The sequence below is a fragment of the Algoriphagus boseongensis genome, from assembly GCF_004362805.1.
Lineage (GTDB): Bacteria > Bacteroidota > Bacteroidia > Cytophagales > Cyclobacteriaceae > Algoriphagus > Algoriphagus boseongensis.
Genome location: NZ_SNYF01000010.1, coordinates 57,429 through 115,099, shown reverse-complemented (window position 1 = coordinate 115,099; position 57,671 = coordinate 57,429). Strand labels below are relative to the sequence as shown.

Genomic DNA, 57,671 nt, shown 5'->3' with positions numbered 1-57,671 from the left:
ATAGAAATTCCAGCTGACAAAAATCAGAATTCCAAAAAATAACACCCTAAGTAAATTCCCCCTCATAAGCATAATTCAGTAACCGAAATGCTTTTTAAATAGCTAAAAACGCACTTTAAATTTACGTAATATTCCTTAGTATCGGTTATAAATGCGTTCTTTTTTAATCTCATCTATTTGATAATCAATACTTGTTTTTAGGAATTATATAATTGCATTACAATCATTATTCCAATGCCTAATTAATTCTTGTTTATACATTTTTATGTATTGTTTAACAAGAGCTTTATTCGCTTACATTTTTTTGAATTAGAAATGCATTTAAACTTCCTTCAAAAAGATTATTTCACAAAACGCCTAATTAGGACTTCAAATCTAATTTTTTTTCATTCAAAAACAAATAAACTATTGAATGCTAGTTGGTTGAAAAAAAAGAAAACCGGACCAATGCTGACCCGGTTTCCTGTTGATATAAGCTAAGGATTACCCATTCATGCTGATCAAAAACTCAGCATTGTCACGGGTGCCTTTCATTCGCTGAAGCAAGAATTCCATAGATTCCTGAGCAGTCATGTCGCTCATTAGTTTTCTCAGGATCCATACGCGCTGCATTTCTTCCTTGTCCATCAATAGATCTTCTCTACGTGTTCCGGAGCTAAGCACATCGATAGATGGGTAGATTCTTCGGTTGGCCAGCTTTCTGTCCAAAGCCAATTCCATGTTACCGGTACCCTTGAATTCTTCAAAGATTACCTCGTCCATTTTTGAACCTGTTTCTACCAAGGCGGTGGCGATAATGGTCAATGAACCTCCGTTTTCTACATTTCTGGCTGCGCCAAAGAAACGCTTAGGCTTGTGCAAGGCATTGGCATCCACACCACCGGAAAGGATTTTTCCTGAGCTAGGTACCACCGTATTATGTGCTCTGGCAAGACGGGTGATGGAATCCAAGAGGATGACCACATCATGTCCTACTTCCACCATTCGCTTGGCTTTTTCCAAAACAATGTTTGCAACCTTTACATGTCGCTCAGCCTGCTCGTCAAAAGTGGAGGAAATAACCTCTGCTCTTACCGAACGAGCCATGTCTGTGACTTCTTCCGGACGCTCGTCGATCAACAAGATCATCAAATGAACTTCTGGATGGTTTTGAGTGATGGCATTGGCGATCTGCTGCAAAAGAACTGTTTTACCAGTTTTTGGCTGAGCTACGATCATACCTCGCTGTCCTTTACCGATAGGAGCAAATAAGTCCAAAATACGGGTAGAGTAGCCATCAGGCTTGGTGCTCAGGTTTAATCTTTCCTCAGGGAAAAGTGGAGTCAAGTATTCGAAAGGAACCCGGTCACGAATTTCATCCGTGGTCTTGCCGTTACAAGTGGCAATCTTTAACAAGGCAAAATACTTTTCACCTTCTTTTGGAGGTCGGATAGACCCCTTGATATGGTCTCCGGTTTTTAAACCGAAAAGTTTGATTTGGCTAGGAGAAACATAAATATCATCCGGAGAAGCCAGGTAATTGTAATCCAAGGATCTGAGGAAGCCGTAGCCTTCCTGCATGATTTCCAATACACCTTCGTTTTCGATTACTCCGTCAAATTCTCTAGGAGATACAAAAGGTTTCTTTCTGGCTGATCCCTGAAGAGTCTCTGCTGAAGGCATTAGCACTTCATCTTGAGATTTGAAGTTTCTTCTTTTTGGGAGATCAACTTCCTGTTCAGGCTTTTGGCCTTCTGAAGTTGATTCAGGAGCGGAAGCTTTTTCTTCGGAATTTTCGCTGGAAACGTTTGCTTCCACATTTACTTCCTCGAATACTCTTCTTCTAGGTCTGAAATTCTTTGGCTCTTCAGTTGAAGCTTCGGCTTCTTCTTTTTTAGCAGGAGCAGCTTCTTTTGGCTCTAGGCGCTCAGGTCTGGCAGGTCTTTCAGGCCTTTCGTTACGTTCAGCCTTTTCAGGACGCTCTACCTTTTCAGGGCGAGGTCTTTCAGGTCTTTCAGTTTTTGCCTCCGGTTCTGATGCTTCCTTAGGCAATTCTGTTACGTTTTGTCTTTTGAATTTAGGCTTGTACTCGGGTTCTGGAGTAGCTGCCGCTGCTTCGGACGAAGGAACTTCTGGTTTTTTTTCGGCTTCAACTGCCTGAGTTTCTACGATTGAGGGCTTTTTCTTGGGAAGGGCCTGCTCTGGGGTGATCGCTTGCTGGTCTAGAATTGCGTAGACGAGTTCGTCTTTTTTGAGTGATTTGAAGTTTTTGACTCCTAGCTCTTCAGCAATTTCCTTCAGTTCAGATAAAAGCCTGATTCTGAGTTCTTCTATGTTGTACATAAAGAGGGTATGAAATAAATAAAATCTTGATAGATGCGGTATTTGAGATCGTGGATGATTTTCTGAGCAAAAAAGGTCTGCAGGAAAAGCTCAAGTCAAAGTGGGCTGACTTGTTCATACACGGTGATGGCACAATAATAATCCATGCCAATCGATTTAACAAATTTTTTGATTTCTCTTGGCAATATTTTTTCCTCAGAAAATCAACTGTCTAAGGATGGGAAGGGATTTTAGAGGGCTTGGATTGTCCAAATGCTCGCTGTAATAATCCACCAAGAAATCGAGAAATCTTTTTCTAAGGCTTCCTCTTACTTGGGCTGCTGAATGATAACCTTCCTCTAAAAGCTGAGAAATGTAGCTTTCCAGTTCCTTGGTTTCCTCGGGGGAGAAAGGCTGATTTTTGGATTCTATTAGAAACATGGAAGCTTCTTCAGGTCCGAATCCCAGGTATTTGGCTTTTTCCAAAAGGAAGACAATAGGGAAGTGGGTAAGGTTGAGATTTTCCTGATCCAAAATTTGAATGCTTTCTTCCAGAAAATCAAAAAGAAACTCGTTTTGGTAGTTTTCGAAAATACTCCTGCTGATGACCTCTGTCATAAACAGAGCCACGGAAGTTCTGGAAAAGTCGAAGGGGATATGCTTTTGGGGAAAGGTGAGTTTGGCTTCGGAAATTCTCTGCAGTCCAGAATTTTCCTTGTCATATACCACCAAATCTAAAAGAGTTAAAGGCTGATAAAAGGCCATTTTACTCCCTTTTCCCTGCGTGCGAACTCCGTTGACCAGGTATGATTTTAGACCGAGTTCGCGTGTGAAAATTTTGACAATAATGCTGGTCTCCTTGTATTTGAGGCTGCTCAGTACGATCCCTGCCGTCTTTTTGATCATGACCGGATCTATTTTTTATCTTCCAGAAAGCATTTTCTGCATCTGGCCTCGTAGGCTTCCTTTTCTCCCAATACCACCTTGTCCATACTGGATGAAAGTCTAAGAGAAAAAGCTGCTAAGCTCCCACACTTCATGCAAATCGCATGGACTTTGGTTACGTATTCTGCCATAGCCATCAGTTGAGGCATGGGTTCAAAGGGCTTTCCTTCAAAGTCCATATCCAGACCAGCAAGAATTACCCGTTTGCCTTGGTTGGCTAATTTTTGGACTACATTGATCAGGTCCAAATCAAAAAACTGAGCTTCATCAATTCCTACCACATCGCAGTCTCCTGCTAATAATAGAATGTCACCTGCAAACTGGACTGGAGTGGATCGGATACTATTTTCGTTATGAGAGACCACATCATGTTCGTGGTATCTTTTGTCAATTGAGGGTTTAAAAATTTCCACTTTGAGTCTGGCGATTCTTGCCCGGTTTAGCCGACGGATAAGTTCCTCAGTTTTCCCGGAAAACATCGATCCGCAGATCACTTCGATCTGGCCTTTTTTGTCGCTGGACTTATTGGTATTTGGTGATGGTTCGACAAACATGGACTATTCCGTGTATTGAAGATGTGGAAATTTATTGATTTCGGCCACCCTAATCAGGATTTCTCCTTCAAGAATTTGGGTTTGGCAAGTTAGTCTTTCATTGGGCTTTAGCCTATTTTGACTCCTGTAAAAAAGCTCTCTCTCCGTCAATTCATTTAATTGAGCCTCCTGTTTTACCAGAATCATTTTGCATGTGGTACAGCGACCTTTTTTCCCACAAGCATGCATCCAATCGATGCCATTTTCATGAATTAATTCAATAACTTTACGATCAGTGCTTTCCGAATCAATGATGAAATTTCCCAGGTTTTGTATGATTATTCGGGGCATTTTTACGTTTGATTTTGAAAACCAGACCCACTTATGACAGTTCAAATTAACAGCAATTATTTAGAAAATTATTCCAAAGAGTACGCTCAGCTTGTCTGCGAACGTTTTTTTTCATCTCGGCAGTTTATTACCGGTCAGGATATCATTCAGTTGACCAATAGCAATCAGGTCAATTTTTTTATCATCAAAAGACTGTTTGAAAAGTGGCAGGAGGAATTGACCAAGCTAAAAAGCAATCCTTTCTTCGATTACAGGGACATTGCGGTTCATGAGGCTTTGACCCAGTTTATGAATGTGCTTTCCCGAAGGATCAAGGCGGAAAGAGCGCATTTTGAGCCATTAGTTCAGGAAGCTGTAAAATTGGCGATCAAGCTAGCTTGTCAGCCGGTTGAATTTTATCAGGACGAAATCAGAAAAGCTCCAGCTGGAAAAATCAATGAATACCTCAAGGAGAATAAGAAATATTACAAGTGGCATGATAAAGCAGTCACTTTTCTCATCGATAAAGCTGGCTTTGGACAAGACAGAGAGGCGTATTTGAAAGCAATTTCAGCTAACTATCAGGTCATCAAGGATAGTTTAGAATCAGTGAATCTTTTGCTTGCTACCTTGGGTGATGTAAAGGCTTTCGACCTTGACCAATACATAACTGGTGGATCAGGAACTCAAGCCAGCCCTGTGGTAGAGGAAAATAAAGTAACTGAGGCATCTTTTTTCGAAAGTGTGGAGGAGGAAACTGTTGAAGTCTCAGCGCCAGAGCCTCAGGTAGTTCCTGAAGTGAGAGCAGAAAGACCAGCGCCTGCTCCACCAGCTATGGGTAATGGAAGATTGGATGCAGGAAAGTTGAAGGCTCACTTCTCTGCGGAGTCTTATAAAGGAATGAAAGGGATTTTGGGAGAGCTTTCTGAGAGTTTGGCCTTGAATCAGCGATTTATGTTTACCAAAGAGTTGTTTGATGGAAATGCTGATTTGTTAAAGCATGCTTTGAAAACGATAGATGAATCCGGATCTTTTGATTCGGCTGTGGACTTGATCAATACCCGCTATGTTGCTGAATTGGATTGGGATACCAACTCTGAAGCGGTGAGAGAATTTCTCCAATTGGTCTACCGAAAATTTGCCGATTAAGTTTAATGTGATAGAAATTAAGAAGGAGGGTCGAAAGCCCTCCTTTTTTTAACTCAATCTGCCAAGCTGGGTGGCTCTAGAGGAATCCATTTTTATGAAAACGAAGAGCAAAATAGTAAATGACCAAAGAGAAGATCCACCATAGCTAAAGAAGGGGAGGGGAATCCCAACTACGGGAAACAATCCTATGGTCATGGCAATATTGATCATGAAATGGAAAAGCAATATCGAGACCACGCAATACCCATAGATTCTCGAGAATCTGTTTTTTTGTCTTTCTGCCATCACGACCAGTCTATAAAGTAGACCAGTAAATAAGCCGATCACAATTAGGCTTCCTATCCAACCGAATTCTTCTCCCAGAGTGCAAAAGATAAAATCGGTATGCTGCTCGGGTACAAAGTCAAATTTGGTCTGAGTTCCTTCCAAGTATCCTTTTCCAAGTAAGCCTCCCGAACCGATGGCAATTTTAGATTGGGTCACATTCCATCCCACACCCAATGGATCAATATTGGGATTAAAGAGAACCATGATTCGGTTTTGCTGATGAGGAGGGAGTTTGGCAACTACATAATCCAAGGAATAGATATAAGCAATCAATCCTAATCCAATAAGGGAGAAAACTACTGTCCTTTGCCAAGTTCTTCTTCCCAAGGAAACTAAAATGGCAACGACTACTACAATTGCCCCTACCAAATAAAGATTGTTTTCGATACCTAGTCCTAAAAGAGTGACGGCTACCAATCCAAAGCCTAACACGAAATACCATTGAGGTAATCCCTCACGATAAAACATCAAAAGCATGGAAAAATAAACCATTGCAGTACCAGTATCTGGCTGAAGTAGAATCAATCCCACTGGAATCAGCAAAATGGTAAAAGCTATGATTTGGTAGTTCTTTTTGGATAGGTCAAAGGTTGGCCTTTCCATCACCTTTGCCAGAGCTAGCGCGGTCGTCAGCTTGGCAAACTCCCCTGGCTGGATTCGAAATGAGCCAAAGCCAACGGAAAGGACTTGACCATTGACTTCCTTACCTAAGAAAGGAGTGACAATCAAAATCCCGATGAAAAGGATGTAAATCGGTAGGGCTAGATTTTCAAAAAAGCGGTAATCCGCCACCATGATCAAAGTGATCAAGGCAATCGAAATACCTATTCTGACTAGCTGCTGGCCGGAATTGATGGATAGGTCCCAAATTTCCTTGGGATATTGGCTATCGAATACCGCCGCATAGATATTGATCCAGCCTATAAAGACTAAGGCAAAGTAGATCAAGACTGCAATCCAGTCGACTCGATTAATTTGAATATCCGCCTCTCTCATCAATAAATAAAGTTTCCGGCGATTACGTATTCTTCCAAAGCAGGTCTAGTGATTTCCCCTCTGAGATATTTTTCAATCATTAGAGAAGCCGTACTTGCTGCTGCTCGGCCACCCCATCCTGCATTTTCCACATAGACTGCGATTGCAATTTTAGGATCTTCTTTTGGGGCAAAAGCAATAAAAACGGAATGGTCTTCCCCATGTGGGTTTTGGGCTGTTCCCGTTTTTCCTGCTATGGTGATGTCTTTTAATACTGCTCGAGCTGCTGTTCCATAAATCGCCTCTGCCATGGCATCCTGAATCAAATCGAAATGAATCGGATCGATTCCAACTTCTCGTTTGATTTGATATTTGCCAGGGATCAAGGTCGGATCTCCGTCGACTTCCTTGATCAGGTGAGGAATGTAATAGTATCCTTTATTGGCAAAAATGGCAGCAAGATTCGCCATTTGAAGTGGAGTAACGAGCATTTCACCTTGACCAATGGAAAGAGAATAGATGGTGGAATACTTCCAATGTCCTTCTCCATAGACCCGATCATATAACTTACTGGAAGGAATGGAACCTCCTTTTTCATTAGTCATATCCACTCCTAATGGCCCACCAAGACCAAATTTCAAAACTCTTTCTCTCCAGGCATTCAATCCAATTTCAGTATCCTTGAAGGTATTCGTGGAGACCTCCTGATTGATAATCATTCTGTATGCCTGATGGAAATATGGATTGCATGAATTTCGGATCGCCCCAAAAAGGTTTACAGGGCTTGGGTGATTGTGGCAAGCGACCAGAGATTTGTTACAGGCAAAGGTTGTGTTTGGTGTTAATATCCCTTCCTGAAGTCCGATTAAGCTTTGGACAATTTTAAAGATCGAACCCGGAGGGTAGGTGGCCATGATAGGTCGATTGAACAAAGGCTTCTGAATGTCCTTATTCAAAAGGGTATAGTTCTTACTAAATTCGGCTCCTGTAAGCTCATTGGGGTCATAAAAAGGAGCAGAGATCATGGCAAGGATTTCACCTGTTTTAGGTTCGATGGCCACGACAGATCCTTTTTTTCCAGCCATTAGCATTTCTCCATAAAGCTGAAGATCCATGTCAATGGTGGAAGTGATGTTTTTTCCAGCTACTGAGGCAGTATCGTATTCTCCATCTTTAAATGGCCCTTTATCCACTCCACGGACATTGACCATCTTGTACTTCACACCCTTTTTACCTCGGAGTTCATTTTCATAATAGCGCTCCAAACCGCTCAATCCTACATAATCTCCTTGGCTATAGTATTTTGTAGTATCACGTTCCAATTGAGGACCGCTGATTTCTCCTATATATCCCAAAGCATGTGCAGCGGTGGATTTGGGATAAGATCGCACGGCACGGGTCATAATAAATAGACCGGGATAATCGATCAGGAAATCCTGAATTCTGGCAAACTCCTTATTGGAGATTTGCTTGATTAAAGGAGAGGGTTTGACAGAGGAATATTTCCTAGCTGCGGTGAGGGTTTCCACAAGCTGTTCTTTCGGGATTCTGAAAAGCTCACAAAATCTTGTAGTATCCTGAATTTTCAATTCTTTGGGTACGACCATCAAATCAAAAATCGGATTGTTGTAGACTAGGAGTTGACCCTTACGATCATAAATCAATCCTCTGTATGGGTGGTCGACGATTCGTTGGATAGCGTTCCGTTCAGCTCTTTGAGTAAAGCTGTCATCGACGACTTGGATCATAAATAGCCTGACAAGCAGCACCACACTCACCAAGGAAATGAAGATGAGGATGATTACCGGTCTTTGTTCATTCATCAGATTCCCCTCCTACGCTTGAAAAACAGTAGTTGTACAAGTATAGCCAAAAGACAGGTCAATGTCGAGGAAAAAAAGCTTTTATTCAGCACAGAAAAAAAGCTTCCGAATCCCCAATGGTCTATACTGAAAAATACGATCGAGAATGCAAATACCAAGGGAAATGCATAGCTCAAAAACCAGCCAGTTCCCATTTCGCTTAGGGTAGGATATTGCATATCGTCGTAGCCTCCAGTAGGACTGACAGCTTTCAGCCAGATCGGTCTAGCAAAAGCCATGAAAGTAGCCGCAGCAGTATGCATACCGATAGTTTCATAAAAAACATCAATTACCAATCCCATTCCAAAAGCTATCAAGAGCAAAGGAATGGTCCGAAGATTTAAGGGTAAAATCAAAAGCCCCAAAAGGTATAGGAAGGCAAAAGCTTGTCCGAAAAGGGCCAGATTTTTCAGAAAGAAAATCTGAACCAAAACCAGCAGGATTAGCCGAAGGGTAAATAGGATCAGATTTCTAAAATTCATTGGTTACTTCCGACTGTTGTTGAAGAGAATCCACTTCCAGATACTGGGTGTTTTCTACCAAATAGACATATTTTATCTTACTGAAATCAGTTTTCAATTTCAGGCGAATTTTCAAATAGTTTGGATCTTCAGTGTCTGGATTTACCTCTGAGATGATTCCGATAATAATGCCTTCCGGAAAGACGGAATTAAATCCTGAGGTGACCACGGTATCTCCTGGCTGAGTTTTGATATGCCTAGGCACATATAAAAGGTTTGCCTCGGAAGCATCTCTTCCATCCCACTGCACTGAAGCAATGTCATTGGTGGATTTGATTTTTGAAGAAACCAATAAGCCGGTATTCAAAAGAGAGAATGCTACGGAGTAGTTTTTGGAAACTGACTTTACTCTTCCTACCACTCCTTCAGAATTGAAAACCCCCATTCCTGGTTTTACTCCATCATTAGCACCCTTATTTAAGGTGATGTAATTTTGAGAATAGCGTAAAGAATTGGCAATGACTCTTGCTCCTCTGAATTGATAAGAAACTTCCAACAAGGAATCCAATTCCAAATAGGCACTATCTGCAGGCTGGGTATAAGCAAACAGGGTGCTGAGGATTTTTGCATTTTCCTCTGTCAGTTCTTCATTAGCTTCGGCCAATGAAAAAAACTGAACCAAATCGGCTTGTTTTTTCAGGACAGATGCAATGACTGCATTGGAACTGTTGAAGAAAGCTGCACCCTGTGGGGAATTGTTAGTGACAATCAACCAGCCTGCCACTACTTCCAAAAAAACAAATAAAATAAATGCCCTTATTCTATAAAGGAACTGTAGGATGCGTAGCATTCAATACTTAGGTCATCAAAACGGTTCGGAAGTTTTGGATATTTTTCAAGGCAGTACCTGTACCTCTTACCACGGCGCGAAGTGGATCTTCAGCAATGTGAATAGGAAGCTTGGTTTTTTGATGCAAGCGCTTGTCAAGTCCTTTAAGCAATGCACCACCACCTGTCAAATGGATTCCATTATCATAAATATCGGCAGAAAGTTCCGGTGGAGCAATTTCCAAAGCTTTAAGTACAGCTTCTTCAATCTTGGAAACAGACTTATCCAGTGCAAAAGCAATCTCAGAATAAGAGACCTTGATGACTTTTGGAATGCCTGTCATCAGATCGCGTCCTCGAATTTCATAATCCTCCGGAGCTTCGTCCAATTCAGTTAAAGCAGAACCGATGGCGATTTTTACTTTTTCTGCAGATCGCTCACCGATCAATAAGTTGTGCTGGCGTCTCATGTAATCCAGGATGTCCTTAGTAAAGGTGTCTCCGGCTACACGGATGGATTGATCAGCTACAATGCCTGAAAGAGCGATCAAAGCAATTTCTGTAGTACCCCCTCCAATATCTACGATCATAGAGCCCATTGGCTTTTCGATGTCGATGCCAATACCGATAGCTGCAGCAATTGGTTCGTAAATCATGTATACTTCTTTAGCCCCGGCATGTTCGGCAGAATCTCGTACCGCTCTTTTCTCCACTTCAGTGATCCCGGAAGGAATACAGATTACCATGCGATGAGACTGAGGAAACATTCCTTTTTTCTGCCCAGGGATCATTTTGATCAAACCACGGATCATCTGCTCTGCAGCATAGAAATCTGCGATTACCCCATCCTTCAAAGGACGGATGGTCTTAATGTTCTCGTGGGTTTTCTCGTGCATATTCATCGCCTCTCTTCCCACAGCCAAAACCCTATTATTGGTTTTGTCGATGGCAATTATCGAGGGTTCATCCACAACGATTTTATCCTTATGGATAATCAGGGTGTTAGCAGTACCCAAATCGATGGCTATATCGCTAGAGAAAAAATCAAATAATCCCATTTTTACTTTTTGATTGGCTTTTTACTTGGAGTTTGGTGTTTAAGATAGTACCTGAGTACCACTTTTAAACGCGGGTCGGCAAAATTATTATCTTAAATTGATAAAACTCAGGGAAAGAGTATTTTTTTGTTCATTAAGGTCAAATGATTTGAAATTCTTGACCTTTCACAAAAAACGCTTCATTTCAAGAAAATTTCATTGGCTCAATACTTTATTAATATAGGGCACTTTGCTTTTCGGTATTCTTTATATTATTTTTGCACCGTATTCGAAAGTTTCTGGAGGGGACAACAAGTCCCCTCTTTCATTATTCTGACCTATGACCGGATTAAAACAGGCAATTGAGGAATTGGTGGAGAAGCATCTTCCTGATGAGTCACACTTTTTGGTTGAAGTCAAAATGGAGGATAAGGCGGGCAAAACCCGTCTCTTGATTTTGATAGATGCCGATCAAGGCGTGACCATAGACTCATGCGCTTTAGTTAGCCGGGCTGTGTCGGAGGAATTGGAAGGAAATGAAATGATCGATCAGGCCTATTTGTTGGAGGTGTCTTCACCTGGTTTGGATTATCCATTGAGCAGCAAAAGACAATACCAAAAAAATATAGGTCGTGATCTGAAGGTGTTTCTGAATACAGGTGCTGAACTCTCCGGGAAATTGCTGGAGATTCAAGATGCAGCAGTGAAGCTTTTGGTCAAGAAAAAAGAAAAAGGAAAAAAAGCGACCGAAGAAGAACTGCTGATCCCAATCGAAGAAATTAAGAAATCAATCGTACAAGTATCTTTTAAATAACTCCAATGGATGCCAAAATCTTAATAGAATCCTTCGCAGAATTTGCAAGATCTAAAAATGTGGATCGACCTACAATGATCCGTATTCTTGAAGATGTGTTCCGCGCTATGATCCGTAAGAAGTTTGAGACTGATGAAAACTTCGACGTGACGATCAATGCCGACAAGGGTGATTTGGAAATTTTCCGCATCCGGGAGATCGTTGACGACAACTCTGAGGATATCTGGGACTTTGATAAAATCAGTCTTACCGAAGCCCGTAAAATCGAACCTGATTTTGAAATCGGCGAAGAGGTTTACGAGCAAATTGAATTGGAAGAATTCGGAAGAAGAGCCGTACAGATGGCTCGTCAGACTTTGATCCAAAAAATCAAAGACCTTGAAAAGGATATCCTTTATAACAAATACGAAGAGCAGGTTGGAGAAATCATCTCTGCTGAAGTTTACCAAATTCTCGGAAGAGAAATTCTATTAATTGACGGAGAAGGAAATGAGCTTATCCTTCCAAAAGGTGAGCAGATTCCTAAGGACCGCTTTAGAAAAGGAGATACTGTAAAAGCTATCGTTCATCGAGTAGATATGATGAACGGAAATCCAAAGGTTATCCTTTCCAGAACTTCTCCTGTTTTCTTGGAGAGACTATTCGAAAATGAGGTTCCTGAAGTTTATGATGGATTGATTACCATCATCAAAATTGTAAGAGAGCCAGGAGAAAGAGCTAAAGTGGCAGTAGAGTCTTATGATGATCGAATTGATCCAGTAGGTGCTTGCGTTGGGATGAAAGGATCTAGAATTCATGCGATCGTAAGAGAGCTTCAAAACGAGAATATCGATGTTATTAATTACACCGATAATTTGGATCTCTATGTTTCCAGAGCGTTGAGCCCGGCTAAGGTTTCTTCAATTTCCATCAATCCTGATACCAAGAGAATTTCTGTCTTCTTAAAGCCAGATCAAGTTTCCTTGGCTATCGGTAAGGGTGGTCATAACATCAAATTGGCTAGCCGATTGGTAGGTTATGAAATTGATGTATTCCGTGAATTGAATGAATACGAGGAGGAAGATGTGGATTTGGCAGAATTTTCAGACGAAATTGATGAGTGGATCATCGATGAGTTGAAAAAGACAGGACTTGACACTGCGAAAAGTGTTTTGGCCTTGACCAAAGAAGATTTGACCCGTAGAACTGAATTGGAGGAAGAGACAATCGATGAGATTTTCCGAATCCTCAAAACAGAATTTGAACAATAAAAAGGGGTTTCCCCTTAGATTACCCTAATTTTACTTAAGATTTCGAAAGAGGTTTTTGCTTATGTCAGAAGAAAAAATGATGCGATTAGGCCAAATAGCCAGAAAACTCAACGTGGGTACAAATACCATCGTTGAATCTCTGGCTAAAAAAGGCTTTGAAGTGGAGAATAATCCGAATTCCAAAATTAACATGGAGCAGGTGGCCATGCTGGAAAAGGAATTCAAATCTTCTGCGCTTGAAAAAGAAGAGGCTTCCCACCTTTCTATTGGGAAGCGGCATGAGCCGATTTCGATCGAACCTGAAGTAGATCGGGTAGAAAAAGCTCCTGAGCCGGCTCCGGTTCCAGAACAAAAAGCTGAACCTGCGCCTACCCCTGCGCCAGCTCCAACCCCTGCACCTGCCCCAACTCCAGAGCCAGAGAAAGTTGTTTCTGAGGCTCCTAAATTGGAAGGGATTAAGATTTTGGGCAAAATAGATCTGGAAAAGAAGGCTCCAACGCCTCCTCCAGCTCCAGCTCCAACCCCTAAACCTGCTCAGCCTGTTCAACAAAGACCGCAAGAGCAAAGAGGTCCTAAGCCTCAGCCACAGGCTCAGAAGCCTGCACATGCCGAGCCTAGAAAAGAGCATCCAAAACCAGCTGAAGCGCCGAAGGTTGCTAAAGTTGAGCCTAAGGTTGAACCGAAGGAAGACCAATTAATTTCTGCAAAAGCAGATTCTTTGAAAGGGTTGACAGTATTGGGTAAAATTGAATTACCAGTTGACCGATCTAAGAAAAAAGGTGGCCCTGTAGCTTCTTCAGACGAAAGAAATCGAGATAAGAAAAGACCTCGAAAGAGAATTGATAAACCTGGAACTCCAGGTGGACAGGGTGGAAATAGGCCACAAGATGCCAGAGGCCCTAGACCTGCTCAAGGACAAAAAGGTGGAAAAGGTGGAGGAAATCAGCCTCAACAAAGAAACCAAAAGGCAGAACCTACCCAAAAAGAAATTCAAGATCAGATTAAGCAGACTTTAGCCAGACTTCAGGGAAATAAGCCAGGAGGAAAGACAAAGTCTAGAAGAGATAAGCGAGCTGACCGTGATCGGGAAGTAGAAACCGAGGGTGAAGAAAGCAAAATCTTGAAGGTAACGGAATTTATTTCCGCTAACGACCTTGCAGCCTTGATGGACGTAACGGTCAATCAGATCATTTCTACCTGTATGTCTTTGGGAATGTTCGTTTCCATCAACCAAAGACTTGATGCTGAAGCGATTACCATTATTGCGGATGAATTCGGATATGACGTTGAATTCACCAAATCCATCGAAGATGAAATCGTGGAAGAAGTGCAGGATAGCGAGGAAGATTTGGTAGAGCGTGCTCCGATCGTAACGATCATGGGACATGTTGACCACGGTAAGACCTCCTTGCTTGACTATATCAGAATGTCCAAAGTAACTGCGGAAGAAGCAGGGGGAATTACCCAGCACATTGGTGCGTATGATGTAATGACCAAAACAGGACATAAAATTGCATTCTTGGATACTCCGGGTCACGAAGCCTTTACCGCGATGCGTGCCCGTGGTGCGAAAATCACTGACGTTGCGATCATCGTGATCGCTGCTGACGATAGCATCATGCCTCAAACCAAAGAAGCGATCAATCACGCTCAGGTAGCGGGTGTTCCGATGATTTTTGCCATCAACAAAGTGGATAAGCCAAATGCCCGTCCGGAAAAAATAAAAGAGGAATTGGCAAATATGAACCTTCTTGTGGAAGAGTGGGGTGGTAAATACCAATCCCAGGACATCTCTGCAAAAACAGGTCAGGGCGTAGATGAATTGTTGGAAAAAGTATTGTTGGAGGCTGAAATTCTAGAATTGAAGGCCAATCCAGATAAAAACGCAGTAGGTACTGTAATTGAAGCTTCACTTGATAAAGGTCGAGGATATGTCGCTACAATTATGATCCAGGCTGGAACTTTAAAAATTGGAGATGTAATGCTTGCTGGTCAGCATTATGGTCGCGTAAAAGCGATGTTTGACCACAAAGGAAAGAAGCTTAAAGAAGCGGGTCCTTCTACTCCAGTGTTGATGCTGGGTCTAAGTGGAGCTCCACAAGCGGGGGATACCATTAAGGTTTACGATACTGAAAGAGAAGCCAGAGAAATTGCTAACTCCAGAGAGCAAATCCAAAGAGAGCAAAGTCTTCGAACCAAGAAGCATATTACGCTTGATGAAATTGGTAGACGATTGGCTATTGGTAGCTTCAAAGAATTGAACATCATCATCAAAGGTGACGTGGATGGATCAGTAGAAGCACTTTCTGATTCCTTGTTGAAACTTTCCAAGGATGAAGTTAAGGTGAGCATTATTCATAAAGGTGTGGGTCAGATTTCTGAATCCGATGTACTTCTTGCTTCAGCTTCGGATGCTATCATCATTGGATTCCAGGTTAGACCTTCTACTAATGCCAAGAAATTGGCTGAGCAAGAGGAGATCGAAATCCGTCACTACTCCATTATCTACGATGCGATCAACCAGATTAAAGATGCGATCGAAGGTATGTTGGAGCCGGAATTCGAGGAAGTTATCACCGGAAATATTCAGGTTCGAGAGGTCTTCAAAATTTCCAAAGTGGGAACGGTTGCAGGTTCTTATGTTACTGATGGATTTATTACCAGAAAGAACAAGATCAGAATCATTCGAGATGGTATTGTAATTCACGAAGGCGAAATCGATCAGTTGAAGCGATTCAAGGACGATGTAGCTGAAGTGAAGGCTGGATACGAGTGCGGTATTTCTATCAAAAACTTCAATAACATCCAAGTGGATGACACTATTGAAGGATATGAAATGAAGGAAATAAAAAGAAAGAAATAATCTTCAACTGAGGATTTGACAAAAAGGGAGCATTATTAAGCTCCCTTTTTTAGTTTTATAGCTATATGAAAGCGATTGAGCTGATCTTTTTAGGAACTACCATTCTTTCTGGAATTTTTATCCTTTTGGGGCTGATCAAGCCTGTTTTGGTTCTCTGGTTTTTAGATCGGTTCAATAGATTGAAAGTTTTAAAGATTTATGGTTTGGTATTTTTCGGTAGTTTGATTCTTTGGTGGTTGACTACTTTATTCGCCTAAATGCTAAAATAAAATTCTGAGAATCTAGATTTTTATGAATGAATCTTGTGTTTAAAAATATTTCTCCACTCAATTTTTTCTTTTCCGAAAAATTCAACCAGATTTCGTTTTAAAATTATCCTCGATTGAGAAAGGCTGTCGCCATATTGCTTCTTTTTTGTTTTGCCATTTATCACTTTGGCTATTACGCTTTTTATTTCTCAGCGAATTATTCCTTAGAAAATAGCTGGAAGGATCAAATCTATGGAGACGATTTAGCGGGATTGGAAGAAAGGTTGATGGAAATTCCACTTGCAGCACCTTACATGGCCAATCAAGAGGAGTTTCAAGCTACTAATACTCGCTTTGAGAAAGATGGAAAGTATTTCCGTGCCATTAAGCAACGCTACCAAAATGACACCCTTCAGGTTATTTATGTTCCTGATACCGCAAGGAGAGTTCTAGAATCCTCCGTCAAGCAATGGATTTCTTCGATTGTAACAGATGAGCTTCCTCAAGACCAAGGGGGTAAAATCTCTCTAAAATTATTTGCCAAAGACTATCTGGAATCCGATATGTTCAAGTTTGAGACTTCGGATAGAAGTAGTTATGAAATACAGATTGGGTTTATTTTTTCAACTTACATGAGTCCTTATTTCACGATTGACGGCCCCCCTCCACAGTTTTCTTAAACTTTTCACCTTCTAAGCTCCCAGCGGGAGACGTGATAGGTACACTTAATTTCACTTAAGCAGGGGGAAAATAGGGTCCTCCTGCTTTAGGTTTTTCTCTGTTCTACCTTTTCTAGATCACACATGAATTTCTTCTTGAAATGCCATTGGAGGCTTATATTGCCTTTTTTGGTGCTTCCTTTTTGGTCTGTTGCTCAGTCTCCAACGGATGAGCTACTTATGCCGACTAAGGAAATTTGCTTCTTGGCCAACTACGAATACGGCCGATTTAATGAATACTGGGAGGGAACTTCCCTTCGCACGAATGCTACCATAGCCACAGTCAAAAGGAACACAGCCATGTTAATGGCCGCCTATGGAATCACCGATAAATTAAATGTCTATGTGGGATTGCCTTATGTCGCTACTCATTCGACTAAACCCAATGGAGGAAAATTTGCTGGAGCCTTAGGCATCCAAGACATTTCATTTGGTTTGAAATACCGGTTTTTCCAAAAAGAAACCGAGAAGTCAGAGTTAAGCGCTTTTGCCTCGCTCAACTTTTCTGCTCCCGCCTCCAACTACCTTTCCGATTACCAGCCTTATTCCTTGGGATTGGGTGCACCCCAGCTGGCCTGGAGAGGGATTGTCAATTACAAACTTCAATCGGGGGTCTATTTCCGTGCTGTGGGTGGATATCTCTGGAAAGGGTATACCAAAGCAGAAAGGGAGTATTACTACAATAATGGCAGCTATTTCACACCTTGGATGGATGTTCCAAATTCTTGGAATTATGAAGTTGTATTGGGGAAATGGTTTCTCAATAACTCCTTAAGGACCGAGGTGAAGTTTGGATCTCAGCACTCGACCTCAGGTGACGATATCCGATTGTACAACGCTCCCCAACCAACCAACAAGGTCAATGCAAGCCGAGTAGGAGCTTTTGCCCATTACTATTTTCCAAAAATTAAAGGTTTCGGAGTCCTTGGCTATTGGGATCAAATAATAAATGGAAGAAACGCCCCCAAGATGACCAGTATCGGTGTAGGTGTCACCTACCAATTCGGATTAATCCACTAATTCAGACCTCACGATGAAAAAAATATATTCACTTATAGCCTTGTGCACTTTGGTATTTGTCTTTGCCTGCAACAAGGACCTTCCCACTGAACTTGAATTTTCCAGCTATGAGTTTAATTCAAATGATCCTCAGGGTGGAAACTGGAAGCCTATCCTTATATCAGCAGGATCGGATTTAAAAATTCCTGTTCCGACTGCAACTAATTCGCCTGCTTACCAAGCTGAATTGGCTAAAACCAAATCAGCTATTCAAGGAATGACGGCTGGTCAGCGGAAAACTCTAGTCTACTGGACCAACAATCCTGTCGTTCGCTGGAATGAAATCGCTCTTGAGTTGATTGCTAAATACAATTTGATTCCTGGTCCAAATGCTGATGGGACTTACCCAGTTCCTAATCCCGCTGATCCTCAAGGACCACCTGCTTTTCCTTTTGCACATCCTCCTTATGCCAGCAGAGCCTTGGCTTACTTGTCCGTGGCTCATTTTGATGGGCTAATATCCGCATGGCATTATAAATTTCTCTACAATCGCGCACCTGCTTACCAAGTTGACCCCAGTATTCCTTTTGCTTACCATGATCAGAATATTCCAGCCTATCCTTCTGATGGAGCAGTGGTTGCTGCGGCTTCGAGAAAAATTCTGACCGCAATGTTCCCTTTGGAAGCAGCATATCTGGAAAGGAGAGAAAAAGAACATTTGGAAAGCCTTCTTCTTTCCGGTGAATTCGTACCGAGCGACTTGGATGCAGGAGTGTCTATCGGTGAGGAGATTGCAGCTTTGGCTTTAAAGAGGGCTTCCACAGATGGGATGAAAAATGCCCAAACCAACCAGGTAGTCGGTGATTCGATTGCCAATGAGGCGTTCAAACGTTTTGGCTGGAAATGGATCAATCAGGAATCTCCCCAAAGACCAGTTGGCTTGACTCCTCTTTTTGGAAAAGTGAAAATGTGGAATGTTCCGAACGTGGAAGCTACCCGCCCACCAATGCCTCCGAAACCAGGCACACCTGAATTTGAAGCTGATGTAAAGCTTTTAAAAGAGTATGCTGCCAACTCCACTGCGGAACGAAGAAGGATCACCAACTTTTGGCAAGATGGATTGGGGACTTATACCCCTCCAGGGCATTGGAATGATTTCGCAGCACGGTTTATAGTCAAGTATCGTCTAAATACACTTCGGGCTGCCCGCACTTTTGCCTACCTGAACATGGCTATGATGGACGGCGGGATCAGTTGCTGGGACGCTAAGTATTATTACCATTATCCTAGGCCGATCCAATTGATTCCCGGATTTGAGACGATTGCTGGCACACCAAACTTTCCGGCATATACCTCCGGACATTCAGTATTTTCAGCCGCGGGTTCAGAGATTCTGGCCTATATTTTCCCAGAAGAAGCCAAGCTTGTTCGCGGATGGGCAGAGGAGGCCGCCATTTCAAGAGTATATGGAGGAATTCACTGGTCTTTTGATGCTATAGCAGGAACACAGCAGGGACGAAATGTAGCCCAATACACTTTAGAAAAAGCTAGGGTTGATGGAGCAGGACGATAAATCTCGGGTTTAGCTAGTGTTTTCTTTACCGATAAAGTGAGGTCAAAGAGCCTTTGCAGGTTCTTTGGCCTCAGCTTTTAAACTTTTGAAGGCAAGGAAAATCAAGGAAATAGCTAATACAAATAAGAGTGCCGCAATCAGAGCTAGCACATATCCTTTTTCCTGATAATTTTTCCAGGCAAAAAGCCCTAAGGAAGCCAGAGTGACCGTAAACATGAAAAACATTGGTATGGTCACAAAAGTAGCCGGGATATTTTTCTTGATCAGCCAAACAGCGATAGTCAAAAGGGCCAAAGCTGCTAAAAGCTGATTTGCTGAACCGAAAATCGGCCAAAGGGTAGAAAATTCCCCGGAAAGAAGTAGCAAAATCGATAAAATCACCACAATAAAAGTGGAGATATATCTGTTTTTGGCTAAAACCTGAGCCGCAGGCTGAGGCATATCTTCAAAATATTCCTGAAGGGTAAATCGGGCCAATCGGGTACAGGTATCCAAAGTCGTCAAAGCAAAAGCCGAGACAGTCAGGGCGACAAAGCCAATGGCAAATGGTTCAGAAACTCCTAGGGAAGCAATCATTCCCCCAAGTCCAGTAGAAAATAAGGAAACTGGACCCTCAGAAGTTAACCTTTCCATGTACTCAGTTCTGGAAAGTACTACGACTGCGCCAACTGAAATAATGGCCAAGAAGGATTCAATCAACATTCCTCCAAAACCTACAATTTTCGCATCGCTTTCTTTGTCCAATTGCTTTGAAGTGGTCCCCGAGGCTACTAAAGAGTGAAAACCGGAAATGGCTCCGCAGGCGATAGTCACAAATAAAACTGGGAAAACATACCCTAAGCTATCACTGGAAGCCTGGATTTGGGTACTCATTTCGATTTCTGGATTGGCTACAAAAACACCCACAACAGCAGCGATCATCATCCCATAAAGAAGATAGCTGTTTAAATAGTCTCGAGGTTGAAGCAACAAGGAAACTGGAGTAACCGATGCGACAAAAGCGTATCCCAAGAGTACCAAAATCCAAATGTTGTAATCCAAAACAAATGGAAGCTGAGTGCCAAGGTAGACGAAGTAATACATCAAAATGACTCCAACGATAGTCAATATCACAAATGAAAGCGTTTTGCTTCCTACAAGTCTATTGACATAGCCGAATGCCAAAGCCAATCCAATAAAAAATATAGATGCAGAAGCAACTCCAGGATTAGCCACGAAGGTTTTGGCAATGATATCTGAGAACACACCAATTACCAAGATCAGCGTAGAAAAGCTAAATAATACAAATAGTTGTTTTCCTTTTGCTCCAATTTGATTTCTGATGATTATCCCGATCGATTTGCCATCAGTTCTAAGCGAGGCAGCCATACTTCCCAAATCATGTACTGCCCCAAAAAAAATCCCCCCAACCAAAATCCAAATCACAGCCGGAATCCATCCAAAAGTTACAGCAATTATAGGCCCGACGATTGGTCCAGCTCCAGCAATGGAGGCAAAGTGATGGCCCAGGACCACTATTGGCTTACTAGGCTCATAATCTACTCCATCTCTCAGGAGGTGGGAAGGAGCTTTTCTGGAGTCATCCAATCCGAATTTTTTATAGACAAAACCTCCATAAAGCTTGTAGGCTGCAAATAAAATCACCGCCGAAATCAATAAAAGGATGGATAGACTCATGGTTATTTGGGAGAAATAGGGAATTACGAGATGAAAATGAGGTACTTATTTTCTTTTTCAAAATAAAATAAAAATCCCTGAGCTGAAAAGTGATTTTACCTGGCTGGTGAATTCTGATTAATCTAAGAGAAGAGGTGATTTAATTTTAATTAATGGAGATTAGGTCTAAATTTGTAACCTTTGACTTGTCAAAAAACAACCTAATACTAATTTATGGCTTGGTTTAAAAGAACTGACAAAGGCATCAAAACCTCAACTGCTGAAAAGAAAGATACTCCTGACGGCCTGTGGTTTAAGACGCCAAACGGAAATATCATCCATACCCGTGAGCTTAAAAACAACGCGTATGTATGTCCAGATGATGATTTTCATGTTAAAATCGGATCCAAGGAATACTTCGAAATCTTATTTGACAACAATAAGTTTACCGAGCTGGATAAGGATATGAAATCGGGTGATCCGCTGAAATTTTCAGATACCAAACCCTATTCTTCCAGAATCACCGAAACCATCAAAAAATCAGAATTAAACGATGCTGTCCGAACTGCTCATGGTAAAATGAACGGATTGGAGATCGTGGTGGCCTGTATGGATTTTAATTTCATTGGAGGCTCTATGGGTTCTGTGGTTGGAGAAAAAATTTCCCGAGCCATCGATTACTCCCTAAAAAATAAAGTTCCTTTCCTGATGATTTCTAAGTCAGGCGGAGCTAGAATGATGGAAGCTGGATTTTCTTTGATGCAAATGGCCAAAACATCTGCTAAACTTGCTTTGCTTGACCAGGCTGGGATTCCTTACATTTCTCTATTGACTGATCCTACTACAGGGGGGGTGACAGCTTCTTATGCGATGTTGGGTGATTTTAACATTGCCGAACCAGGAGCTTTAATCGGGTTTGCCGGACCAAGAGTGATTCGTGAGACGATCGGAAAGGATTTGCCCAAAGGATTTCAAAGTTCCGAGTTCGTTTTAGAGCATGGTTTCCTTGATTTTATCATTGACAGACGCCAATTGAAATCAAGATTGACAACTTTGCTAAACCTCTTGAACAATTAATGAGTTATCTCATCAAAAACAGGGTTAAATCCTTTCAAAATTGAATAGACTTTGGCCTGTTTTTGTGATTAATAAATATATTTGTGCACCCAAATCGGGGCCAATTACCACGAAAAAGTAAAACCAAAATTTCATGGGTTCTGTAATTATTACGTCCATTGTAGCATTTACTGTAATTATTCTGCTACTGGTTCTCATTCTCTTGTTTGCCCAGTCCAAATTGGTCAATTCTGGAGATGTAAAAATTGTAATCAATGGAGATGAAAGTAATCCAATAGTTGCCTCTGCGGGAACTAGTTTGCTTTCCACATTGGGAAATCAAAAGATTTTTCTTCCTTCTGCCTGCGGTGGTGGAGGTACTTGCGCGATGTGTAAGTGTGTTGTGGAAGAAGGTGGTGGAGATGTACTTCCAACAGAAGTAGGTCACTTGAGCCGTGCTGAACAGCAAGGTCATGTACGTCTAGCTTGCCAGGTAAAGGTAAAGCAGGATATGAAAATCCGGGTGCCTGAAGAAATCTTCGGTATTAAAAAGTGGGAATGTGAAGTTATGTCTAACTACAACGTTTCTACTTTCATCAAGGAATTCAAAGTGAAACTTCCTGAAGGTGAAACGCTACACTTTGAGGCGGGAGGATATATCCAAATTGACGTGCCTTCAATTACAGTAAACTTTAAGGATATGGACATTACTCCACATCCTGAATTGGGACACCCTGCAGATGTTTATAAGAGCGATTGGGACAAATTCGGTCTTTGGTCTCTGGTCATGAAAAATGACGAGCCCCTATTCCGAGCTTATTCCATGGCCAACCATCCGGCTGAAGGAAATATTGTAATGCTAACTATCCGTATCGCCACTCCGCCATGGGATAGAGCTAATAACAGATGGATGGATGTAAATCCTGGAGTTTGTTCTTCTTATGTCTTCTCTAGAAAGCCAGGAGATAAGGTGACAATCTCAGGTCCTTACGGTGAATTCCACATCAATCCTACTCAAAGAGAAATGGTTTATATCGGCGGTGGTGCTGGTATGGCGCCATTGAGAGCTCAAATCTTTCACTTGTTCCATACGGAGAAAACCAGCAGAAAGGTTTCTTACTGGTATGGTGGTAGATCCAAGAAAGAGCTTTTCTATGTTCCTCATTTCAGAGAAATCGAAAAAGAATTCCCTAACTTCAATTTCCACATTGGACTTTCGGAGCCACTTCCTGAAGATAACTGGAAGATCAAGAAGTCATTGGAAGACAAAGAAGCAGATGGGTATGTAGGATTTATTCATCAGGTTTTGTATGATAATTACCTTAAAAATCATCCAGAGCCAGATGAAGTAGAATATTACCTATGCGGTCCTCCATTGATGAACGCGGCGGTTCTCAAGCTCCTCGATGACATGGGAATTCCAAAAGAAAACATCCGATTTGACGACTTCGGTGGTTAAACAAAAAATAAAATCCCGCTTCGGCGGGATTTTTTAGTTTAGTACCATTTTTGTTTACTTTTAATCAACCATCACCTTTATATGAATATTCAGTCTTTTTTCGATCCCGTACCCGATTATTTATTCAAAAAATCTTATCCCGACAATTCTCTTTTCCGCCAGATAAAAGTTTATGGCAATGATTTTCCTGAGCTAAAGGATATAAAAATTGCATTAATTGGACTTAAAGAAAAAAGAGGAACAGCCAAAGCAGAAAGTGTAGATCGGGGGAGTGCAGAGATTCGGGAAAAACTCTATGAACTTAAGAAGGGACAATCCTCCTATCAAATTGCAGATTTGGGTGATTTGATTTCAGGAGATTCTCTAAATAATACCTACCAGAATATTCGTCAGGTTGGTGAGTATTTGATGAAACAACAGATTCTTCCAGTCTTTTTTGGAGGAACGCATGACTTGGACTACGGGCAATATTTGTCCTACCAGAAAATGAAAAAGCTGGTGAGCATGGTTTCTGTTGACTCAAAAATTGACATGGAGGAAGACGGCAAAGAGGATTCTCGACATACCCAAGAGATTGTACTTCATCAGCCTAATTTCCTGTTTTCTTATACCCATTTGGCTTATCAAAGCTTCTTGGTAGATCCCGCCCTAGTCAATGTTTTGGAAAAACTCTATTTCGACCATGTCCGCTTGGGACAGATTAGAGATAAATTCAATGAAATAGAGCCCCTTATTCGGGATGCGGATTTATTGACTTTTGATCTCTCAGCTATCCAATCTGCAGATGCACCAGGAGCGGTAGATGCACAGCCTTTTGGCTTATCGGGTGAGGAAGCCTGTCAAATCTCTTGGTTTGCAGGGACCAATGAGAAATTGAGTTCTTTTGGGCTTTATGGATACGATCCCTATTTCGACGATGCCAATAACAAAACAGCCAAAGTTGCTGCGGTGATGATCTGGTATTTTATCGAAGGGTTTTACAGTAGGAAGGATAGCCTTTCTTTTAAAAGTGCCGACTACATTAAATACACCGTTTCTCTGGATAACAAACCCAATAACTTGGTTTTCTATAAAAGCAAGAGGAGTGGCAAATGGTGGATGGAAATTCCACATAATGAAACCAATCGCTTTGATCGGGTGAGTACTGTTCCTTGTAGTTATGCAGATTACCAATTAGCACAGAAGGGTGAGATTCCTGAGCGTTGGATTAATTCCCAGATCAAATTGTATTGATGAAATTCTATACTCGGCAACAGCTAGCCCTACGAAATGGCCAGGATAGACCTGAGATATGGATTGCCTACAAAGGAATCATTTACGATGTCACCTCATCTAGACTCTGGAAAAATGGAATGCACTACGAGCATTGGGCTGGACAAGATTTGACAGAGGAGTTACCGGATGCTCCACATACAGAAAAAGTTTTTGAAAAATTTCAGCCCATTGGGCAATTAGCATGATATGATTTTAATCGCAGACAGTGGAGGCAGTAAAACTGACTGGAGAGTGATTCATCGGGGTGGGAGAATCAGTCAATACCGTGGAGTAGGGTTTAATCCTTATTATATGACTTCTGAGGAAATGGCTCTCCAAATGAGGAATGATTTCTTGGTTGGCTTAAGCAATGAAATAGAGGAAGTCTATTTTTATGGAGCGGGTTGTTCCTCTCCTGAAAGACAAGAGGAAGTAAAAGAGGCTATTTCATCTCTTTTCCCAACAGCCAAAATACAAGTGGATCATGATCTTTCCGCTGCTGCAAAAGCAACTTGTGGCCATTTGCCGGGGATAGCATGTATTTTGGGTACAGGGTCCAACAGTTGCGATTATGATGGGGAAAAAATTGTTTCGACTCGTCCTGCACCGGGATATATTTTGGGAGATGAAGGGGGAGGAGGCTACGTAGGGAAAAAGTTTCTTCAGGATTTCATCTATGATGAGATGCCAGAAAAAATCCGAAAGATGGCCATTGAGCGATTTCACATTACTCAGCATATAATTCAGGATCATGTTTATAGACAGCCTTTTCCAAGTAGGTATATGGCAAGTTTTTGTCGATTTATCACAGAGAATAAATCTGATCCCTATTGTTATGGCCTCTTCTACAATGCCTTTCAGGATTTCTTTGATAGGCATGTGAGTAAATATGAAAATTACACTTCCAAACCAGTGAATTTCGTAGGGTCTATTGCTTATTATAATAGCGATATCCTCCGCAAAGCTGCTTTGGACAGAGGTATCCACGTCAATATTATCCTGGAAAGTCCGATCGCTGGACTTACGCTATATCATCAAGAATTGCTATGAAAGTAACCGAAAGTAGTTCTCATTATGAGAATTTGGAAAAAATGGAAGTAGCCGAACTTCTTCAGCACATTAATGAAGAGGATCACAAGGTAGCTCCAGCGGTCAAAGATAAAATTTCCAAGATTACAGACCTAGTCGAGCAAATCGTCCCTCGCATGCAGGAAGGGGGAAGGTTATTTTACATTGGTGCGGGCACTAGTGGGCGTTTGGGGATTTTGGATGCTTCAGAATGTCCTCCTACCTATGGAGTTCCCCATGATTGGGTCATAGGATTGATTGCAGGCGGTGATGCTGCAATTCGAAAAGCTGTGGAAAATGCAGAAGATGATCCCAATCAAGCTTGGGTTGATATTCAGGATTATGGCTTTTCCGAAATGGATACGGTTATTGGAATTGCCGCTTCGGGCACCACTCCATATGTAATTGGTGGAGTGAAAATGGCCAGAGAGAAAGGGTTGCTTACTGGATGTATCACTTGTAATCCAAACTCCCCTTTAGCACAAGCAGTGGAATATCCCATTGAAGTGGTGGTAGGACCTGAGTTTGTGACAGGAAGTACGCGGATGAAATCAGGTACTGCCCAGAAATTAGTTTTAAATATGATTTCTACCACCGTCATGATCAAACTCGGAAGAGTAAAAGGAAATAAGATGGTAGATATGCAGCTTTCCAATGCCAAATTGGTAGATCGAGGCACAAAAATGATCATGGAAGCTACAGGCTTAGCCTATGAAGAAGCCAAAGATTTACTACTTACTCAGGGCTCTGTGAGGAATGCAACCGAATTTTATTACAAAAGCAAAGTTTAAGCTTAGAGAAAATTTTGAGGACTAGTATTTATATCCTCCGATTAACTGTATCTTTGCAGCCCAAATAAGCGTTTGAATTTCAGCGTCTTATTCTTAACAATTAACTACAGCAGAGATGCTGCAAAAACATGAAAAAGAACAATCCTAGAAAACCATTTTTTAGCGAAGACAAAAAAGACTTCGATTCCCCAAAATCCTTTAAAAAATCCGATTCAAATCCAAAAGAATCAAGGTTCGGGAAAAAAGATGGGGATTCTGGTTTCAACAAAAAATCCTTCGGAAAAAAGGCAGATTCCTATGGAAAGGATTCCTATTCCAAGAGAGGTGAGGACAAACCGTCCTTTGGCGAGAAGCCCAAAGCCAGATTTTTTAATGAAGACAAAAAATCGGAAAGACCTTCTTTTGGGAAAAAATTTGAGTCAGGAGACGATAGAAAAAAGTCTTTTGGTGAGAAGAAATTCAACAAGGAAGGCGGATTTCAGAAAAAGTTTGAGCGAAGAGAAGATTCTGAATTCCCAAAGAAATCCTTTGGCGATCAGCCCAAGAAGTTTTTCAAAAAGGATGAGTTTGGTCCAAAGAAATTCGAGAAAAGAGGAGAAGATTCAAAGAAGCCTTTCAGAAAGGACTTTAATGAGGATAAACCTTCTAAAAGCCCAGGAGAAAGAACTGTATACAAAGGCCGTGGCCGGGATGAGAAACCTAGATTTTCTACGGAAAAGCCAAAGTTTTTTGAAGCTAAACCAAAGCCCGCTCAGGAAGAGAAGAGAGGTTTTGGAAAAAATAGAATCCCCAGACAAGAACTGAATCAGGACAGACCTGACTATAACTTTGATAATCTTCCCGCAAAAAAGAGTAAAGGAAAAGGCGAGGAGGAAATAATCAGGCTAAATAAATACGTGGCCAATTCAGGGATTTGCAGTAGGAGAGAAGCAGATGACCTTATCGCAAAAGGATTGGTCACTGTGAATGGAGAAGTAGTCACCGAGATGGGTTTCAAAGTAAAGAAGACCGATCGTGTGGTTTATATGGGTAAAAGGATAAATCCTGAGAAACCGGTTTATGTATTATTGAATAAGCCGAAGGATTTCATCACCACCACTGATGATCCCATGGAGCGTAAGACTGTGATGAAGTTGGTAGAGAATGCCTGTGAGGAGAGAATTTTTCCTATTGGAAGACTAGATAGAAATACCACAGGTTTGCTACTATTTACCAATGACGGAGAATTGGCTGCTAAGCTATCCCATCCTTCCAATGAGATTAAAAAGATCTATCAGGTAACCTTGGACAAGCCAATCACCCATAAGGATGAGGAACAGATCTTAGAAGGCTTGACCTTGGAAGATGGAGATGTCAAAGTGGATGATATGCAGGTATTATCTAAGGACCGGACCATCTTGGGATTGGAAATCCATATCGGTAGAAATAGAATCGTCCGAAGACTATTTGCCCACCTTGGATATGAGGTGGAGCAGCTCGATCGGGTGATGTTTGCCGGATTGGACAAGAAAGACCTGAAGCGCGGGCATTATCGATTCCTGACAGAACAGGAAGTAATCCGCCTCAAATACTACATTTAAAAGTTTTAAGCCCCTCTCTCAATAGCCTAAGAGTGGGGCTTTTTTTATACAAATCCTTTGAGCTGCTGAATTAGCTCCCTTTTTGTAATTACCCCTCCTTTTCTCCAAAGAATTTTCCCCCGCTTAAAAAGTATATAATGGGGAATAGAGCGAATACCAAACTGCTGACTAAGTTGCGGGTGCTTGTCGACGTTAATTTTTAGAAGTTTGATTTTACCACCTAATTCATGAAGAGCCTCATCCAAAACAGGGTTCATGGTTTGGCAGGGTCCACACCAATCTGCATAAAAATCAACCAAGACCGCATCTTGACTTTGAGAAATGATATCCTTAGGATTCTTTTTAGGCATAGACCAAAATAGAAAAAGGCTGCCTTTTTTAAAAGGCAGCCTTTGATGAATAATGTCTACTTAATTAACGAGTTCCGCCAGCTGGAGGAGTTGGCATTTGAAGACCAAGTTTTGCCAAAACCAATTCAGTGAATTTGTCATTCTCTTTTGTATAAAGAAGAATTGGAGATTGTCCGGCAGTCTCAGCAAAGATATGCGTATAGTTGTTTTCAGCAGCTACAGCATTGATTGCGTTGATTACTTTAGTCTGTACCGGCTCCAAAAGCTCACCTAGCTTTCTTTGGTAGGAAACTTGAGCATCCTGCTCATACTTCTGAAGATCGTTTTGCAACTTGGTCAATTCAGCTTCTTTCGCATTTCTTGCATCTTCAGTCATGGTTGGAGCAGCTTGCTGGTAAGCTTGAACCTGGCGCTGAAAATCAGCAGCTTTAGTCTGAATGTTTGTTTGAAGCTGAGTTTGGTAATCTTGGATATCAGCTGCAATTTGCTCCATTTCAGGCATCAAGTCCATGATAAATTCCACACTGGTATACCCGATCTTGATCTCTTGTGCCTGAGCTGTGAATCCTACGAATAGCAAGGCTACTGCTGCTAGGATAACTTTTACTTTCATCATTTTAATTGTCTATTTAATTGTTGTCTTCAATTCCTAATTCATCCAGGACAAACTCTGAATAGTCATGCCTTGGGTCTGTATAAATAATGGCAGAGGGGCCAGCTGCTTTATCGAAAAGTACTGCCAGATTGTTTCGCCTGGAGACTCTTTCGATGGCATCGTATATTTTGGATTGCAAAGGCTGAAGCAATTCTGCCTGCTTCTGGTAATACATCCCGTTGATTCCAAAAACTCTGCTATTAAATTCTTGAGAAGCCTTCTGCTTCGCTTTTATCTCATCCAATCGCTTTTGGTACATCTCTTCTGTAAGTAGTACCTCTTCGGCTTTCAGTTGGGTGGATAAGTCTTTGATCTCTTGGTCCAAACTTTGTGCCTCTTTCTTCCACTCGGAGCTTAGCTTTTGAATCTCATCTTGGATGACTTTGTAGTCCGGATGCTTGTTTAGAATGTATTCTGAATCAATATATCCGAACTTCTGAGCAGCCAAAGGGCCCGCAGAAAGCGATAAGAGCAGCAAAAGTACAATTTTCAGTGATTTATTCATGTCTTCGTCAGATTTTCAGAGGCTATAGTTTTTACCTAAAACGCAATTTAACTTTTTGCATAATTTAACTAACGCTCCGATCATTTGGAAGATTATCTGAACTGCTGACCAATTGTAAAGTGGAATTGTGGACCACTTCTTTGTCGCTGTCCAGGGATCGCATCAAATCCATATCCCCAGTCTACACCAAGAAGACCAAATGCTGGCATAAAGATTCTAGCTCCAAATCCAGCTGATTTTTTCAAATCATATGGATTGAAGTCCTTATAGCTCCCCCAGTTGTTACCAGCTTCAGCAAATCCTAGTAAGAAGATTGTCGCAGAAGGGTTTGGCGATACTAAGAATCTGACCTCCATCACATACTTGTTGTAAACCACTCCCCCATAAGGATCAGGGTTTAGTGAACCTCTGGAATCTCTACCGGGGGTTATACTTTGGTTTTCATAACCTCTAAGACCGATAATTTCCTGTCCTAAGGCAAAGTTGTTGAAGGTCATTCCATCACCACCCATCACGAATCTTTCCAAAGGAATCAGACCAATTTTATCCCCATAGGATCCCAAGAATCCCATGTGAGCTCTTGCGCTGGCTACCCACTTGCTTGATCCGAAGATTGGTGAATAGAAGGAGGCGTCAAACATCCACTTGTGGTATTCCAACCACTCATATTTTACCGGATCTGGAGACTCTGAAGTAATGTTTTTATTCAAAGATGTATAGGGAGGCGTCGCTGCTATAGAGAGCATAATATTTGATCCCAATCGAGGATAAATATTGTTGTCGACGTTATTTCTCGCAATGGTAGTATTTAGTGTAATACTTTTTGAATTTCCAGTGGGATAGCTTAGACCAAAGGAAGTACCGAACTTATTGAATTCGTAATTCTGGAATCGTAAGGAATTACTAATGCTGAAATAATCATCAGGCCAAGTCACTCGTTTTGCCAAACCTAGAGTAATCCCTGTGATTTTGAAAAATCCGTTGTCATCCAAGGGATTGGAATTAGGATTGAAGAAATTAACCTGCCGTTGAACTGAATGATTGAAAGACAAGCTTAAGGCAACCGGCTTTTTTCCACCAAACCAAGGCTCTGTCAGCGAAAGAGAATAGTTCTGGAAAGTTCTTCCGTTTGCTTGAACTCTCAAGGAAAGCTTCTGTCCGTCTCCTACAGGAAGTGGGTCCCACTTGCTGAAATCTCCGATGTTTCTTACGGAGAAATTGTTGAAAACCAAGCCGACAGTTCCTACAAACCCATAAAATCCACCCCAGCCACCTGACAATTCGATCTGGTCATTTGGTCTTTCTTCGAGTTCAAAAGTGATATCCACCGTTGCATTTTCGAAGTTAGGTCTTAGATCTGGATTGATTTTTTCTGGGTCAAAGTAACCAAGAGTTGAAAGTTCTCGGATCGTTCTTACCAACAAGGCACGGTTGAATTTTTGGCCTGGAAGGATTCGAATTTCCCGCATGACGACGTGATCAGAGGTACGTTCATTTCCTTTGATGCTGACGCTATTTACAGTAACCTGTGGACCCTCAAAGATTCGCATCTCCAGGTCAATGGAGTCTCCTACTACATTGATCTCTACAGGTTCGATATTGAAAAATAAATAACCATTATCTTGGTAAAGTGAGCTTACGTCATCACCTTTTTGAGGGTCATAATTCAGTCTCTTTTCCAGTTTTTCTTTGTTATACACGTCACCCTTGGCGATGCCTAGTTTTGCCTGCAAGACAGTGCTTGGATGTATGTAATTTCCAGTAAAGGTGATGTTTCTGTAATAGTATTTTCTTCCTTCTTCTACGGCAATGTCAATATTAATCTTGTCATCAGAGAAATTATAGACTGAGTCTTCAATGATCTTTGCATCTCTAAATCCCTGGCTATTGTAGTAGTTAATGACATTGTCTTTGTCATTTCTATATTCTTTAGGGATGTATTTTGATCCGTTGAGGAAATTAAGTTTGAAGTTTTTGTGGATATAGGAAATAGCCTCTTCCTGAGTTGCTGGTTCGGTATTGAACACGGCAGCCGAAGCACTTTCCAAATCTGCGTCAGTAATTCTTGAATAGGCATCCTTGAATACCGCTACACGAGGATATTCTTTGGTCTTTTTCATTTTGCCTTTCAAAGGGCGATCAGCGATTTCTTCGTTTCCGTAAAACTTGATTTCGTTGATCTTTACTTTAGAATTGATATTGATGTCAAATCTAAGTTTGACGCTATTTGGAAGAGTAGTGTCTCGATCTTGGAAGATTTTAACTTCAGTGTTCAAATACCCTTTGTCCAGGTAATATTTTTCAATGTTCCTTTTGGCAGTGTTCAACACGTCATCACGTACTACTCTACCCCGAATATTTACTTTATCCCTGAGTTCACCTTCCTGAGTTTTATTGATTCCTTCAAATTCAACTCGTGAAAAACGTGGTCTTTCTGTAAGATCCAATAGGAGGTATATGTCTTCCCCTTCAATTTTGGTAACTAAGATCTTTACATCTCCGATGATACCCTGACCCCAAAGTTTTTTCAATGCATTTGAAATAGCATCACCAGGTACTTCGATGCGGTCATCAACCTTTAACCCAGAAAGGGAAATGATGGCTACCTCATCAAGAGTAGTCAATCCAACAGCTTTGATTTCAGCAATTCTGTATTTTTCAGGCTTGGCGTAATTAAGTTCCAGAATGTCAACAGGTCTGGTAGAGGCGTACCTGCTCTGACCTAGACGGATCTGAGCCATGGCCGAAAAAGACCCTATCAAACAACACAGAATCAATAAACTTCTTTTCATATGACTTTAATTTGACCTAAAAGGCCATATGAAATCTCGCGGGATTTTTTCTTACCTCTAGATGACATTTGTGTCACGCTTGATTTCATCAATAACTTAAGATTTTACTTGCTCGCCGGTTTTTCCGAATCGTCTTTCTCGCTTTTGGTAATCTTTTACTGCGGCATAAAGGTGTTCTATTCTGAAATCTGGCCATAGCACCGGAGTAAAATAGAGCTCGGTGTAGGCTAATTGCCAGAGTAGAAAATTGCTGATTCTATACTCTCCACTGGTCCGAATCATTAATTCTGGATCAGGGATTCCAGCTGTATCCAAATTTTCGGCTACAGTCTGCTGAGTAATTTCTTGTGGATTCAGCGTTCCTTCTGAGACTTTTTGAGCAATGCGTCGGACAGCTTGGGTAAGTTCCCATTGTCCGCTGTAACTAAGAGCCAATACTACGGTCAGCCCAGTGTTTGAAGAAGTCAGTTCTTTTGCTTCCATCAGTTTATCATAGGCTGATTTGGGCAAACTGTCAAGATCACCAATTGCAACCAATCTGATGTTGTTTTTCATCATCTGGGAGATTTCATCGATGATAGTCTTGACTAACAATTCCATGAGAGCCTTGACTTCGTCTTGTGGTCTTGACCAATTTTCTGTGGAAAAGGAAAATAAGGTTAAATACTTCACTCCCAGATTATCCGCACCCTCAATTGCATCCTTCACAGCCTGAATGGCATGACGATGTCCGAATATTCTCATGGCGCCTTTTTTCTTAGCCCAACGGCCATTGCCGTCCATGATTATCGCAATATGTTTGGGGATATTGGTTAGGTCTAGATTTTCCTTCATTCCAATGACTTGGGTACCTACGTTTTTGGAGGTACAAAAATGCTATTTCTTTTTTAATAATCAGCCCTAGGAGTCAATTAATTAATAGGCATAGCATTTCACATTGGCAAAGGTGTAGCTAACGGTTAAGCCGAGGAAGTAATACCAATCCTTCGTGTTTGGGTTCCCAAAATTAACTCCATAAGGAGGAGATTGCCCAGTATTTGGATCTACAGGTTGGGGATATCTTGGGATGGCAGGTAAAGTACTATCCAATTTATCCAGATAGTCAGTAGTTGTAGGCCTAAATCCCAACTCGCCTGCCAAGGTCCAACGGTCATTTAGTCTGTATTTGACCCCGCCACCGAATGGAATCACGACTGTCCCCAAATTATACCTAGATGAAGGTAGGTAAAACCAAGTGTTACCTTTTGCTAAAACTTGGGCGTATCCTATTCCAAAGAATGCATAGGGGGAAAACCTAAATTCTGAATCATTCCGGAGAAAATCGAGGAAATTAAATTCCATTACCGCAGAGAATTCAATTATCCCAGCTCTAAATCTTGCATCTCTGTATTGGGCCATGGCATCTATAGGCTTAATACTGTCTGCACCATTTACTTGAGCTAGGTTGAGTCCTACTCTTAATGTCCACACATTGTCAAAATTTCTCTTGCCAAACAACGTTCCTTGGAGGCTTGCCTGCCCCGGGTCAATTTTTCGAATGATGTCACCTGAATAAACTGAGGTTCCCAATCCGCCACCAATTTCATATTTCTGGGCTATTAGAGAATGATTAAAAACCAAACCTAAAATGAGAAGTGAAAGTAAGTGACTGAAAATCTTAAAATTGACCTTTTTCAAGACGATGCAAGTTATAAAGTACCCAACGTTTAAAAAACGAACTAAAGTATTTGCTGGGTTAATAATTGTTAAGCTCAAGGTTGATTTAAATTCAGTTTCTCATATCGTAGCCCCAATTCAATTTTTGTCTCAGGGTATCAAAGAAATGATAATGAGGCAATTTGACCAATTTTGCCGAAAACTTCTCCTTTTTTACACTCAATTCCACTTCGGAGGAAATGGAAGTCGATCTGGAATCCAAAGAAATCATAAACTTATCGGTTCGGCCTTCTATTTTGAAGCTTATCTCTGAATCATCGGAAACGATAATCGGCCGGACATTTAAGTTGTGCGGACTTACCGGTGTGATGACTAGACTTTTTGCTTCCGGCGTAATCAATGGACCTCCGCAGCTTAGGGAATATCCAGTAGATCCTGTAGGCGTAGCTACAATCAAACCATCCGCCCAGTAGGAATTAAGGTATTTTCCATCGATGTAGGTATGAACCGTAATCATGGATGAAGTATCTCGCTTATGGATTGTAAATTCATTCAAGGCAAAATTTAACCCATTAAACAATTTCCGATTGCAATTCAAACTGAGCAAGGATCGAGATTCAATCTGATAATTTCCTTCTGCAAGCATTTTTACAGCTTCTGAAATCCGATCCGTCGCCACGGTAGCCAAGAATCCCATCCTCCCGATGTTTAGCCCTAAGATTGGAATTTCTTTATCGCCAACAACGCAGACAGCATCCAGTAAGGTACCATCACCTCCGATGGAGATCAAAAAGTCCATTTCCCCTATTTCCTCTGGATTTTCTAAAAGCCAATACGAAAGAACCTTGTTTCCATTCATTTTTAGCTGACGGTCAAAAGGATCTGTCACAAAAATTTCAAACCCATACTTGACCAGTTCTTTGAAAAGCAATTCGATTTTAGGAAAATTCTCGGGCTTTAATGCCAAACCATGTAAGGCTACTTTCATTGGATTTGTGTAGTTCTTTGGGTCACATGAAATCTTGTAGGGCTCTCAATCTATTTTCGGATTGTTTTGCCCAATTCAGGATTTCATGATTTAAATATCTAAAAATCTCAGCAAGTTACCGATACGATCCGAATCTGCGCTGATTCCTGATTCCTCCTGGTAGTGGTCAATAATCCGGTATCCGAATCTTTCCAAAGTAGCCTTGACATGTTTCAGGTCAGGCTTATCCATCTTGAGAGTCAATTTTATTTTTGAATCATCTAAAGGATCCACTGTAATAAATGAACTCAAAATCTTGGTGTTCTCAGATTCCACGAGTCTTGCGATTTCGGAAAGATGGTAATCTGACATATTCATGGAAAGGATCAGCACACCGCCTTGGGATTTGATCGAAAGACTATCTGCAAAAGAAGAAATGGCATCTTCCATGGTGATGACGCCCATGTAGGTATTTTCTCTGTCCAAAACTGCAACCAAATTGCTTTGATTTTCGGATGCTACGCGGAGTACATCATAAATATGCTTATCGGTGTAAACCCAGCAGGAGCCTGCTTCCAATTCAATTTGGCTGATAAGTATGTCTGGATTATTTAACTCAAATATGGTTTCGTCTCCAATGAAACCCAAAAATCTACCTTCATCAATCACTGGAAGATAGTCCGTTCGGATCTCTTCCATCCAATTCAACGCCATGCCTGCCCGATCTGAAAGTTTCAGTGGTGGGATCAAACTATTGATGAATTCGTAGGCTTGCATGAAAGAAAGTTAGGAAATCAATTCAGAAGTAAAAACGCTTTCTAGGGCAAATCTGTTCAGATTGGGAAGAATCTGGACTTTATCCTAAAAATTGATTGGCTAAAATTCCCAATACTATTCCCGCCGAAATGATCATAGGTGACGAGATTTTGGTGAATTGAAGTAGGGAGTAGGTTCCTAAAATGAACAGGATATTTAGGCCATTTGCCTCCAAAGGCTCAAAAAGCAAGTAAGCTGCGGCAATCAGCATCCCGCAAGAAACGGCATTTATTCCCTCCAAGGCTGCCCGCACAGGTCGATAAAGTTTGAGTTGGTCCCAAAATCGGATCACAAAAAAGATCAGGAATATTCCGGGTAAAAAAATTCCCGCTGCTGCTATCAACCCACCCATGATGAATCCTGTACTTCCAAATTCTCTCATGGAAAGTGCTCCTATGTAGGAGGAAATGGAGAATGTGGGTCCAGGAATTCCTTGGGAAATGGCATAGCCGGTAAGAAATTCTTCTGAGCTAAGAAAATGCTTAAAGTCCACAAATTCCGTGTACAGATACGGAACTAAAACTTGTCCCCCTCCAAAAATCAAACTTCCGTTACGGTAGAAATTCTCAAATAGTAAAATGGGTTGCCATTTGGTAATCGCTCCGGCAATTGCGGCAATTATCAAAACTCCAGCCCATAGATAGAAATTGCTCCACTTGATCACAAGGGATTTATCTTCTTCAGACTTGGGTTGGTTTTTATACTTGATGGAAGTACTCAGCCCGCCAAAAATCAGCATTACAGGGAAGATGTAAGGGGAGCTGTAAAAGAATGCCACAAATGCAGAGATCAGCATCAGAACCATTGCCTCAGTGGTTTTCACCATTTTGCTAATGGTTTTTTGAGCCGCAAAAATGATAAACCCTATTGCCATCGGCTGGATAAATCGGGCAAATTTTAAGGCTCCAGGGGTATTTTCCTGCAAAAAACTAATCAGGAGAGCCGCGGAGGTCATGAGTATTGTGGCTGGCAAAATCCAGACAAAAAGTGCCAGATAGGCCAAGTTTGGTCCTCCAACCCGAAACCCAATGGCGGAAATTAATTGAGTGGAAGAGGGGCCTGGGAGCATATTGCAAAGCGCATTGAGTTCCCAAAGCTCCTCCTCCGTTATATAAGAGCGTGTTTTTACCATTCGCTCAAGGAGCATGGCCAAAAACGCCTGAGGTCCACCAAATGAGGTGATCGAAAGAATCAGGATATCCTTCAGGAAAAGATAATATCGGACCCTTCGTACCGACATTTTACTTCCTTAGACCAAGTTCTCTCAATCTCTCTTCCAGAAATTCTCCAGCAGTAGCGTCCTTAAACTGCTTAGGATGGTTTTCATCAATACAGCTTTCCAGGCAGGTTAGATCCATTTCCGATCTTGGATGCATAAAGAAGGGAATCGAATATCTGCTAGTATGCATCAATTCTCGGGGAGGATTGACTACTCGGTGAATGGTCGATTTTAATTTTTTATTAGTCAATCGCTCCAGCATATCCCCCACATTGACTACCAATTGGTCTGGAAGGGCGGTGATTGGAATCCATTTTCCATCCTTACGAAGTACTTGAAGCCCGTCCGCACTTGCACCCATCAAAAGAGTAATCAAGTTGATGTCTCCATGCTCAGCCGCTCTTACTGCATCTGCAGGAACTTCATCAGGATTTTCAATAGGGAAATAATGAATTTGTCTCAAGATGGAATTTCCATAGGCCACCTTGTCTTCAAAATAGTCTTCTGGAAGCTCCAAATGAAGTGCGATTGCCTTAAGCATAGATTTTCCAGCTTGCTCAAGAGTCCTGTAGGCTTCCACTGCATCGTTTTGAAATCCGGGGATTTCTGAGGGCCAAAGGTTTTCTGGATATTCTTTTTTAATAGGATCAGAATCGGGGATTAAGGAAAGCTCCTGGCCCACGTGATAAAACTCCTTCAAGTCGCCGGTATTTCTTCCCTTGGCATGTTCCTTTCCCTTGCCGGTATAGCCCCTTTGATAGCCGATTTCAGGTTTTTCGTATTTGGATTTTATATCATCAGGAAGGGCAAAGAAGGCCTTGATTGATGCATATAGTCGATCCTGAAGATCCTGATTCAGCCCGTGATTTTTGATTGCGACAAAGCCGATATTTTGATATGCTTCGCCTAGTTTTTTAACAAATGCTTTTTTTTGCTCAGGAGTACCTGAAGTGAAATCTGCCAAATCCAGGCTTGGGATTTCATCAAATAGAATTTCCATTGATTGAACGGTTAGATTGGTATGACCAAAGAATTGGTCAAAAATAAATATCTTTAGGTTCAATAGTCGCTGTTTTATGAACAAATTCCTAGGTAGTCTTTTTCTGACCTCTCTAATTTGGTTTTCCTGCAGTCCCGATAAAAAAAGGATCAATGAAAAAGTCATGGATCAAACGGGAGATTCTCTTCAGCAAACAGAAATTCTTTCCAAGGTTGCCTTTTTTCAATTGGAGGATTCCACAGACTATCCTGATGCGATTTTGGAACTTTACACTCCATTGGGCAATCAAGTTTTTAGGCCCGGAAAAGTTCCTTTTGAATTTAATGTTAAAAATTTCCCTCTTGAAGATGCTACTCCGGGAGTTCCTTTGCTCTTCACCACAATTAATGGAGCAGATCCTGTTGGGCAGCTTTCACCAATTTTCCAAAAGGAACTCACGGAGGGAACTTATCGGGTGGTTGGCTATTTGGTAGATGAGGAAGGGTTGGCTTTAAAAAATTTCGGCAATTATGTGGACCGGGATTTTTTGGTAGGTGATTCCCGAGCATTTCCCTATTCAGCAGAACCTTTCTTGGCAGTTAACCTTCCCAGAAATGAGCAAAGCATTTCTTTGGGTGAAGAATTGATTATTGATTTTTTGGTTTTAGGTGGAGATATGAAGCTGGACGGATTGAAAGTATTGGTTGAGATCAATGAATTCACCTACGAAATAGACCAAATGTCCCCCATAAGAGTTGAAAATTTACCTTTGGGCAGCTATCAGGTGAAAATTAAATTGCTCAGAAAGGATGGAAAAGAACTAGAAGGTCCTTTCTCTTCAGTTTCGAAGACCATCCATGTCCGATAAGTCCCTATCTTTGCGACTCTGATAATTTTCACGTTTCATCATGCTTTTAGTCAATCAAATCCGGGACAATTTCGACGGAGTTTTACTCGGTCTGAAAAAGAGAAATTTCCCGAATGCCCAAGCAATACTAGATCAGGTCATCTCGCTGGATGATTTGAGAAAGTCTTCCCAAACCGAAAGAGACCAAATTCAGGCAGAAGCCAATTCCATTTCAAAGCAAATTGGTTTGCTGATGAAAGAAGGGAAAAAGGAGGAAGCAGAAAATGCGAAATCCAGAACTGCAGAAATTAAGATCCGAATCAAAGAACTGGAAGAACAAACCAGCAAAGCAGAAGAGGACCTGAAGGCGCTTCTTTATACCATTCCGAATATTCCCCACACCTCTGTTCCTGCTGGGAAATCAGCCGAGGATAATGAAGTTGTTTTACAACATGGCGAGATTCCAGCTCTTTTTGAGGGAAAGCTTCCCCATTGGGAATTGATCAAAAAATACGACATCATCGATTTTGATCTCGGGATAAAGATCACCGGGGCAGGTTTTCCGGTTTACAAAGGAAAAGGTGCTCGACTTCAGCGAGCCTTGATTAATTTCTTCTTGGATGAAGCCTTGGCAGCTGGTTATTTGGAAGTACAGCCACCAATCATGGTCAATGAAGACTCAGGATATGGGACTGGTCAGCTTCCAGACAAGGAAGGGCAGATGTACTTTGCGTCAGTAGACAATCTCTATTTGATTCCTACTGCGGAAGTTCCAATTACCAATTTGTACAGGGATGTAATCCTCAATGAGGAAGATCTACCCATTAAGAATGTTGGCTACACTCCATGTTTTCGAAGAGAAGCAGGTTCTTGGGGAGCTCACGTGAGAGGGCTTAACAGGTTACACCAGTTTGATAAAGTAGAAATCGTCCAGATTACTCATCCGGATCAATCTTACAATACCTTGGAAGCGATGAGTGGCTATGTTCAAGGACTTTTGAAAAAACTTGAACTTCCGTATCGAGTATTGAGACTTTGTGGAGGAGATATGGGATTTACTTCGGCCTTGACTTACGACATGGAGGTTTTTTCAGCGGCCCAAGAAAGATGGTTGGAAGTGAGTTCGGTATCGAATTTTGAAACTTACCAGACCAACAGACTGAAGCTTAGATTTAGAGGAGAAGATAAAAAGACTCAATTGGCGCATTCGCTTAATGGATCAGCCTTGGCATTGCCTAGGATTGTAGCCTCTATTTTGGAAAATAACCAAACCCCTGATGGAATCCTGATGCCGAAAGTGCTGCATTCCTATTTAGGTTTCGACAAAATTTAAAATCCAGCCCGTTTGTACCCACAAACGGGTTTTTCATTTAATAAGAATTTACCATGAGACTATTCTTGTTTTTGATTTTCCTTATTTCACCGGTACTTGTTTCCGCTCAAGAAGAAGAAATACTAGCTGTTTCTCGGACAGTGAATCTTTATTTTGAAGGGATGATGGAAAGAGACAAGGGAAACTGGAAGAAGCCTTTCTCCCAGATGCCAAACTTATCGGCTACAGAGGTCAGGATTTGTTTGTTACTCCTTTTGAGGAATGGGCTTCGAATACTGCTAAAGGAAGTCCACGAGATCCTAGCCAGTTTCAAAATGAAATTAAATCCATCAAGATAGTCGGAAATATGGCCTTGGCGGAGACGGAGCTTTTTTGGCCGGGAATTTATTATTACGATTTTCTAACCCTGATTAAAGTGGAGGGTAAATGGAAAATTGTCCACAAAAGCTGGTGGGAGAAAAAGCTTCCTTAAATCAAGGAAATAGAATTCTTAATGTGGCTTGCTTTTTATCTTAAATGCTTTTTTGATCAAAATAACCAAAGCTAAAACAATCACCCCGACAACAAGCCCCAATAAAAACTCCTGTAAAATCCCCGGGATAAATTCAGGAAGTAGGTGATGGAAAAACTCAATATTATGAGCGAAAATTCCTCCAGAAACCAACAACAAGGCTAATGTACCTACTAATCCCATCGCTTTAATGATCATGGGTAGCGCATTGACTAGGACTCGACCAACTTTATCCGAAAAGCTATTGTCTTCTTCGTTAAGGGCAATCAGTTTGTAGCCAAATTCATCCATTCTTACGATTATCGCAACGATACCATAAACTCCTACTGTGGCCAATAAAGCTATCAGCGTCACGACAAGAATTTGGGTAGTCAATGGGGCATCGACCACAGTGCCCAAAGCAATGATTACAATCTCAACCGACAAGATAAAGTCCGTGACAATGGCAGATTTGATTTTTTCCTTTTCCCGCTTTAAAACCTCCTCCTTGCTGAGATTTTCGGTCAATTCAATTTTCACTTCATGAGGATGAGGAAAGAAATATTCATAAATCTTCTCAGCCCCTTCATAAGCCAAATAAAGACCTCCAATAACCAGAATAATCGTTACCGCCACTGGAAGAAATGCGCTCAGCAAAAATGCAAAAGGTAAAATTATGACCTTATTAAGTAGTGAGCCTTTACTTATTGCCCAAAGAACCGGAAGCTCTCGGTCAGAAACGAAGCCAGAAGACTTTTCTGCATTTACTGCCAAATCATCACCTAAAATGCCGGCTGTCTTTTTTGCAGCGACTTTACTCATGACCGACACATCGTCCATAAGTGTGGCGATATCATCCAAAAGGGCGAAAATTCCTGAAGCCATTACAGAGTTTTTTTGCTTTAAATAAAAATCAAATATAAGTTTTTGAGTCAAATGCTTAGGAAAAGCCGTGTCTTGAAATCGATCCTTTTTTAACGAAAAGCATTTTCCAAAAAGAAAAGAATAGCTGTTTATGCTTTGGACATTAGCTTTTGGTGGATTTCCAAAACCTGAGGGATCAGCATCTTGTTGTCCGTATTTTTGATTACAAAGTCAGCCAGCTCATTTTTCTCCTCATCCGGGATCTGTTGGTCAATGATATCATTTACCTGCTTTTCGGTGCGATGAGGATCCCGCATCAAGACCCTGGCAATTCGGATTTTGATTGGTGAGCTCACATTGATGATGAAATCCAATTCTTTTGCAGAACCAGTTTCAAAAAGCAAAGCCGCCTCTTTTAAAATGTAGGGTGAGTTCTGGTTTTTTGACCAATTCAAAAAGTCCTTTCCCACAGCTGGATGTACCAGGGAGTTGATTTTTTTTACTTTCTCCTGATCAGAAAAAACTGTTTCAGCTAGAAATTTTCGGTTTACCAATCCGTTTTCAAGGTAGGACTCAGGACCAAATTCTTCAGCAATTTGAGATTTTAGGTGGGAATCGTTCGCCATGAGCCATTTGGCTCGGTCGTCAGCAGAGTACACCGGAATGCCTAAAATTTGGAAGATTTTGCAAACTGTGGATTTTCCCGAACCGATTCCCCCAGTTATTCCTACCCAAATTGGTCTTTCCTTATTCATACTTAAGCTTGACAAATTCGGGAGTGATTTTAATATCCTTGATGAAATCTGGAGAAGGTTGAACTCGAATGGTTACCGTACTATCGGCACGATTTCTTCTACCAAAGTCAAGAATAGCATCAAATTCCATTTCCTTCAAATCTTCCACTCTTCGCTCATCTACCAGATAGGTCATCACAGGCGTAATTCCCTCATCCTCTAAAGTTACAGATCTGGGGAAATTCAGTTTTTTCACCTTCAGACGCTTGTTGCCTTCCATAAACTGGACGACTGAGAAGGAAACGTTTATTTTTTCCAGATTTAAAGAAACTATTTCCGAAATCTCTTTATCAATACTTAGAACAATTTCTCCTTGGAAGTCCTGATCAATTCTGTTTTTATTCAAATTAACAGGGAATTTGCCTTCAAAAAAATCTAATAGGGAACTTGGTCCGGTGATTCTAATCTCTTTGGGTTCAAAGGAAATGGCACCTTCGATTATGGCATTTTTTGCCATGGAATAAGAAGTAGAATCCAAAACAGGAGTTAAAGTTCTCGTTTCAATTCTATCGATTTTAAAAAGAATTGAATCCTCCAAAAAGCCGATTAGCTGGGTGGGAGTGAGGAATTCACCTAAAGGTCTTTTCAGGTCGGAAGTCAAAATCTGCCGCATGTCGGTAGGATCTGCAAGGGTGATTTTGTAGGGAGGTTCGTTAAGGTTGAAATACTTTCTCAACAAATCCCATCCATTACCGGAAATCTGGATTTGAACACTTTGGGGTAGGGGCTGGACAGGGTAGAATCGCTCTCTATCGAACTCCCATTCGATTGGGTAATCGACAATAGTGCTGTAATTGTCCTTGTTGAGGGCATTTAAAATCCAAAAAGTGGTAGCTGCAAGGATGCAGAGAACTACCACTTTTAGATTTGAGAGTTTTTTGGAAGAAATCCTCCAAGAGGATTTTTTGGTGTCCGGCAAAGCTCTAGTTATTTGGTTGAGGGTGACTTTTTAGAAAAGTCCAGGGAAATTGCAGATTTCTCGACTTTCACCTTTAGTCCTCGGTCAAGTTCCAAGTAGACAACATCTCCTTCTACACTGGAAACTTTTCCATGGATTCCGCCGATAGTCACGACTTCATCTCCCTTTTTTATCTCTTCAATAAATTTCTTGGTTTCCTTTTGTTTTTTCTGCTGTGGTCTGATCATGAAGAAATACATGATCAAAATGATAGAGCCAAAAAGGAATACTTGTCCAAGAATACCAGCTCCACCTGCTGAAGCTTGGGCCAATAGCGTAGTTAACATGTTCTTATTTCTTCAAAGGTCCTGCCGGAGCCTGAGCACCTGCTAGTTTTGGAGTGACTGAACCCTTCATTCTCAATCGGGTAACAGTTGGATTGGTGTTAGCTTGGATAGTTACCGTTGGAGCCTGAGCACCGGACTTAGCAGTAGAGTTGAATACTACTTTTACAAATCCTTCCTCACCTGGCATTACTGGACTCTTGGTCCAATCAGGGCTAGTACATCCACAAGAAGCGGTAATGTTAGAGATTACCAATGGAGCCTGTCCGTTGTTGGTGAAATTAAACACGTGTTCTACCACCTGGCCTTCATTGATGTTTCCGAAATCGTACTCCATTTCTTTGAATTCAAAGCCACCTAGTGTACTCGGATCAGCAGAAGTTGCTGCCTGAGCATTTACTGGGGTTACAGCGGTGTTTGAATTTTCAAGTTGGGCGATTTTTTCCTCCAATGCTTGAATTTTTGCTGCTTGGTCATCTTTTTGGTTGCAAGCGCCAAACATCAAGGCGACAGCAAGTGCGCTAAGTAATTTGATTTTCATATCAGTTTTTACCTTGGTTGATTTGTTCGATTAATTTATTGACATCGCTAAGAAGATTCTCAGCTTTATTTTTTGCTTCAGAAATCACTCTTTTTCCCTCTGATTTTGCCTCGTTGAGATGGATCTCTTTTCCATCCATTAATTCAGCAATCAGATCTTCTAATTCTTTCTTGTACTTGGAAAGTTGGAAAGAAAGCTTGTCTCTGGTATTTGCGCCTGTATCAGGTGCAAATAATATTCCTAGTGCGGCGCCTACTCCGGCTCCTACCATAAAAGCGATTAAAGTATTACTGCTCTTGCTCATAGTTGTTCTTATTTATTGTCTAAAAGTCCCCGACCACTCTTACGTATTTGGCCGTTTTCGGTTAATTCTTTTGCCATTACATCCAACAAACCGTTCACAAACTGCTTGCTTTTCGGGGTGCTGTATGTTTTTGATATGTCAATGTACTCGTTGATACTCACTTTGACTGGAATGCTAGGAAAATTCTTCATTTCAGCCAATGCCATTGAAATGATGATTTTGTCCGTGTATGCTAGGCGATCGATGTCCCAGTTCTTGGTTTTTTGGGAAATCAAGGCCCTGCTTTCCGCATCATTTTCGATCGTGAAGTTAAAGATATTTTGAAAAAACTCTTTATCCTCATCCCAGTTGATAGCAATTTCCGGAAGACTATTGTCCTCTGAATCGGCAATATTGCAGCCAAATTTCAAAACCTTGGAAGCCAAGCTTCTGACAATGGATTTGTTTTCGGTCCAGTTGAGATCTTTTTCGGAGAAGTAATTCATCAGAACTTCATTCTTGAAAATCACTTTCTTCAACAAGTCATCTACGATTTCAAAATCCTGCTCCAGGCTTGGATCAGAAATTTTCAAATACTCCTGATAAGGTTCAGAAGGCTTGATATAATCTCTAAACCATTCTTTGATCTCTAATTCAACATCATCTAGGGTAACATGGTTTCGTGCCACCGCATTTCTGTAATCCTGAGATTCTCTAAGATTCGCAAGAACCTTGTTTTGGGCAAGGTTAAGTTCATTGCCAAAAGCTACAGGAGAATCTCCAGCTAGCCTTTTCTTTTTCTCCAATTCCTTTTCTACATGCTTTGAAAAAGCTTGTAAAAGTTCAATAGCCAATAAATACAATTGAGGAATTCGTTCAGCGGAAACGATCATGTTTTTAAGCAAAAATTCGCGATCCCGCTCATTTGCTTGGTGATATCTTTTCAATGCATCCAAAACCACCTGTTTGATTTTAGGCTTTGCTTCAGAGGATTTAAGCAGATTTTGGTTTGCCAGATTTTGGTCAAAAAGGCGAATTGCTTCTTCCGCATCTTTACTTAGAGCAGCTTTGTCCTGGACCTCCATACTATTGAGATCTGGTAAAAAGGACTCCCTTATGAAATCTTTGGCCAGATTGAGATTTGATCCTTTGCACTGTTCAAAGGCATATAGGTTCTGAAATGCCTTGACTCTAAGGATTCTTCTGTTGAGCATAATATTGGAAAAGAGCTGTAAATATAGGGATTTTGGCGTTGGTAATCTTAGCCAATTATGGACAAAAAAACCACCGGACGTGCTGTCCGGTGGTCTTTAGTTAGGAATGGTAAAGAATTAGAAAGGAAGTTTAACTCTTCCGATAGCTTCGATTCTTGCTTTAGCAGCCTGGATAGCTGCTTCCTGAGCTGGAATATTTTCTTTTTCAGACTTATCCAAAATGCTTAGACAGGTGTCATAAATTTTCTCAGTCTGAGCGAAAACGATCTCCTTATGGTAATCTCCATAATATTCTGCGCCCACATTGATCACACCACCTGCGTTGATCAAAAAGTCCGGAGCATAGATGATTCCCTTGCTCATCAAAATCTGACCATGCTTGGCTTCGTCTTTCAGTTGATTGTTTGCCCCACCGGCAATCACCTTGCATTTCAATCTATCAATAGTCTGATCATTGATGGTGGCACCAAGAGCACAAGGAGCATAAATGTCCATTTGCATATCGTAAATCACATTTGGATCCACCACTGTAGCTCCTGTTGATTTAGCGATTTCTTTCAATTTATCTTCGAAGATGTCCGTGATCAGGATTTCTGCTCCTTCTTTTACCAAGTATTCAATGAGATATTTACCTACTTGACCAACTCCCTGAACCCCGATTTTCTTTCCAGTAAGGGAATCGGATCCAAAGGCTTTTTTGGCAGCAGCTTTCATTCCCATGTACACTCCATAAGCTGTAACAGGGGAAGGATCGCCAGCACCACCTTTGATCTGAGGAAGTCCAGTAACATGTCTGGTTTCCATGGCGATGTATTCCATGTCGGAAGTCTTCATGTTGACATCTTCCGCAGTCACATATCTTCCTCCCAAACTTTCTACGAATCTTCCGAATCTTCTCAAGAAAGCCTCATTTTTCAATTTTGGATCCCCGATGATTACTGCTTTACCTCCACCAAGATTTAGTCCTGCGAGAGAGTTTTTGAAAGTCATCCCTCTAGAAAGTCTCAATACATCAGTGATAGCTTCCTCTTCGGTAGCATAAGGCCACATGCGGGTTCCGCCCAAGGCCGGCCCCAAGGTGGTATTATGAATACCGATCAATGCTTTTAATCCCGTCGCTTGGTCATGACATACTACCAACTGCTCGTGGTCCATGGTGGAGATCTGTCCAAAAATGGAACCTTCTCTCACGGTCTCGGTCGTTTTAATTTCTAACATGTGAACTTAGCTTTTTAGAATGCGTTATATTTGGGCTGTTACCTTAAAAAAGGCCGATACAAAATTAAATACTTTTATCTGCCTTCAAAGGAAACGGTTCGGAAGTTTATAGAAGTATATTTATTAATTAAAAGTTTTTATTTGGTGAAGCCGCTTTGGAGATTAAATAAGTACCTATACAAATACAAGGGTCTCTTGCTATTGGGAATATTTTTCACTGTCATTTCCAATATCTTCGTAATAATCCCTGCCCAACTTGTTCGAATTGCAATAGATTATGTCGTAGAGAGTTTTACCCTTTACAAGCCTTTGATCAAGGGTGGATTGGGTGAATTGGCGAGAGAAAATTTTCTGGATTATGTACTGGTTTTTGGAGTTTTAATCTTGGTAATGGCCTTATTGCGAGGCTTTTTTCTTTTTCTCATCCGGCAAACCATCATCATCATGTCCAGAAGGGTGGAGTATGATATGAAAAATGAAATTTTCAGCCACTATCAAAATCTCCCTCTAAGCTTTTACAGAAAAAATAGTACTGGAGATTTGATGGCTAGAATCTCTGAAGATGTCAGTAGAGTTAGGATGTATCTGGGACCTGCGATTATGTATGGATTGGGTCTTTTGACGCTTTTTCCTATGGTGATTTCCTACATGATTTCTGTAAACGCGGAATTGACACTCTATTCTCTATTACCTCTACCAGTCCTTTCGATCAGTATTTATTTTGTGAATAACCTGATTAATGAGCGATCTGAAAAAATCCAAAGAAGCCTTTCAGGATTGAGCACCTATGTTCAGGAAGCTTTTTCTGGAATTCGGGTTCTAAAGGCTTTTGTCCGAGAAGAGGATTCCGCAAGAGTATTTGCGGAGGAAAGTGAGGAATACAAATCCAAATCAATTGATTTAACGCGGGTGAATGCCTTGTTTTTCCCTTTAATCATGGCCTTGGTGGGTATCTCCACCATCATTACCGTATATGTTGGTGGGATGCAAGTAATCAAAGGTGAGATTGGATACGGGGTTATTGCTGAGTTTATTTTATACGTCAATATTCTGACTTGGCCTGTAACCTCCTTAGGTTGGGTGACTAGTATTATTCAAAGAGCAGCAGCATCACAGGTCAGAATCAACGAATTTCTTGACGCCAAAAATGACATCATCAGCAAGGAAAACCTAAAAGATGAAATTGAAGGCGACATACTAGTGGAGAATCTTACCTTTATTTATCCAGATTCAGGGATCAAAGCTTTGGATCATATTTCCTTTGAAATAAAAGCTGGACAGACTCTTGGAATCATTGGAACTACTGGTTCTGGGAAATCTACAGTTGCCAATTTATTGATGCGAATGTATGACCCGAGTAGCGGTCAGATCTTGATAGATGGAAAGGAAATTCAGCGTTTTGATGTGGCAGAATTGAGAAGACAGATTGGTTACGTGCCTCAGGATGTGTTTTTATTTTCAGATACCATTGCCAATAATATCGCATTTGGCCTTGATCACCCTGATCGAGCTTTAATTGAGCAAGCAGCTAAAGATGCTGATGTGTATCAAAACATCATTGATTTCCCGAAAGGGTTTGAAACCATGCTTGGAGAAAGAGGTATTACCCTTTCAGGAGGTCAAAAGCAGAGAGTTTCCATAGCTAGAGCGATAGCTAAAGAACCGAAGATTTTGATTTTGGATGATTGTCTATCTGCAGTAGATACCAAAACAGAAAATGCCATTCTCTCAGCCCTGAAGCATATCATGAAAGACCGTACTTCAGTGATTATTTCCCATAGGGTTTCTTCGGCGAAATTGGCGGATCATATCATTGTCTTGGATGATGGCAAAATCATAGAACGAGGCAATCACGAGTCCTTGATGAGTCAAAAGGGAGTCTATGCTGAGCTTTACGATAAGCAGACTCAGGCCAGCGAACCCATAGATGGGTAAATAAAAACCGGTCATTATCAGGGATTTTCTTTAACTTATTGATCCAAAATTTTAAACTTTTGAATCATGGAAGAGAAAAAAAGTCCCATTTCAGATATTGAAGCCTTGCTGCAAGAAATCGGTCAGAAGATAGAAGAGCTGGTAAAAAAAGGAGCAGAAGCTGGTTCTGATGTCAAGGATGATATCGAGCAAAAAATCAAAGACCTTAAAGACAACAAAACTACCCTAGAGGAAGAACTCAAGAAAGCCAAAGCTTTGCTGGAACGTGAGTTTAAGGAAAGGAAAGAAGAAATGGAGCCAAGGCTTAAGGAGTCCAAAGGTTTTTTGAAGGAATCTTTCAAACAACTTGGTCTCGCCTTCAAAGCCGTTTTTGGAAAGTAGAATTCAAAAAAATAAGCCCGATCACTCGGGCTTTAATTTTTATTTCTTTTGGAGAACATTGCATCGGTCGTATGCCGGATCGATATCAATAAAGACATCCTCTTTTGCGGTAACAAACCATTTTTCAAGGATTTCATCCTCTTTTCTCTTCAAGGTTGCCGCCTTCATTTTTTCGTAATCATCCTCCAGATTTGCCTTGTGGGCTGGGTATCTGGCCTTGTAGTAAAGAATCCTAACTTTGGTTCCTTCTCTTGGGTCTTCAAAACGGATGGGAGGAGTAATGTCTCCCACCTTCATAGTGTCAATGGTGAAGTAAAGCACCGGATCTTCCAAAGTCCTCAAAGAAAGTCTGTTGGAATTGTTCGATGGGTCAGTGAAAAATCCTCCCGCATCTGAAGTAGTTCGGTCTTCGGAATATTCTTTAGCTGCTTTGGCAAAATCAATTTTCCCTGCTAGAATTTCAGTTTTTAGGCTGTCCAAATATCTTTCGGCTTTGAGAATATCTTCTTCGGAGGCAGTGGGAATTCTTAGAATGTGTCGGGTATTGTAGCTGGTCCCCCTGATTTCCAACAATTGGATCATGTGAAATCCAAACTGGGTTTCAACTGGATCACTGATTTCTCCAGGTCTTAGGCCTAGCGCTGTCGATTCATATTCTGGAGCTAATTCACCCCTTCTGAAGAATCCTAAGTCACCACCTTGTGAGCCTGATCCTGGATCTTGGGAATATCTTTTCGCCAAATCTGCAAAGTCCGCGTTTCCGGCAAGAATATCATTTTTGAACTTAGTGAGCTGAGCAATAATTTCTTCTCTGACCTTAGGATTTACTACTGGCTTTCTCACAATCTGGCCAACTGTAGCCTCTGAAGTAAAAAGCGGAAGGGAATCTTTGGGAATGCTGTTGAAAAAAGCCCTAACCTCTGCAGGAGAAACCGTGATTCCTTCGGTGATTCTTCCTCTCATTCTGCTTACAATAAGTTGCTCTCGAATTACTTCTTCGATTTCTGCTTTCAGCTGATCGCTGGTTTTTCCATACACTTGGATTAAGGTGCTTTCATCCCCGCCAAATTGCTGCATTACCGCATTGAATCGGTTATCTACTTGTAGGCCAACCTCGGCTTCAGTGACCACTACAGAATCGATCTCTGCTTTGGCTACCATCAGCTTATTGATCATTAGAGATTCAAAAACATCGCAGCGGGAGGGAGTAGGTATTCCTTGCTGGGATTGTGCAATTGCTTCGATGTAGGTTCTTTGTACATCAGACTCAAGCAGGATATTGTTGTCTACTTTGGCTACGATTTTGTCCAAAACCTGACCTGTCGGCGGGGTTTCCTGAGCAAAGATCAAGCTTGCTGACAGGAAGAAAATCAAGAAAGTAGAAAGTCGGTTTAGAAATTTCATAGTAATAAATGGGAACTGAGACTCACAGTATGGTACTCTCGTTTTATTGGTTCAGGGCTAAATAGGTTTCCTCCTTAATAGTTGGATTTACCTGAACAGGGTATTTAGATTTTAATTTTGAAATAAGCGTTTCGTCAAGATATTGCTGGTAATCTCGAATTACCAAACCTCTGGATTCTTCAAATTTTCTTGGACCGGCAGGGAATTTTTGACCCGTAAGGACTAGGTAGGTTTGATTCTCAAAAACGATTTCCTGGAAGGTTTTATTTCGATCCATCAGGGATAAAACCGGATGCTCATTGATTTCGAAAACTCCTGATTCGGTTTGGAAGGCAAGAGGATTATTCGCAGCTGCTTGGCTTTCAAAGGAGTTAATAATCGACTCATTATAGCCTTGGTTCTGAAGCATGTTCTTTGCACTTTCCAATTGCTGAGAATCAATCACTTTTACAATAAAAGCTTCGGTTCTTTCTCCCCACTGATAGTCAGCGATATTTTTTCGGAAATAATCAACCTGTCCCAATGAGTCAGCGATTCCTTTTTCCCAAACTTCTTTATTCATCAAGGAAAAGAGCAAAATTCCATCTCTATATTCTTTGAGCAGCATTTGATACTCCTTATTCGTTGATTCCAAATCCTTCTCTTCCTCTTTGCTTAGAGTTTCTGCTACAAATCGATCGTACCAAAAGTCGAAAGTCGGAACCTTTGATCTCAACACGACCTCCTGATCCTGAACATAATTTGCCAAGTCGGAGGTAGTATACGCTTTGCCTTGAATCGTGAAAAGAGGGGAATTGGTTGAACTTGCTCTAGTGCTCAATTCAGATTTTGTAACCTCATTTAGTTGTTGGGAAAGTTGCTGAACAGATTGCTCATCTTCTTTGAATCCATAGCGTGCTTTTTGGATTGCAACCACTTGGGACTGGATCATTCCTGATCTAGAATCTCTTAAAATTCTTGATCGTATACTTTCCTCCAATTCTTCAAATGAGTCAATTGGTCTTTTATCCTCCAATCTCAGGATATGATAGCCATATTGGGTACGAAGTGGAGGGGATACTTCGCCAATCTCGGTTAAAGAAAAAGCTGCCATTTCAAACTCAGGAATCATATTTCCTACGCCAAACCATGGCAGTAAACCTCCCTGATCTTTTGTGCCAGGATCTTCTGAGAAGTTTCTAACAATGTCCTCCCAAACCGTGGATTCCTTTTGGATTTCGGTATAGATGTCAGCGATTTTCCTTCTGGCATTTTCCTCTTGAGTCGCATCGCCTGCTTCAAATCTTACTAAAATATGAGAAACTCGAACCTGCCCCGGATTAGGCTGTCTGTCCTTCACTTGAATAATGTGATACCCAAAATTGGTCAAAACCGGATCTGAAACCATCCCAGTCTGTAATCCATAGGCAGCATCCTCAAACGGCTGAACCATTTGAAGACTAGTGAAGTATCCTAAATCTCCTTTGTTGGATTGTGCGGAAGGATCATCAGAATATTGCAGTGCAAGTTCATTGATATTTCCCCCATTCTCGATTTCACCTTTTACCTTGAGCGCCATCTTCAAGACAATTAAACTGTCTTCCGTACTGGCATTAGGCGGAAACTGGAAAAGCACATGACTCGCTCGGATAATTTCCTGCATTCTGGAATAAGCCTTTCTTAACTCTCCTTCTTCAATAGAGTTTTTAATTAAAAAAGGAGCGATTAATGATTCCTTAAAAGATGCGAATTCGGTCTTGAATTCTTCTGATTGATCGAGGCCCAAAGCTTCTGCCTCCCTAACTTTCAATTGGTAATTGATGAAAAGCTCAAGATTTTCCTCAAATTCCTCTCTGCTTATTCCTGGAGAAGATTTATCTCCAGTCCCTTTGGAAATCAAGTAGACCAAGTCATCCTTATAAACAGGCTTTCCTCCGACAGTCATCAAAACCGAAGATTCTGATTCCTGTGAAAAGGCTTCCTGAGCAAATTGGCCCTGAATTAATAGTATGAGGGAAAAAACAAATGCCGAAACAGTCCGGTGATTCATGAATTGGAGTTCCTATTTAGGATGCAATGTTACAAATTTATCAGGAATTCAGGCAGAAAGCAGAAGCCTTCAGCTATTTAACCAAAATTAGGATCGAAACCATTTGATCAATCGGCAAGTATTTGTGCCGTTTTTGGATTCAAATTCGATTTCATCCATAATCTTTTTAACCAAAATGATGCCCAATCCACCTTTTCGTTTTTCTAGGATGACTTTTTTCAGATCTGGAGCTTCATAATCTAAAATATTGAATGCCTCACCTTGGTCTGAGATTTCAAAAATAAGTTTCTCTCCACTGTCTTTTATTTCCAGGTTGATATGATCCTGGGGGTTACAGCCATGAGAGTGAATGATCAAATTGGCGCATACCTCCTCCACAGCAAGAGTCAGCTGATGCTGGTCAATTTCTGAAATAGAGAAATTTTGAAGGGAGTCCTTCAAAAAAGCCCTCAAATCAGATAAAGCCGAGGTTTGGCAAGCTATGTCTAATCTATACTTCATCTAGCCGGCAAATGCTTCAGTTTTTGTGGAGTGGATTGGGATCAACTGGTCTAGACCGAGGATTTTGAATACTTCGGATACTTTTGGGCTCAGGTTGAAAATTCTAAAATTGATTTCCTTTTCCTGAAAATCTTCCAGATAGGACATGAAAACTCCCAGTCCTGCTGAAGAAATATATTCCAATTCACCTCCATCAATCAGAATGTTTTTTGAGCCTGATTCCATCAATTCTTTTATCACCTCATCCAGTTGCACAGAGTTGCTGGCATCCACTTCACCATGAAGGCTTAGGATGTCAAAAGAGTTTTCCTTGGTTTTTTCCAGACGGAGCATAGGTAATTAGTAAAGGTTTTTTTTGTCTTGATGAGCATCTGGGAGAAACTTGACCACCATCATTGAATAATCGTCGTCAATCATCCCATCTCCTCCTACAAAAGCATGTAAGGAATCAATCAATTGGTTTTGAATTTCTTTTGGAGTTTTATCCTTATGGATTTCCACCAGACTTTGGATCCTTCCGAAGCCAAATTGCTGGCCTTTTTGATTTTTAGCTTCCACTATACCATCAGTGATCAGGACTAGAATATCCCCACTCGAATAGTGGAATTCTTTTTCCTGAACGTGATTTTCATACTTGCGGTTTCTTAATATTCCCAAACCTAGTCCGTCAAACAACAGGAATTCTGAATTGTTGGCTTGAGCATGGTAAAAAAGTGTAGGAACATGACCAGCTCTGGCATGACAGATTTTTTGTTCTCGGATATTGATAATGAAAATTGAAGCAGTGATAAAGTGATTTTTTTCCAAGCATTTACTCAAAGCGGAATTGGCTCGGATCATGAATTCCGCAGGAGAAAGATTGAGCTGGATAAGGCTATGGAAAATCCCTTTCATCTGAGACATGTGGAAGGCGGCTGAAGTTCCTTTACCTGAAACGTCTCCTATTATCAATACATATCTGTCTTCATCCAGCTTAAAGGTGTCGTAATAATCACCACCTACCTCATCGGCTGCATTGGAATAGGCGCAAATTTGGAAGCTGTCCGGATGATCAAGTTTATTGGGTAGAAGTGCCTTTTGGACTCTTTGGGCAATTTTTAATTCCTCCTGATAGCGCTCATTCAAAATAGCCTGATTCAATAGGCGATGGTTTTCCACTGCGATACATGCCTGTCTTGAAAAAGTGCTGACTATCCCGATCATTTCTTTATTAAACCCATCCCGAACCTCTTTTACTAAAATCATTTTCCCGATTTTGGAATTGTTGACCTCAAGGGGAATGATTAAAGCAGATTCGAATTTGGGATGATCAAGGCGAAAATTCTGAGGCTCGAGTTCTTTAGAAGAATCTTGATTTTTCCCACTTGCTGACAATGCTTTGATTCTTTCAGAAAGTTCTTCTTGGGTTTTATGGTCCAAAAATCTAAGCTGAACGATTTCCTCTCGTTTTTTTCCAGTCTGGAGTTCCAGCCATGCTCCATCGGCATAGGATGCACTCATGCAAGAATCCATCAAGATGTCTAAAACCTGTTCTTCGTTTTCTTCGGGTTTGATCGACTGACTCAACCGCTGAAAATTGATTGCTTCGGTTAATTTTTGCTCAAAGACGGAAGAAGTCGGAAGGTTGAAGAGAGTTACTAAAAAGCTGAAAAGAGCATAGAGAAAAATGAAGGCAAATAGAGCTACCAAAAAAAGATTGTCAGTCAGGTTTACTTGGTAGACTTCTGCATTACTATAGGCAAGGAATCTTCGAAATAAAAAGCCTGTACTCACCAAAATGAAGAAAAGGAAAAGAAGAGATTTCCATTTTTCCTTAATAGTCAAATAAGGAATCCATTTCAGGTTTCCTGATAAGATGGCTGAGATGATGATCAAAATCACCAAGCCGAAAATGAAGCTGTAGTCCAGGTTGTTTTTGTTGAAAAAAACAAAAAACATGGCCACCAATAGCGCAAACTCAAATACCTGCCACTGCTTTACGACCTGTTTATTCTTCTGATAGAGAATAAGATGTTTCCAAAGCAAAGCTGAAGAAATCAGAAAAATGGTGGTCAGCGCAAAATTGACATGATAGAAAAAATTCTTCATGAATGGTTCACTGGCCAGCTTGCTATCTCCGAGAGAGAAATAGAATAATTCGACCAAAATAGCGGCTGTCGAGGCAAAAATCCCGGTAGAGGCCGCCCTCCAAATTAGATTTAGGAAGTCTTTTTGTTTGTTTTTCTCAATGCTATCAGAGTAGAAAAAGTAAAGCGTGAAGAAAAAGAGAATCTCAAGTATCCAGGTAATTTCATTGGAAATCCCGGATTCCAGTGAATTGATAATCCCGAAAATCCGTACCAAATCCACAAACAACAAGGCCAGCCATACCAAAATGGAAAGCAGCAGGGTGAGTTTGCCGATATGGATGGTGGGAAGTCTGAACATTGCTAAAGCTTACGCAAGTATACTCAAACTCAACTTAACCTGATAGGTCATCACCTGGGATAGGAATCCCTAAGAGTTAAAAATTCTAAATAGAATTAAAGAATCACCAAATCTTCTACCACTCCTTTTCCGATCTTTTCCTCGATAAGGGCCAATACTTTTGAGCGATTCAATTGCAATTCCTTTTTGACGGGACCGGAAGTAATCCGAACCATGAGTTTCTGATCTTTAATAAAAACACTGCTTGTCCTACTGGCAATGGTGTGCCCCACCAGTTCTGCCCAAGAATTGATCAATAATTTCTCCTTGTATTTTCCTTCCAAACGATAGGCCTTCAGCAATTCATTGAAAGCAGCTTCCAAAGGAGCTGCCTCTTTTTTCCTACCGAAATACTTATCCTGATTCATGGGAATAAATGAAAAGTTCTGCGGCTATGCTGTCTGCCAATAATTTGCCGCTTTTGGTCAAAGATAGGGTATTGTTCTCCCAAATCAGCCAGCCAGCATCTTTATATTTCTCTAGCTCTTTTCCTTTTGCTTTTGCCAAATCAATGGAATATTTGGTTTGAAATTCCTCCAAATTTAATCCCCAACTTGTGCGAAGGGCTGTGAGAACTTGCTCATTCGCCCGATCCAAGAGGCTCTCTTCTTCGATTTCGAAACAAGTTTCCCCCGATTCCAAGGACTTGATGTATTTCGGGTTGGAGGATGGATTGGAACCTCTGGATTTTCCGTCAAAAGAATGTGCGCTCGGTCCGATTCCCAAATAGGGGATTCCCTTCCAATAATTGGTGTTGTGCAAGGCCCATTGTCCTGGCTTTCCGAAATTGGAGATTTCGTATTGCTCATAGCCGGCTTTTTCTGTTTCCTGCTGAAGAAATTCAAATTGTTCGGCCACAAAATCCTCATCAGGAGGGGTAAACTTTCCTTTCTGAAGCCAGTTTCCCAAAACAGTTTTTGACTCCACGGTCAGAGAATATGCAGAAATATGTCCTGGATTTTGAAGGATTGCCAATTCCAGGTCAATTTCCCAAAATCGATGGTCCTTCGCTGGAAATCCATAAATCAAGTCGAAACTGAATTTTTCAAACCCTGCATTTCTTGAAATTGAAATTGCATTTTTGGCTTGCTCCGAAGAGTGCGAACGGTTATAAAATTTGAGGATTTCAGGCTGAAAACTTTGAATTCCCAAGCTTAGTCGGTCTATTCCCAAACTTTTCCAGACCTGAAGTTTCTCTTCGTTTAGGTCATCAGGATTAGCTTCTAAAGTCACTTCCTTTAATTCCAAGGGGAATAAATGATGAATTTTTTCAAGGATTTCTGAAAGCCATTTTTCAGTCAAAAGGGAAGGAGTTCCCCCTCCGAAATAAATGGTTTGGATAGTCTGACCAGCTAAATAGTCTTTTCTCAACTGAAGTTCTTTGATCATCCCTTGAACCAAGTTTTCCATTTGGGAAAGGTTGGTAGAAAAGTGAAAATCACAATAATGACAGGCTTGTCTGCAAAAGGGTACATGAATATAGATGCCAGCCATTTGAATTCAATTAATTTGCGAATATAACCAATACCCCTCTGCCCTTTGAAGCTGAAGCTGTTTCTTCTTGGATTAGTCGCCCTGCCTTTTTTAGGATATGGCCAACAGTCTATTCGGATCAGCTGGATCTTTCCACAGGAAAATCAGCATGAGTTGTGGTTGAACAATCAAGACCTAGCGGGGCGGAAAATTGATTCCTTAGTCAACTTTTTTCAGTCCCAAGGATACCTTGAGACCAGATATGATTCTCAAATATCCAGTGATACTTCCTTTGTGAATTTTCACTTGGGGCCTCTTTATTCTTGGTCTGAACTTGCAGTAGAAAGTGTTCCCATTGAGCTTATTCAAAAGTTTGGGAAGCCCGGATTGAGCTACCAGGAACCTTATTTATGGATTGATAAGCTTATAAAGGATGGGGAAAACCAAGGTTTCCCATTTGCTCAGGCAAAAATAGATAGCATTGTTATCAGGGAAAAAAGGCTTTCAGGTATCGTTGTTTTTGATCCGGGGCCATTGATTGTATGGGATAGCTTGGAAATAAATTCAGGGAGTAAAACCAAAAGAAATTATTTGCAACTCTTATCGGGCTTGGCTCCTGGAGAAGCCTTTTCCCAAGAG

At 41.1% G+C, this 57,671-nt stretch carries 56 protein-coding genes (1 of these 56 only partly in view); 21 read left to right on the top strand and 35 right to left on the bottom strand.

The features are described from left to right. Positions 1–483: 483 nt before the first annotated feature. The 4 genes from rho to DFQ04_RS17255 form a co-directional block, all read right to left on the bottom strand. Complete coding sequence (rho, locus tag DFQ04_RS17270) at positions 484–2,322, bottom strand: transcription termination factor Rho (RefSeq protein ID WP_133558187.1); 1,839 nt, start codon at positions 2,320–2,322, stop codon at positions 484–486. A gap of 195 nt (positions 2,323–2,517) precedes the next feature. Further along, positions 2,518–3,207 (bottom strand): DNA repair protein RecO, encoded by a 690-nt coding sequence (gene recO, locus DFQ04_RS17265; protein ID WP_133558185.1) that lies wholly within the window; start codon positions 3,205–3,207, stop codon positions 2,518–2,520. Positions 3,208–3,215: 8 nt separating this feature from the next. Beyond that, a complete protein-coding gene (locus tag DFQ04_RS17260; RefSeq protein WP_133558183.1) occupies positions 3,216–3,800 on the bottom strand; it encodes a thymidine kinase in 585 nt (194 codons plus the stop codon). 3 nt (positions 3,801–3,803) lie between these two features. Continuing rightward, positions 3,804–4,130, bottom strand: coding sequence for a 2Fe-2S iron-sulfur cluster-binding protein (locus DFQ04_RS17255; protein ID WP_133558181.1), 327 nt, complete (start codon positions 4,128–4,130; stop codon positions 3,804–3,806). Between the two features lie 33 nt (positions 4,131–4,163). Between DFQ04_RS17255 and DFQ04_RS17250 the strand changes: the two genes are divergently transcribed. Further along, entirely contained in the window at positions 4,164–5,258 is a 1,095-nt protein-coding gene (locus DFQ04_RS17250) for a hypothetical protein (protein ID WP_133558179.1), read from the top strand. A gap of 48 nt (positions 5,259–5,306) precedes the next feature. On the opposite strand, the gene rodA is transcribed toward DFQ04_RS17250, so the two are convergent. The 5 genes from rodA to DFQ04_RS17225 are packed head-to-tail and all read right to left on the bottom strand — an operon-like array spanning position 5,307 to position 10,769. Then, positions 5,307–6,581 (bottom strand): rod shape-determining protein RodA, encoded by a 1,275-nt coding sequence (rodA, locus tag DFQ04_RS17245; RefSeq protein WP_133558177.1) that lies wholly within the window; start codon positions 6,579–6,581, stop codon positions 5,307–5,309. Beyond that, the gene (mrdA, locus tag DFQ04_RS17240; RefSeq protein ID WP_133558175.1) at positions 6,581–8,383 is read right to left on the bottom strand and encodes a penicillin-binding protein 2; all 1,803 of its coding nucleotides are present in this window, start codon (positions 8,381–8,383) and stop codon (positions 6,581–6,583) included. The genes rodA and mrdA overlap by 1 nt, the downstream gene beginning before the upstream one ends. Next, positions 8,383–8,904: a rod shape-determining protein MreD gene (locus DFQ04_RS17235; RefSeq protein ID WP_133558173.1), complete on the bottom strand. Its 522-nt coding sequence runs from the start codon at positions 8,902–8,904 to the stop codon at positions 8,383–8,385. The genes mrdA and DFQ04_RS17235 overlap by 1 nt, the downstream gene beginning before the upstream one ends. Beyond that, complete coding sequence (gene mreC, locus DFQ04_RS17230; protein WP_133558171.1) at positions 8,894–9,733, bottom strand: rod shape-determining protein MreC; 840 nt, start codon at positions 9,731–9,733, stop codon at positions 8,894–8,896. Before mreC ends, DFQ04_RS17235 begins: the two co-directional genes overlap by 11 nt. A gap of 7 nt (positions 9,734–9,740) precedes the next feature. Beyond that, positions 9,741–10,769 (bottom strand): rod shape-determining protein, encoded by a 1,029-nt coding sequence (locus DFQ04_RS17225; protein ID WP_067542855.1) that lies wholly within the window; start codon positions 10,767–10,769, stop codon positions 9,741–9,743. Positions 10,770–11,088: 319 nt separating this feature from the next. Here DFQ04_RS17225 and DFQ04_RS17220 point away from each other — a divergent pair, with 319 nt between their 5' ends. The 7 genes from DFQ04_RS17220 to DFQ04_RS17190 all read left to right on the top strand — a co-directional run bounded on the left by DFQ04_RS17220 (position 11,089) and on the right by DFQ04_RS17190 (position 19,214). Beyond that, positions 11,089–11,562 (top strand): ribosome maturation factor RimP, encoded by a 474-nt coding sequence (locus DFQ04_RS17220; protein WP_133558169.1) that lies wholly within the window; start codon positions 11,089–11,091, stop codon positions 11,560–11,562. 5 nt (positions 11,563–11,567) lie between these two features. Continuing rightward, positions 11,568–12,812 (top strand): transcription termination factor NusA, encoded by a 1,245-nt coding sequence (nusA, locus tag DFQ04_RS17215; RefSeq protein ID WP_133558167.1) that lies wholly within the window; start codon positions 11,568–11,570, stop codon positions 12,810–12,812. A 61-nt stretch (positions 12,813–12,873) separates the two neighbouring features. Next, positions 12,874–15,675 (top strand): translation initiation factor IF-2, encoded by a 2,802-nt coding sequence (infB, locus tag DFQ04_RS17210; RefSeq protein WP_133558165.1) that lies wholly within the window; start codon positions 12,874–12,876, stop codon positions 15,673–15,675. 65 nt (positions 15,676–15,740) lie between these two features. After that, positions 15,741–15,932 (top strand): hypothetical protein, encoded by a 192-nt coding sequence (locus DFQ04_RS17205; protein WP_133558163.1) that lies wholly within the window; start codon positions 15,741–15,743, stop codon positions 15,930–15,932. A gap of 125 nt (positions 15,933–16,057) precedes the next feature. Next, complete coding sequence (locus tag DFQ04_RS17200) at positions 16,058–16,603, top strand: hypothetical protein (RefSeq protein ID WP_133558161.1); 546 nt, start codon at positions 16,058–16,060, stop codon at positions 16,601–16,603. A gap of 123 nt (positions 16,604–16,726) precedes the next feature. Next, complete coding sequence (locus DFQ04_RS17195) at positions 16,727–17,662, top strand: transporter (protein WP_133558159.1); 936 nt, start codon at positions 16,727–16,729, stop codon at positions 17,660–17,662. Positions 17,663–17,675: 13 nt separating this feature from the next. Beyond that, the gene (locus DFQ04_RS17190) at positions 17,676–19,214 is read left to right on the top strand and encodes a phosphatase PAP2 family protein (protein WP_133558157.1); all 1,539 of its coding nucleotides are present in this window, start codon (positions 17,676–17,678) and stop codon (positions 19,212–19,214) included. 42 nt (positions 19,215–19,256) lie between these two features. Here DFQ04_RS17190 and DFQ04_RS17185 read toward each other — a convergent pair whose 3' ends face one another. Then, on the bottom strand, positions 19,257–20,891 hold the full coding sequence (locus tag DFQ04_RS17185; protein ID WP_133558155.1) for a carbon starvation CstA family protein: 1,635 nt from the start codon (positions 20,889–20,891) through the stop codon (positions 19,257–19,259). A gap of 213 nt (positions 20,892–21,104) precedes the next feature. Between DFQ04_RS17185 and accD the strand changes: the two genes are divergently transcribed. The 7 genes from accD (at position 21,105) to DFQ04_RS17150 (ending at position 28,078) form a co-directional block, all read left to right on the top strand. After that, positions 21,105–21,947, top strand: coding sequence for an acetyl-CoA carboxylase, carboxyltransferase subunit beta (accD, locus tag DFQ04_RS17180; protein WP_133558153.1), 843 nt, complete (start codon positions 21,105–21,107; stop codon positions 21,945–21,947). A 133-nt stretch (positions 21,948–22,080) separates the two neighbouring features. Then, on the top strand, positions 22,081–23,385 hold the full coding sequence (gene nqrF, locus DFQ04_RS17175; RefSeq protein ID WP_133558151.1) for an NADH:ubiquinone reductase (Na(+)-transporting) subunit F: 1,305 nt from the start codon (positions 22,081–22,083) through the stop codon (positions 23,383–23,385). A gap of 81 nt (positions 23,386–23,466) precedes the next feature. Then, positions 23,467–24,618: a formimidoylglutamase gene (locus tag DFQ04_RS17170; RefSeq protein ID WP_133558149.1), complete on the top strand. Its 1,152-nt coding sequence runs from the start codon at positions 23,467–23,469 to the stop codon at positions 24,616–24,618. Then, the gene (locus DFQ04_RS17165) at positions 24,618–24,845 is read left to right on the top strand and encodes a cytochrome b5 domain-containing protein (protein ID WP_133558148.1); all 228 of its coding nucleotides are present in this window, start codon (positions 24,618–24,620) and stop codon (positions 24,843–24,845) included. Before DFQ04_RS17170 ends, DFQ04_RS17165 begins: the two co-directional genes overlap by 1 nt. Before the next feature lies 1 nt (position 24,846). Then, positions 24,847–25,689, top strand: coding sequence for an N-acetylglucosamine kinase (locus tag DFQ04_RS17160; protein ID WP_133558146.1), 843 nt, complete (start codon positions 24,847–24,849; stop codon positions 25,687–25,689). Further along, positions 25,686–26,498 (top strand): N-acetylmuramic acid 6-phosphate etherase, encoded by an 813-nt coding sequence (gene murQ, locus DFQ04_RS17155; RefSeq protein ID WP_133558144.1) that lies wholly within the window; start codon positions 25,686–25,688, stop codon positions 26,496–26,498. The genes DFQ04_RS17160 and murQ overlap by 4 nt, the downstream gene beginning before the upstream one ends. Before the next feature lie 128 nt (positions 26,499–26,626). After that, the gene (locus tag DFQ04_RS17150; RefSeq protein WP_133558142.1) at positions 26,627–28,078 is read left to right on the top strand and encodes a pseudouridine synthase; all 1,452 of its coding nucleotides are present in this window, start codon (positions 26,627–26,629) and stop codon (positions 28,076–28,078) included. A gap of 44 nt (positions 28,079–28,122) precedes the next feature. Here DFQ04_RS17150 and trxA read toward each other — a convergent pair whose 3' ends face one another. The 10 genes from trxA to DFQ04_RS17100 all read right to left on the bottom strand — a co-directional run bounded on the left by trxA (position 28,123) and on the right by DFQ04_RS17100 (position 38,038). Next, entirely contained in the window at positions 28,123–28,428 is a 306-nt protein-coding gene (trxA, locus tag DFQ04_RS17145) for a thioredoxin (protein WP_133558140.1), read from the bottom strand. A 64-nt stretch (positions 28,429–28,492) separates the two neighbouring features. Then, positions 28,493–29,044, bottom strand: a complete 552-nt coding sequence (locus tag DFQ04_RS17140; protein ID WP_133558138.1) for an OmpH family outer membrane protein — start codon at positions 29,042–29,044, stop codon at positions 28,493–28,495. A gap of 13 nt (positions 29,045–29,057) precedes the next feature. Continuing rightward, positions 29,058–29,588 carry an OmpH family outer membrane protein gene (locus tag DFQ04_RS17135; protein ID WP_133558136.1) on the bottom strand — a complete coding sequence of 177 codons (531 nt, stop codon included), beginning with the start codon at positions 29,586–29,588 and terminating at the stop codon, positions 29,058–29,060. 92 nt (positions 29,589–29,680) lie between these two features. After that, positions 29,681–32,380: a BamA/OMP85 family outer membrane protein gene (locus DFQ04_RS17130; protein ID WP_133558134.1), complete on the bottom strand. Its 2,700-nt coding sequence runs from the start codon at positions 32,378–32,380 to the stop codon at positions 29,681–29,683. 96 nt (positions 32,381–32,476) lie between these two features. After that, complete coding sequence (locus DFQ04_RS17125; protein WP_133558132.1) at positions 32,477–33,214, bottom strand: isoprenyl transferase; 738 nt, start codon at positions 33,212–33,214, stop codon at positions 32,477–32,479. Positions 33,215–33,295: 81 nt separating this feature from the next. Then, the gene (gene porG / locus DFQ04_RS17120; protein WP_133558130.1) at positions 33,296–34,057 is read right to left on the bottom strand and encodes a type IX secretion system protein PorG; all 762 of its coding nucleotides are present in this window, start codon (positions 34,055–34,057) and stop codon (positions 33,296–33,298) included. A gap of 91 nt (positions 34,058–34,148) precedes the next feature. Continuing rightward, a complete protein-coding gene (locus DFQ04_RS17115) occupies positions 34,149–35,024 on the bottom strand; it encodes an NAD kinase (protein WP_133558128.1) in 876 nt (291 codons plus the stop codon). 90 nt (positions 35,025–35,114) lie between these two features. Continuing rightward, positions 35,115–35,780 carry a CBS domain-containing protein gene (locus DFQ04_RS17110; protein WP_133558126.1) on the bottom strand — a complete coding sequence of 222 codons (666 nt, stop codon included), beginning with the start codon at positions 35,778–35,780 and terminating at the stop codon, positions 35,115–35,117. 79 nt (positions 35,781–35,859) lie between these two features. Further along, entirely contained in the window at positions 35,860–37,059 is a 1,200-nt protein-coding gene (chrA, locus tag DFQ04_RS17105) for a chromate efflux transporter (protein WP_133558124.1), read from the bottom strand. A 1-nt stretch (position 37,060) separates the two neighbouring features. Beyond that, a complete protein-coding gene (locus DFQ04_RS17100; protein WP_133558122.1) occupies positions 37,061–38,038 on the bottom strand; it encodes an isopenicillin N synthase family dioxygenase in 978 nt (325 codons plus the stop codon). Between the two features lie 76 nt (positions 38,039–38,114). Between DFQ04_RS17100 and DFQ04_RS17095 the strand changes: the two genes are divergently transcribed. The 3 genes from DFQ04_RS17095 to DFQ04_RS18460 all read left to right on the top strand — a co-directional run bounded on the left by DFQ04_RS17095 (position 38,115) and on the right by DFQ04_RS18460 (position 40,669). Continuing rightward, positions 38,115–38,885 carry a hypothetical protein gene (locus DFQ04_RS17095; RefSeq protein ID WP_133558120.1) on the top strand — a complete coding sequence of 257 codons (771 nt, stop codon included), beginning with the start codon at positions 38,115–38,117 and terminating at the stop codon, positions 38,883–38,885. A 40-nt stretch (positions 38,886–38,925) separates the two neighbouring features. After that, positions 38,926–40,197 (top strand): serine--tRNA ligase, encoded by a 1,272-nt coding sequence (gene serS / locus DFQ04_RS17090; protein ID WP_133558118.1) that lies wholly within the window; start codon positions 38,926–38,928, stop codon positions 40,195–40,197. Positions 40,198–40,435: 238 nt separating this feature from the next. After that, a complete protein-coding gene (locus tag DFQ04_RS18460; protein WP_243739709.1) occupies positions 40,436–40,669 on the top strand; it encodes a nuclear transport factor 2 family protein in 234 nt (77 codons plus the stop codon). 18 nt (positions 40,670–40,687) lie between these two features. Here the strand turns inward: DFQ04_RS18460 and DFQ04_RS17080 are convergent, their stop codons facing one another. The 8 genes from DFQ04_RS17080 to DFQ04_RS17045 all read right to left on the bottom strand — a co-directional run bounded on the left by DFQ04_RS17080 (position 40,688) and on the right by DFQ04_RS17045 (position 46,843). Beyond that, positions 40,688–41,572, bottom strand: a complete 885-nt coding sequence (locus tag DFQ04_RS17080; RefSeq protein ID WP_133558116.1) for a DUF808 domain-containing protein — start codon at positions 41,570–41,572, stop codon at positions 40,688–40,690. A gap of 128 nt (positions 41,573–41,700) precedes the next feature. Next, a complete protein-coding gene (gene coaE, locus DFQ04_RS17075; protein ID WP_133558114.1) occupies positions 41,701–42,306 on the bottom strand; it encodes a dephospho-CoA kinase in 606 nt (201 codons plus the stop codon). Beyond that, positions 42,299–43,264: a YbbR-like domain-containing protein gene (locus tag DFQ04_RS17070; RefSeq protein WP_133558112.1), complete on the bottom strand. Its 966-nt coding sequence runs from the start codon at positions 43,262–43,264 to the stop codon at positions 42,299–42,301. The genes coaE and DFQ04_RS17070 overlap by 8 nt, the downstream gene beginning before the upstream one ends. 8 nt (positions 43,265–43,272) lie before the next feature. After that, a complete protein-coding gene (gene yajC, locus DFQ04_RS17065; protein WP_133558111.1) occupies positions 43,273–43,590 on the bottom strand; it encodes a preprotein translocase subunit YajC in 318 nt (105 codons plus the stop codon). Positions 43,591–43,594: 4 nt separating this feature from the next. Continuing rightward, on the bottom strand, positions 43,595–44,128 hold the full coding sequence (locus tag DFQ04_RS17060) for a DUF1573 domain-containing protein (protein ID WP_133558109.1): 534 nt from the start codon (positions 44,126–44,128) through the stop codon (positions 43,595–43,597). 1 nt (position 44,129) lies between these two features. Then, positions 44,130–44,432, bottom strand: coding sequence for a YtxH domain-containing protein (locus DFQ04_RS17055; protein ID WP_133558107.1), 303 nt, complete (start codon positions 44,430–44,432; stop codon positions 44,130–44,132). 8 nt (positions 44,433–44,440) lie between these two features. After that, entirely contained in the window at positions 44,441–45,625 is a 1,185-nt protein-coding gene (gene nusB, locus DFQ04_RS17050; protein WP_133558106.1) for a transcription antitermination factor NusB, read from the bottom strand. 117 nt (positions 45,626–45,742) lie between these two features. Continuing rightward, on the bottom strand, positions 45,743–46,843 hold the full coding sequence (locus DFQ04_RS17045; RefSeq protein WP_133558104.1) for a Glu/Leu/Phe/Val dehydrogenase dimerization domain-containing protein: 1,101 nt from the start codon (positions 46,841–46,843) through the stop codon (positions 45,743–45,745). A 144-nt stretch (positions 46,844–46,987) separates the two neighbouring features. Between DFQ04_RS17045 and DFQ04_RS17040 the strand changes: the two genes are divergently transcribed. Together DFQ04_RS17040 and DFQ04_RS17035 are read left to right on the top strand one after the other, a co-directional pair. Further along, on the top strand, positions 46,988–48,778 hold the full coding sequence (locus tag DFQ04_RS17040; protein WP_133558102.1) for an ABC transporter ATP-binding protein: 1,791 nt from the start codon (positions 46,988–46,990) through the stop codon (positions 48,776–48,778). 66 nt (positions 48,779–48,844) lie between these two features. Further along, complete coding sequence (locus DFQ04_RS17035) at positions 48,845–49,159, top strand: hypothetical protein (protein WP_133558100.1); 315 nt, start codon at positions 48,845–48,847, stop codon at positions 49,157–49,159. Positions 49,160–49,198: 39 nt separating this feature from the next. Here DFQ04_RS17035 and DFQ04_RS17030 read toward each other — a convergent pair whose 3' ends face one another. The 7 genes from DFQ04_RS17030 to hemW form a co-directional block, all read right to left on the bottom strand. Further along, positions 49,199–50,563, bottom strand: coding sequence for a peptidylprolyl isomerase (locus tag DFQ04_RS17030; RefSeq protein WP_133558098.1), 1,365 nt, complete (start codon positions 50,561–50,563; stop codon positions 49,199–49,201). A gap of 43 nt (positions 50,564–50,606) precedes the next feature. Then, entirely contained in the window at positions 50,607–52,592 is a 1,986-nt protein-coding gene (locus DFQ04_RS17025) for a peptidylprolyl isomerase (RefSeq protein ID WP_133558096.1), read from the bottom strand. 87 nt (positions 52,593–52,679) lie between these two features. Next, on the bottom strand, positions 52,680–53,093 hold the full coding sequence (locus DFQ04_RS17020) for an ATP-binding protein (protein WP_133558094.1): 414 nt from the start codon (positions 53,091–53,093) through the stop codon (positions 52,680–52,682). Beyond that, the gene (locus DFQ04_RS17015; RefSeq protein ID WP_133558093.1) at positions 53,094–53,426 is read right to left on the bottom strand and encodes an STAS domain-containing protein; all 333 of its coding nucleotides are present in this window, start codon (positions 53,424–53,426) and stop codon (positions 53,094–53,096) included. It abuts the gene before it with no gap. Positions 53,427–53,432: 6 nt separating this feature from the next. Further along, a complete protein-coding gene (locus DFQ04_RS17010; RefSeq protein WP_133558091.1) occupies positions 53,433–55,520 on the bottom strand; it encodes a GAF domain-containing SpoIIE family protein phosphatase in 2,088 nt (695 codons plus the stop codon). 95 nt (positions 55,521–55,615) lie between these two features. Further along, positions 55,616–55,927, bottom strand: a complete 312-nt coding sequence (locus tag DFQ04_RS17005) for a DUF721 domain-containing protein (protein ID WP_133558089.1) — start codon at positions 55,925–55,927, stop codon at positions 55,616–55,618. After that, the gene (hemW, locus tag DFQ04_RS17000) at positions 55,914–57,053 is read right to left on the bottom strand and encodes a radical SAM family heme chaperone HemW (RefSeq protein ID WP_133558087.1); all 1,140 of its coding nucleotides are present in this window, start codon (positions 57,051–57,053) and stop codon (positions 55,914–55,916) included. The genes DFQ04_RS17005 and hemW overlap by 14 nt, the downstream gene beginning before the upstream one ends. A gap of 45 nt (positions 57,054–57,098) precedes the next feature. Here hemW and DFQ04_RS16995 point away from each other — a divergent pair, with 45 nt between their 5' ends. Then, positions 57,099–57,671, top strand: the start of a protein-coding gene (locus DFQ04_RS16995) for a BamA/TamA family outer membrane protein (RefSeq protein WP_133558085.1). It continues 1,116 nt past the right edge of the window; only the first 573 of its 1,689 coding nucleotides appear in the window; the start codon lies at positions 57,099–57,101; the stop codon falls past the right edge of the window.

Bases quoted from the DNA above. Each gene is read 5' to 3' on its own strand.
- rho (WP_133558187.1), bottom strand. From the start codon at position 2,322: ATGTACAACATAGAAGAACTCAGAATCAGGCTTTTATCTGAACTGAAG.
- recO (WP_133558185.1), bottom strand. From the start codon at position 3,207: ATGATCAAAAAGACGGCAGGGATCGTACTGAGCAGCCTCAAATACAAG.
- DFQ04_RS17260 (WP_133558183.1), bottom strand. From the start codon at position 3,800: ATGTTTGTCGAACCATCACCAAATACCAATAAGTCCAGCGACAAAAAA.
- DFQ04_RS17255 (WP_133558181.1), bottom strand. From the start codon at position 4,130: ATGCCCCGAATAATCATACAAAACCTGGGAAATTTCATCATTGATTCG.
- DFQ04_RS17250 (WP_133558179.1), top strand. From the start codon at position 4,164: ATGACAGTTCAAATTAACAGCAATTATTTAGAAAATTATTCCAAAGAG.
- rodA (WP_133558177.1), bottom strand. From the start codon at position 6,581: ATGAGAGAGGCGGATATTCAAATTAATCGAGTCGACTGGATTGCAGTC.
- mrdA (WP_133558175.1), bottom strand. From the start codon at position 8,383: ATGAATGAACAAAGACCGGTAATCATCCTCATCTTCATTTCCTTGGTG.
- DFQ04_RS17235 (WP_133558173.1), bottom strand. From the start codon at position 8,904: ATGAATTTTAGAAATCTGATCCTATTTACCCTTCGGCTAATCCTGCTG.
- mreC (WP_133558171.1), bottom strand. From the start codon at position 9,733: ATGCTACGCATCCTACAGTTCCTTTATAGAATAAGGGCATTTATTTTA.
- DFQ04_RS17225 (WP_067542855.1), bottom strand. From the start codon at position 10,769: ATGGGATTATTTGATTTTTTCTCTAGCGATATAGCCATCGATTTGGGT.
- DFQ04_RS17220 (WP_133558169.1), top strand. From the start codon at position 11,089: ATGACCGGATTAAAACAGGCAATTGAGGAATTGGTGGAGAAGCATCTT.
- nusA (WP_133558167.1), top strand. From the start codon at position 11,568: ATGGATGCCAAAATCTTAATAGAATCCTTCGCAGAATTTGCAAGATCT.
- infB (WP_133558165.1), top strand. From the start codon at position 12,874: ATGTCAGAAGAAAAAATGATGCGATTAGGCCAAATAGCCAGAAAACTC.
- DFQ04_RS17205 (WP_133558163.1), top strand. From the start codon at position 15,741: ATGAAAGCGATTGAGCTGATCTTTTTAGGAACTACCATTCTTTCTGGA.
- DFQ04_RS17195 (WP_133558159.1), top strand. From the start codon at position 16,727: ATGAATTTCTTCTTGAAATGCCATTGGAGGCTTATATTGCCTTTTTTG.
- DFQ04_RS17190 (WP_133558157.1), top strand. From the start codon at position 17,676: ATGAAAAAAATATATTCACTTATAGCCTTGTGCACTTTGGTATTTGTC.
- DFQ04_RS17185 (WP_133558155.1), bottom strand. From the start codon at position 20,891: ATGAGTCTATCCATCCTTTTATTGATTTCGGCGGTGATTTTATTTGCA.
- accD (WP_133558153.1), top strand. From the start codon at position 21,105: ATGGCTTGGTTTAAAAGAACTGACAAAGGCATCAAAACCTCAACTGCT.
- nqrF (WP_133558151.1), top strand. From the start codon at position 22,081: ATGGGTTCTGTAATTATTACGTCCATTGTAGCATTTACTGTAATTATT.
- DFQ04_RS17170 (WP_133558149.1), top strand. From the start codon at position 23,467: ATGAATATTCAGTCTTTTTTCGATCCCGTACCCGATTATTTATTCAAA.
- DFQ04_RS17165 (WP_133558148.1), top strand. From the start codon at position 24,618: ATGAAATTCTATACTCGGCAACAGCTAGCCCTACGAAATGGCCAGGAT.
- DFQ04_RS17160 (WP_133558146.1), top strand. From the start codon at position 24,847: ATGATTTTAATCGCAGACAGTGGAGGCAGTAAAACTGACTGGAGAGTG.
- murQ (WP_133558144.1), top strand. From the start codon at position 25,686: ATGAAAGTAACCGAAAGTAGTTCTCATTATGAGAATTTGGAAAAAATG.
- DFQ04_RS17150 (WP_133558142.1), top strand. From the start codon at position 26,627: ATGAAAAAGAACAATCCTAGAAAACCATTTTTTAGCGAAGACAAAAAA.
- trxA (WP_133558140.1), bottom strand. From the start codon at position 28,428: ATGCCTAAAAAGAATCCTAAGGATATCATTTCTCAAAGTCAAGATGCG.
- DFQ04_RS17140 (WP_133558138.1), bottom strand. From the start codon at position 29,044: ATGATGAAAGTAAAAGTTATCCTAGCAGCAGTAGCCTTGCTATTCGTA.
- DFQ04_RS17135 (WP_133558136.1), bottom strand. From the start codon at position 29,588: ATGAATAAATCACTGAAAATTGTACTTTTGCTGCTCTTATCGCTTTCT.
- DFQ04_RS17130 (WP_133558134.1), bottom strand. From the start codon at position 32,380: ATGAAAAGAAGTTTATTGATTCTGTGTTGTTTGATAGGGTCTTTTTCG.
- DFQ04_RS17125 (WP_133558132.1), bottom strand. From the start codon at position 33,214: ATGAAGGAAAATCTAGACCTAACCAATATCCCCAAACATATTGCGATA.
- DFQ04_RS17115 (WP_133558128.1), bottom strand. From the start codon at position 35,024: ATGAAAGTAGCCTTACATGGTTTGGCATTAAAGCCCGAGAATTTTCCT.
- DFQ04_RS17110 (WP_133558126.1), bottom strand. From the start codon at position 35,780: ATGCAAGCCTACGAATTCATCAATAGTTTGATCCCACCACTGAAACTT.
- chrA (WP_133558124.1), bottom strand. From the start codon at position 37,059: ATGTCGGTACGAAGGGTCCGATATTATCTTTTCCTGAAGGATATCCTG.
- DFQ04_RS17100 (WP_133558122.1), bottom strand. From the start codon at position 38,038: ATGGAAATTCTATTTGATGAAATCCCAAGCCTGGATTTGGCAGATTTC.
- DFQ04_RS17095 (WP_133558120.1), top strand. From the start codon at position 38,115: ATGAACAAATTCCTAGGTAGTCTTTTTCTGACCTCTCTAATTTGGTTT.
- serS (WP_133558118.1), top strand. From the start codon at position 38,926: ATGCTTTTAGTCAATCAAATCCGGGACAATTTCGACGGAGTTTTACTC.
- DFQ04_RS17080 (WP_133558116.1), bottom strand. From the start codon at position 41,572: ATGGCTTCAGGAATTTTCGCCCTTTTGGATGATATCGCCACACTTATG.
- coaE (WP_133558114.1), bottom strand. From the start codon at position 42,306: ATGAATAAGGAAAGACCAATTTGGGTAGGAATAACTGGGGGAATCGGT.
- yajC (WP_133558111.1), bottom strand. From the start codon at position 43,590: ATGTTAACTACGCTATTGGCCCAAGCTTCAGCAGGTGGAGCTGGTATT.
- DFQ04_RS17060 (WP_133558109.1), bottom strand. From the start codon at position 44,128: ATGAAAATCAAATTACTTAGCGCACTTGCTGTCGCCTTGATGTTTGGC.
- DFQ04_RS17055 (WP_133558107.1), bottom strand. From the start codon at position 44,432: ATGAGCAAGAGCAGTAATACTTTAATCGCTTTTATGGTAGGAGCCGGA.
- nusB (WP_133558106.1), bottom strand. From the start codon at position 45,625: ATGCTCAACAGAAGAATCCTTAGAGTCAAGGCATTTCAGAACCTATAT.
- DFQ04_RS17045 (WP_133558104.1), bottom strand. From the start codon at position 46,843: ATGTTAGAAATTAAAACGACCGAGACCGTGAGAGAAGGTTCCATTTTT.
- DFQ04_RS17035 (WP_133558100.1), top strand. From the start codon at position 48,845: ATGGAAGAGAAAAAAAGTCCCATTTCAGATATTGAAGCCTTGCTGCAA.
- DFQ04_RS17030 (WP_133558098.1), bottom strand. From the start codon at position 50,563: ATGAAATTTCTAAACCGACTTTCTACTTTCTTGATTTTCTTCCTGTCA.
- DFQ04_RS17025 (WP_133558096.1), bottom strand. From the start codon at position 52,592: ATGAATCACCGGACTGTTTCGGCATTTGTTTTTTCCCTCATACTATTA.
- DFQ04_RS17020 (WP_133558094.1), bottom strand. From the start codon at position 53,093: ATGAAGTATAGATTAGACATAGCTTGCCAAACCTCGGCTTTATCTGAT.
- DFQ04_RS17015 (WP_133558093.1), bottom strand. From the start codon at position 53,426: ATGCTCCGTCTGGAAAAAACCAAGGAAAACTCTTTTGACATCCTAAGC.
- DFQ04_RS17010 (WP_133558091.1), bottom strand. From the start codon at position 55,520: ATGTTCAGACTTCCCACCATCCATATCGGCAAACTCACCCTGCTGCTT.
- DFQ04_RS17005 (WP_133558089.1), bottom strand. From the start codon at position 55,927: ATGAATCAGGATAAGTATTTCGGTAGGAAAAAAGAGGCAGCTCCTTTG.
- hemW (WP_133558087.1), bottom strand. From the start codon at position 57,053: ATGGCTGGCATCTATATTCATGTACCCTTTTGCAGACAAGCCTGTCAT.